The sequence below is a fragment of the Streptomyces sp. NPDC004788 genome (assembly GCF_053601115.1).
Window position 1 is genome coordinate 56,065 of sequence record NZ_JBSGBF010000002.1, and the last position, 57,447, is coordinate 113,511.

The following is a 57,447-nucleotide window of genomic DNA, read 5'->3' on the forward strand; positions in this document are numbered from 1 at the left end:
GACTACGAGGTCATCAACTGGCACATCGCCACCAACCCGCGCTCCCCCTTCGCCCGCGCCGTCTACGCCCAGCGCGCCCTCGCCGACGGCACCCACCTCTCCCTCACCGGCCGCCGCCTCACCGAGACGGCCCCCGACGGCGCCCGGGAGACGCGCGAGCTCGCCGACACCGACGAGGTGCTGCGGGTCCTCCGCGACGCCTTCGGCATCAGCCTGCCGCAAGACACGAGCCTGCCGGAGTGACGCCGGCGCCGCCGCCGTCAGCGCGTGGGCCGGTACGGCTCCCAGGGCACGGCGACGACCTGCACCTCGTCCTCGTAGACGACCCGCCCGGGATCCGACGACTCGACGCGCACGCACGCCACCCCGTGCGCCGCCAGCAGGTCCAGATAGCCCGGCACCCGGTCGAGCAGGTGCCGGGCCGTCGCCTTGAACCAGGCGACGGCACCGGGGTGCAGCTCGGGGTCGTACACCGTCGGGTCCGTGGCCGACGGATCGGGGTAGGCGGCGTCGTACCAGTCGTTCGCCGCGCGCCAGAAGCGGTGCTCCTCGGCGCTGAGCAGGCCCTCCCGGGCCAGCCCGTTGGCCAGGGCGAACACCCCGGGGAAGTGGCCGCGCGGGCTGCGGGTCGTGCCCTGGAACCGTATGAAGAGGACGGGTGCTCCCTGCCCGGTGGCGCGCGGTGACATCGGCATCGCAGCAGTATGGCAAGCGGCCCACCGATCCGGGCCGCGTCTGCCCGGCTCCGACTCGGCGGCGGCCGAGGGCCGGGCGCTCGCCGGCTGGATCGACCGGGGCCCCGGCTTCGCGGTGGTTCTGCCGCCCGAGCGGCGGCCGCGAGGGTGAGCCGCGGGGCACCCGATACCCGGGTGAAGAGCAGGCGAAACCCCTGGTAGATTAGTTCTTGTCGCCGCGGGGACAAGAACCCCGCGAGTGGCGCACACCTAGTCCGGGTGGCGGAATGGCAGACGCGCTAGCTTGAGGTGCTAGTGCCCTTTATCGGGCGTGGGGGTTCAAGTCCCCCCTCGGACACGACAGGTTTGTCGACGAAGTGGTGGACGGGCATCGAACCCGTCCACCACTTCGCGTTTCGGGCCCCGGTCCGGTCAACCGGCCCGGCGGCTCCCGCGTCCTTCCCACCGCAACCCGACCGAGCACCACAGCACCCCGCGAGGAACAGGACCAGCCATGAGCGAGCAGGCCCGCGCCCTCTTCGACGCCCTCGACCTGGAGCGGGACGGCACCCTGACCCGTGTCGAGGTCATCCGTGCCCTCCGCGAGAAGGGCCCCACCCTCGTCGCCCGGGGCATGATCCCCGCGTGGGGAGTGGGCGACGCCGACGACTCCTCGGCGCTCTTCGACGAGGCCGACGCGAACGGGGACAAGGTGCTGACGTACGAGGAGTTCGCCGCGGTCGTCGACCGCCGCTTCGGCTGGTGACCGTGCCGGGCGCCGGCCCGGCCCGACTACCGGATGTGCCGGAGGGTGAACTCGGGCAGCGCGTACGGGCCCGCCTGCGGCGCGGCCGGGTCGGCCGGGAGGTCCGCGTCCGGGACGCCGGCCGCGTGGTGCTCGGCGTCGTCCAGGGGGACGTAGTCGAGGACGGCCGGATCGGGCAGCTCCCAGAAGCGGCGCGCGTTGGCGGACACGGCGTACGCCGTGGCGAACCGGGTGCTCGGCGGGGCGGTCAGCGCCGCCCGTACGAAACCGACGGCGTCGCGCGGGCTCAGCCAGGTCGCCAGATGGCGGGCCTCGCCCGGCGCGGGCTCGAAGCTGCCGATGCGCAGACAGATCACCGAGAGCCCGAACTTGTCGGCGTACAACTGCCCGAGGGCCTCCAGGGCCGCCTTGCTCACCCCGTAGAGCCCGTCCGGCCGCACCGGGTCCCGCGGCCCCGTCGTGTGCCCGGCCGGATAGAAGCCGGTGACCCGGTTGCTGCTCGCGAGCACCACCCGGCCGATGCCGTGCCGGCGGGCGGCCTCCAGGACGTGATGGGTGCCCAGGACGTTCGCCTCGAGGAGGTCCGGCAGCGGCGCCTCGTCCGGCACGCCGCCGAGGTGCACGACCGCGTCGACCCCGGCGAGCGCCGCCGCCACCGCTGCGCCGTCCCGCAGATCGACCGTCCGCGCCTCCTCGTTCGCGGCCTCCGCCCGTAGCGCCACCCGATCGAGCAGCACCAGGCGTTCGGCCTCCGCCCGCAGCGCCTCCCGCACCACGGTCCCGATCCGCCCAGCCGCGCCCGTGACCGCGATCGTCCCGAGTCCCACGGCGTCACCCCCAGTTCGTCGACGACCCCGGCATCCTCGTCGCAGACCTTCCCGTCATCAAGAAGTACCGGTCAAGGACCTGCGGCAGATAGTCCGCGCCCGGACCGAGCCGCTCGGCCGCGGCCGTCGACCGTACGAACGCGAGCGTGTCCAGCTCCACTTCAGTACCACCAGTACCCAGCGTACGGGCAAGGGCAGCGTGGCGGCGGCGGACGAGTGCGCCGGGGAGCGGTGGCGCGAGGAAATGGAATCCGAGGCTCCCGAAGCGCCGCCCACGGGTCAGGCCCCACAGCTCCAGCTGTGCGTCCGGCACCTCCACCCCGGTCTCCTCCACCAGCTCCCGCGCCGCATGGCCGCGCAGCGCCGTCATGTCCAAGGCCTCGCCGGCCACCGGTGGTTCGACCGCTCCGCCCGGCAAAGTCCACCGCCCCGGCGCCGCCGTCGCCGTGGAGCCGCGCCCGACCACGAGCCCGTCCTCCGCCGGCAGCAGCACGGTCACGAACACCGAGCCGGGCACCCGCTCGGCCGCCCGCAGCGACCGCAGCCCCCGCATCCGGTACGACACCGCCGCCCACCGCACCACCAACGGCTCGGCCCCGCGCCGTTCCACGCCGAGACTCGCCACCACCCGCCCGTCGAACGCGGCGGGGTTGCGCGCCGTCGTCTCCGCCCAGATCCGGTCCACCTCGCTCCGCTCCCGGGGCGTGAGCACGGGCGCGGCGTGCTCGACGAAGGTGATGCCGTCCGTGTCGAGGAACTCGACGGCAGGGCCGGTCAGCACGGCGTGCCCGGCGAGGGGAGTTCGGTGACGGGCTGCGGGGCGGCCCTCGGGATGCCGAGGCGTTCGCGGGCGTCGTGGACGGCGGCGAGCAGCCGGGCCCCCGCCGCCGGGGGGTGGTCGAACAGGGACAGGGCCTGCTCGGGGGTGGCGAGGATCCGCGCGGTGCCCTTCCCGACGGGCTCGGAGCCGGTGAAGCGCACCGCGTGCGGCGCGCGCTCGTACGGGTCCTCCGGCGGGCCTTCCGTCTCCACGGCGGTTTCGGGCAAGGTGGCCGCGCCCGTGGCCGGGTCGAGCCGGACGAGGACGCGGCCGTCCGGCGCGAAGGCCCATACAGGGGACCGGCCCACCGTCCCGCCTTCCGGGACCGGTCCCGCGGTGCGCGGGGTCGACAGTACGGCGAGGCGGTCGAGCACGGTGGGGGACAGGGGGCGGCCGTCCTCCAGGACGGCGGGGCCGCTCGCGTTGATCCGGGCCCGGAGCGCGGACAGCGCACGGCGCGCGTCCCCGGGGGCCATCAGCTCGGGGAGCCGGGCCGGCTCCACGAACTCGATGCTCTCGATCTCGCTCTCCGGCAGCCGTACGGCGCCGATCCGGGCCTCGTCCCAGGTGCCGCCGTCGTACACGTAAAGGATCTCGCCCGGGAACCGCAGCGCCGCCGGAGCGCCCAACGCCTCCCGCGACACCCAGTCCACGGCCAGGGCCCGGTCGACGACCGCCGTGACGCCGAGCTCCTCCCACAGCTCACGGGCCGCGGCACGCGAAGGCGCCTCGCCCGGATCCACGGCACCGCCGGGCAGCAGACAGGTCGGCCGGTAGTCGACGTGCTGCACCAGGACCCGCCCGCGCACGTCGGTGACGAGCACCGAAGTCCCGGTCCACAGTGCCGCGGCGGCGCGCGCGGCGCCGTACTCCTCGTCAGATGTCGCGCTGGTGGTGGTCACGGAACTCTCCGATCGTCGAGGACGGGCCGCGTTCCTCCCCATCGTGGCCCACGAGCACCTCGCGCGGTTCCCGTTCGGCGGACCGCGCCACCCGATCGATCGGCGCGGGCCGGGCCGGGCCGGACCGCCACCGCCCCCGCTCCGCCCGTCCACCGCGAGCGGTGTCCGCTATGGAATGACATCGCGCCGCTATGTGGCGACTTGTGGGGGCCGCATGTTGTTGCACCGGTGCAGCTACCTGAGGGGTGGGGCGCTCTTGATCGGCCACTTCGCGCCTGCATAAAGTCACGTCGAGCCGAGAAGCGGAACCGCGAACTACGGGGGTTGGTGTGGCTGTCGTCGGACCGGAAGAAGTCGGGAGTATTTCCTCCCTCCGCCGCAGGCTGGCCGGGGACGAGCCCTACGGTTCCGCCGGGCGCATTCGCAATCGCGCGCACGCCACCTACCAATTCCTGGCGCAGATCGGCGCGGAGCGGATTCCCGGACGCGTGGGCGAGTTCCTCGGGCCACTGTCCGTGGAGGGCGCCGCGGCCGGCCGGGTGCTGCACGACACCGTGCTGCGCCGCCGCATCGACCAGGCACGACTGACGATGGCGCGCAGCCGGACCGTCGACTGGGACGAACTCGGGCGCCGCATCGAACCGTTCGTCGACACCTTCGCGTACGACGCCGCGGGAGCCTTCCCGCGCCCCGGATTCGCGCCGCTCGCGGACACCGGACTCGAAATCCTGGTGGACACGGATTTCCGTGACCCGTGGCTGAACGAGTTCCATGAGATATTCCTTGCCGGGCTCACTCCGGACGGTACCCCCGAGCACTACGACATCGTGGGAATGACTCCGGCCGAGACGGAAACCGCCGCCGCCGGCTGGGGAATTCTCCAGGAATACGTGCCGGAACTCGTGGAAAGCATTCGACCGCATTTCTCGCTGCTCGCCGCGGTCGACGGGGAAAGGCCGTTCTTCAGCGCGTCGACCAAGGACGTGCCCTCGGCCGTGTTCGTCTCGCGCGGTTGCCTCACGGACCCGCTGCGGGCGGCCGAGGCGCTGCTGCACGAAGGAGTGCACAGCAAGCTCTACGACATGTACGTCGGCTTCTCGATCCTCGGCGCCGGCTACGACAAGGACACCATCGCCCACGTCGAGCCGGCCTGGCACGAGGGCCGGGAGAGCTGGCCGTTCGACCGGGCACTGGCGGCCTACCACGTCTACGTACACCTCGCGGTGTTCTACTCCACGCTCGCCGCACTGCCCGACGACAGCGCCCTGTGGCGGCACTACACCCGCGGGCAGGTCGAGGAGTCGGCCCGGTCCTGCGGGGAGCGGGCGCGGCTGCTCGGCGCCGATCTGCTGCCGCTCGGCGAGGCCCACGCCGGCGGATCCGGCGTCGCCTTCCTGCGGTGGCTGGACTCCGTACTGACCGACCACCTCAAGGCGCGGAGCGCGGCATGAACCAGGTCTACCAGCACAACCGCGTGATCACCCGGCCCGTCCCCGGCGAGCACAGCCTGCTCGTCTACACCGAGGACCAGCCCAACGTCTTCCTCCTCAACACCAAGACCTGGCTGATTTTCGCCCTGTGTGACGGAGCGACGCACCAGGAGGTCGCTGACCAGTTCGTCAGCGCCGTCGCCGCCACACAGACCAAAGACCAGGCCCTCGGCGATCTCGAAGAGGGTCTGAACCAGCTCGAGCAGAAGGGGCTCGTGCGCAGGATCAGCACCACCAACAGCACCACCAACAGCACCACCGGCACCACCTGAGGCCGGGTCACGCACCCGGTACACCACAGGAAAGGAGGTGATCGTCATGAGCCGTACCCTCATCGAGGAGCTCAAGGCCGCCCTCGCCGGCGCCACCGACGCCGACCTGCTGGTCGACGCGATCGAGCCCGACGGTACCCCGCAGGTCGCGCAGTACGCCGCGATGCCTGCCCCGCAGACCCCCGAGGTCTGATGACACACGCGCACCCCGTGTGCGCGGCTTCCTCGCACATCCCCTTCTGCTCGGGCACCAGGGGGTTTCCGGACCCCCTCGGCCCGCACGCGTCCACCGCTCACCCAGCGACCCCGATGAATGAAAGCGTGCACCGGTCATGCAGTTGAAGACGAAACGCGCCCTGCTGGTCAACCCGCCGCTGTGGAACGCGTACGCCCCCCACCTCGCCGTCCCCCTGCTCACCGCCTGCATGCGCGAACGCGGGCACCGGGTCAGCGCCTACGACCTCGGCATCGAGTCCGTGAACTGGCTCCTCGGCGCCGACGGACTGCGCGCCATGGCCCCGCGCATCCAGCGCGACTGGGCGGGCGACGAGGAGCAGCGCCGTACGCAGGAACGCGCCCGGCTGGTCCTGGAACCGACGATCGAGCTCATCGAAGAGGCCAAGCGGGTCCTCCGGGACGAGCACGCCCTGCACGACGAGGCCCGGCACGCCCAGGCCCGGCTCGTGGTCCGCAACGCCATGTGGTGCGTCTCCGCCGCCTTTCCGGGCCACGAGTTCGACCTGGTCGCCAACGACCTGTACTACTCGGCGCGTTCGTCGCGGCAGGTCCTCGACGCCGTCGTGGACCGCGAACGCAACGTGTACCGCTGGGCGTTCGAGCACTGCATGCCGGCGGACCTGCTCGACGACCCGGACCTGGACCTCGTCGGCGTCAGCGTCTCCGCCGACACCCAGCTGATCGCCGCCCTCACCTTCGTCAAGATCCTGCGCGAACGCCGCCCCGACATCCGCGTGGTCCTCGGCGGCAACTACACCACCCGCATGATCGACCGCTGGACGGAACGCCACCCGTTCTTCGACATGGTCGACTACTTCGTGCACAGCGAGGGCGAGGACGCCCTGCCGATGCTCTTCGAGGCCGACGGCCCCGAGGCGCTCGCCAAGGTCCCCGGCCTGGTCTGGATGGACGGCGACCGGCTGCGCAAGAACCCGCCGCGCAAGGTGCGCATCGAGCAGCTGCCGGCGCCCGACTACGACGACTACCCGCTCGACAAGTACTTCGCCCCCGGCCCCATCCTGCCGGTCTTCGCCTCCCGCAGCTGCGCCTGGGAGTGCGCCTTCTGCGCGATCCCGTTCGCGTCCGGCAAGTACCGCGGCCGCAGCGCCGGCACCACCGTCGACCAGATCGAGTGGCTGGCCAAGCGGCACAACACCCGCTACTTCATGTTCGTCGACGAGATCCTCACCCTGCGGTCCCTGGGCACCGTCGCCGACGAACTGATCAAGCGCGGGACCGACATCAACTGGTACGGCGAGACCCGCTTCGCCCGCGGCCTCGACGAGGACCTCGCCGAGCGGCTCTACGCGTCCGGCTGCCGCCGGATGAACTTCGGCCTGGAGTCGCACGTCCAGCGGGTCCTCGACCTGATGAAGAAGGACACCGAGGTCGGCGCGATCGACACGACCGTCGAGGCGATGCTCAAGGCGGGCGTGCCCGTGCACCTCTTCGTCATCCACGGCTTCCCCGGGGAGACCGAGGAGGAGGCCCGGCACACCGTGGAGTTCGCGGAGAACACGATCCGCCGCGCCACCGACGAGTTCGGCGTCAAGCACTGCACCTGGGGTGGCTCCCCGTTCGTCCTCGACGCCTTCTCGCCGGTCGCCACCGACCCGGAGAAGTTCGGCGTCCGGGTCATCCTGCCGCCGGAGTCCGACGACCTCGCCCTGACCTACGACTACGAGGTCGAGCGCGGCATGGACGCCCGGGAGAGCGTGCTCTTCGGCCGGGACGTGCAGCGCCCGCTGGAGGTCTCCGCCCAGCAGTGGTTCCGCCCCGGCCGGGCCGCGGCCCTCACCGGCGTCGAGGAGTACACCTTCGTACGGGCCAGCAACGGCGCCGAGGCCGCCCAGCTGCTGCCCAACGGCGGCCGCGACGAGAACCCGCTCGCCCCCGGCGAACCGCTGGTCCTCGCCCCGCACACCGAGATCCGCCGGCTGCCGTGGACCGGCGCGACCGGCGCGACCGGCGAAGCGGGCGAGCTGGTCCGCTGGGGCCTGTACGCGGCCATCGGCGACCGGTTCGTCGAACTCCACGCCCCCGACACCGTCGACCTGGACCTGCTGCGCACCGCCACCCCGGCGGAGGCGCTCGCCGGACTCTTCGAGCGCAGCGGCGTCGTCGGTGTCACCGTCACCGGCGCCGAACTCGTCGCCCTCCTCGTCCGCTTCGGCTTCCTGGCCGGCGAGGCCGCCCACTCCGTCCACCCGGCGTCCTGGCCGGACGCCCTGACCTCGGCGGGCACGACGGTCTCCGAAAGCCCCGTCTTCGTCCGCGAACCCGGCGTGCACGAGGTGGAGGAGGAGACCACCATCGTGCTCAGCTCCACCGTGACCGGCCACGCCCTGCGCCTCGGCCGTCTCGGCCGGCTGCTCTGGCTGGCCTGCGAGGACGGCCTCGGCCTGGCCGGCGGCCACGACCCGCACGGCGTCTGGGAGCTGGGCCTGACCGCCGAGACCGAGCGGATCCTCGCCAAGCTGGAGATGTACGGTTTCGTTCACCGGCGCGCCCACGCTGCCGACCTGGAGCCCGCACGTTGACATCAGCGCACGACACGCACGACACGCACGACGCGGACGCCGCCCCGGCGCCGGACCGGCCGCTCAGCGCCGAGTTCCGCAAGCTCTGGGGCGCGTTCGCCGTCTCCGGCATCGGCGACGGCATCCGCATCACCGCACTGCCCCTGTTGGCCGCGGCCCTCACCGGCGACCCGCGACAGGTGGCGCTCGTCGCCACCTTCGAGCGCCTGCCCTGGCTGCTCTTCGCGCTCGTCGGCGGGGCGGTCGCCGACCGCGTGGACCGGCGCCGGCTGATGATCGGTGTCGACGCGCTGCGCTTCGCGCTCGTCGGCGGCTTCCTGGCCCTCGCCTTCAGCGACGCACTGACGGCCGTGACGCTGTACGCCGTCGCCTTCCTGCTCGGCGTCACCGACACGTTCTACGACACGGCGTCCCAGGCGATGATCCCGTCGACCGTCGCCAAGGACTCGCTGGAACGCGCCAACAGCAGGCTCTTCGCCACCAGCGTCGTCAACCTGAGCTTCGCCGGACCGGTGCTCGGCGCCTGGCTGTTCTCCTGGGACCGCCACTCGCCCTTCCTCGTCGACGCCCTCAGCTTCCTGCTCAGCGCGGCCCTGCTGCTGCGCATCAAGCCCGGCCCGGGCGGCTTCCGCGCCGAGCCGCGGCCGGATGCCGAGCCGACCGGCTGGCTCGGCCAGATCCGCGCCGGTCTCGCGTTCCTCCTCCACCACCCCGTGCTGCGCATCCTCACCCTGATGGTGGCGCTGCTCAGCCTGGCCGGCTCGATGGCCATCTCCGTCCTCGTCCTCTACGCGACCAGGACCCTCGGCCTGTCCGACACCGGCTACGGCTGGCTGATCGCCGGCTCGGCTGTCGGGAGCCTGGTCGGCAGCGGCGTCGCGAGCCGGCTCAGCGCGCGCTTCGGCTGGGGCGCCGCACTGACCGTGTCGGTCTTCGGCGCCGGCGCCTCCTTCCTCCTCGCCGGGACGGTGCGCGACCCGTTCGCCGTCGCCGCCCTCCTCGCCCTCAACGGCGCGACCGTCGTCATGTGGAACGTCCTCACCGCTGCGAAGCGCCAGGAACTCGTCCCCGACGAACTGCGCGGCAAGGCGGCCGGCGCCTACCGCCTCGCCGCCTGGGGCATCATGCCCGTCGGCTCGGCCACCGGCGGCTTCCTCGCCGCGCACACCGACCTCTCGGTCCCCATGGTGACCGGTGGCGCGATCCTGCTCCTGGCCGGTGTGCTCTCGCTCCGCCTGGGCGCGGCCGACCGCGCGGCGCGGGCCGTCTGAGTCCTCGACCGGGTCACAGTTCCACGAGGTTCCGTCCCCCTCTGCGGAGCGGCAGGTCACCGAAGGCGGCGTCGTTGGGGCTGAGCTCCGTCGTCCGGGCGCTCTTGTACTCGTTGATCAGGATGGAGCGGTGCCGCGTCGTGAGGTTGGTGCTGGCGCGGTGCGCGGTCAGACAGTGCAGGAAGAGGACGGAGCCCGGGCGGGCCGGCACCGCGACGGCCTCGTCGTCGTCGGGCGCCGGCCGGTCGTGGCGATGGCTGCCCGGCCAGACCAGGGTGGCACCGGACTCGGCGTCCATGTCGTCGAGGTAGATGAGCGCGGTGACCAGTTCCGGCAGGGTGTGCCGGTCGGTGTCGAGGTCGCGGTGCCAGCCTTCCTCGGCCCGCAGCCCGGAGGGACGCAGCCGGGCGAACCCCATGTGGAAGTTGATGTCGGGACCCAGGAGCTCGCCGACGACGTCGAGGACGCGCCGGTCGTGGACGAGGGCGTACCAGTCGTCCCCGGCGAGCGGGGTGTTGACGATCTTCCAGACGGCGTACGGGTTGTACGGGTCGAGTCGCGGCAAGGGACTCTCCGAAGCGGCGTGGACGTACAGCCGGGGATGCCGTCCGGACGACGGCGGGTCGATGAGCGCGGACAGCATCCGTTTCATCCGCGCGACCTCGTCCGCCGAGAAGAGGTCGAGGACCAGGTATCCGTCGCGCTCGAACGCGTCGAGATGGTTCACTGCGGGGCTCCTCAGGTGCCGGTACTGCAGTAGCGGGTGAGACCGCGTCGCCACAGCACGACCGCGGGGATCATGAGCAGGGGGCCGGCGAGGGGGAACGCCCACACGAGAGGCGAGTCCGTCTTGCCGAGGATGTAGAGGCACGGGTAGTAGCCGACGAAGGCGAAGGGGAGGACCGTGGAGAACACGGCGACGACCCACTTCGGATAGAAGCTCATCGGCAGTTGGGCGAAACTGTCGAACCGCCAGATCAGCGTGGAAAGCATGGCGTCCTGCCGCAGCCAGAACGACAGCGAGGTGACGGCCAGGTGCACGGCGGCGAAGACGAGCGCCGCGCCGAGGAGGGCGACGGGGATGAACAGCAGGACCTGTGCGGTGAGTTCGGCGCCGCTGACCTGGAGCGCCACACCCATCATGCCGAGGCCGATCACGATCTCGATCCAGACGTCCGTGTCGACCTTGGAGAAGAGGATGAGGAGCAGCGGGCTGGTGGGGCGGACGAGGTAGTGGTCGAGTTCGCCGCTGCGGACCATGTCGGGGATGTCCAGGGTGCCGAAGAAGACGGTGTTCCACAGGGCGCGGGCCACGGTCGTGAAGCCGGTGAGCACGGCCCACTGGGCGAGCGTCCAGCCGTGGATCGCCCCGGTGGTCGAGAGCGCCAGCATGAACACGGCGGCACCGGAGACCGCCTGGACGAGGGCCCCCAGATTGGCGAGCACCACCTCGCCCGGGTGCACCAGATGACTGCGGAAGTTCATCCGGGTCGCGAAGAAGGCGACGTCCAGGGACTTCTTCAACTCGGCGAGCCGCTCAGCCACCGGCGATCACCAGCTTTCGCAGGGCGCGCCAGGTGAACAGCGCGCTCGCGGCGGTCAGCAACACGGCCCAGACCAGCCCGATGGTGATGACGCGTGCGTCGACGAACGGGTCCTTCACCAGGGTGCCGAGGGGGGTGTAGAAGCCGTGCACGAACGGGGTCCACACGACGAGATCGCGCAGCGGGGCCGGATAGAGGGAGATCGGCATCATCGATCCGCCCAGCAGGAGCAGCAGCGCTTCGCGCACCTCGTTGAGGCCCTCGACACGGCGGATGAAGAACGCCGACAGCCCGATCATGTAGCTGAGGTTGAAGAGGACGACGAAGGCGATGGCGCTCGTCAGCGCGAGCCGGAGGGCGTAGCCGGCATCGAGGTCGAAGGGCAGCAGGAGCGCACCGCCGACCAGCGCCGCGGGCAGGCCCACCAGCGCGGTGATGCCCACGGACCGGCCGAGGGCGGCGGAGAACCACTGACTGAAGAAGCCCATCGGCATGAGCAGTTCCGTGACGATCCGGCCGTCCCTGATCTTCGCCTCGAGCTGGCGGGCAAGGCCGAGGTTGGGCAGGCACAGCACCCAGATGGTGCCCGCCGCGGCGTAGACCATGGTCTGGCGCAGGCTCAGCCAGTCGGCGGCGACGGCGTCGCCGGCACCCGAGTACACCGCCGTCCACAGTGCGGCCTGGAGGCCGATCAGCAGCAGCGCGCCCACCCCTTGGGAGAAGGCCCTGGTCCGGTAGTGGAAGGAGAGCCTGATCTGCATGCGGGCCACGGCCAGATGGGGACGGAGGGAGTGGCGCGTCCGCTCCATCAGCCGGCCCTCCCGTACAGGTTCTTGATGAGCTGTTCCAGGGTCGGTGCCTCGAGCTGGACGTCGTCGACGAGCGGATCGGAGAAGAGCGCGGAGAGGATCTCCGGGGGGAGCTCGCCCTGGGCGTACTCGAAGGCGGTGACGGTCCTCGCGGGAGCTCCCACCGGGACGAGACCGGGCGTGGAAGGCAGCGTGTGGCCTTCGGCATGGTGGACGACCAGGCGGCGGGTGCGACCACCTAGCCCGCGCAGCTCGGCGATCTTGCCGTCGTGGACGAGCCGACCCGCGTCGATCATGACGATGCGGTCGCAGACGGCCTCCACGTCCCGCAGGTCGTGGCTGGCCATCAGGATGGTGGGCGCGTCCGTCTCGCGCAGGTCCTTGAGGAGGCCGCAGATCGCCTCGCGCGCGAAGATGTCGAGCCCGATCGTGGGTTCGTCCAGGAGCAGCAGCTTCGGCGAGTGGAGCAGGGTCCCGACGAGCTCCGCACGGGTTCTGTTCCCGAGGGACAGCTCGCGTACGGGGGTGTTCAGGTGCTTGCCGATGTCGAGCCGTGCCACCAACTCCTCGCTGCGGCGGCGGAACAGGGCCGGTTCGATCCCGTAGACGCGCCGGATGAGTTCGTACGAGTCCTTGACGGGCAGGTCCCACCAGAGGCTGGCGCGCTGGGCTGCCAGATATCCGAGGTCGGCGGAGAGTGCGCGGCGCTCACCGTGCGGGTCCCGGCCGTCCACGGTGACCCGGCCCGCCGTCGGGGTCAGGATGCCCGCGACCAGCTTCATCGTCGTGGACTTGCCCGCGCCGTTGAGTCCGATGTAGCCGACGGACTCGCCCGGTTCGATCCGCAGGTCGATGCCGCGCAGCGCCTCGACCTCACTGCGTTCGCGGCGGACGAGCCGGGTCAGCTTCGAGCCCGTCTCCGGACGGCGCCGTACCTGGTAGGAGCGCCGTACGGCGTCCAGCTGAACTCTCATGATCGCTGTCCCGGGGTGGGGTTGATGCCCAGACGGTCGATGGCCGCCACTTCCGCGGGGTCGAGCGGGTGGCCGGCGTCCAGGTTCTCGGTCAGGTGGGTACGGGAGACGGACTTGACGACGACCGGAACGCCGTGGGCCCGGTGCCAGCGCAGCAGGACCTGTCGCACCGTGCACCCGTGGCTGTCGGCGACCGCCCGCAGCACCGGGTGGGACAGTTCGTTCTCGCTGTAGGGGCTGTGGGCCTGGATCGCGATGCCGTGCCCGGCATGGTGCGGGGCGACGTCCGCGTCGTAGTGGTGAGGGCCGAAGGCGATCTGGTTCACCGCGGGGACCACGCCGGACGCCTTGATCAGCTCGTCCACCTGCTCCGGGAGGAAGTTGCTCACGCCGATGGCGCCGACCAGCCCCTCCTCCCGTGCCTCGATGAACCGCTCCCAGATCCGCAGCGATCCCGCCGCGTCCAACGGGGCATGGATCAGCCACAGGTCGATCCGGTCCACGCCGAGGAGGTCGAGGCTGGTGCGGAGCACCTCTCGTTCGCGGCCCGCGTCCTCCTCCGGGAACTTGGTGACGATCACCAGCTCGCCGGGGTCGACCCCGCTGCTGCGGATGCCCGCGCCGACGGCCGCCTCGTTGCGGTAGGCGGCGGCCGTGTCGATCAGCCGGTAGCCGAGCTCGATGGCGTCGCGGACGCCGCGCTCGGCGGCCTCGCCCCACATCTGCCAGGTGCCGAGTCCCACGGCGGGCAGTTCGAACGGCAGGCTGGGCCCGCTCAACGGCCACCGCCTTCGCTGTCCTGCGCGAAGGCCGCGCCGACCGCGGCGAGCACGTCGTGCGCGTCGGTGTCGCCGGCCAGGTCGAAGTACCGCAGGGCGAAGTCCAGGTTGGAACGGTTGATGAAGTTGCTGGTGACGGCGATCGAGCCGGTGACGTTGTGCACCTCGTGAGCCCATCCGCTGGGCGTGACGACGAGGTCGCCGGGCTGCTGCACGAACTCACGGGGAGTGCGGTCATGGCTGTCCCTCGCACATCCGGGCGGGAGCAGCCGCCATTCCTCGGCCCGCTCCGGCGGGTGGAAGGTCCACCGCTTGGTGCCGGCACAGAGCAGGTTCCAGGCGGCGCTCGCCATCACGTCGACGTGCAGGGGTGAGCTGGTCCCCGCGGCGCCGATCATCAGCCAGCTCCAGTCCGGGCGCGCGTCGGCCTCCAGGGCCAGCAGCCAGTTGAGGCGCCGTACCTCCTTCGGTACGAGGCCCGGCAGCGCCGGGTCGAACCGCGACAGCGACTGGTGGCGCAGGTACAGGCCCCGCGGGTGGGCGTCCCGCATGTCGTCGAGGACCTCCCCGAGGGACACCTTCACCGGACGGCGGTCCCGGTCCTCGGCCTCGACCCGTCGGTCGGCGTGGGCCCGCAGGTTCTCTTCGCTCAGCGCGGCGAAGACCGGCCAGTGGCGGCCGGCTCCCCGCAACAGGGCCGGTTCGGCGGCGCACAGCAGCTCGGGGAGGTCGGTGTCGCCGGCCTCGGCGGATGCCTCAGGCGTAGAAGGGATCGACACGCGCGACCTCCATCCGCTGGCGGCTCCAGTCGTCCCGGTGTCCGTCCAGGGCCTCGCTCCCGTACTCCTGCTCGATGTCGACGCGGGCGCGCAGCGCCTGCTGGAGGTTCTCCCGTTCCGACATGCACCTCGCCCGCTTGGCCGTCACCTTCTCGCGCACCGCGTCCGCGGAGTCCGACCGCCGGAAGGGGGCCTCCGGCACCGTCACGGTACACAGCGGCGCCGCCCAGCAGGTGGTGCAGGATCCGGCCTGGACGGAGTCGCGGAACATGGCGAGCTGCTCGACCCCGGCCACCGGATCGACCCCCCGGTCGGTGTGGCCGACCACGAAGTCCGGGGACTGGTACTCGTAGGAGGAGTAGAGCGTACCGTCGGATCCGAGGACCAAGTACTCGTTCCCGGGGACGAGTTGCATGCCGAGCAGATGCCCGAGGCGGGCACCGCCGTCGCGTTCCGGCTGGTTCAGCACCCGGTGGAACGCGCGGTGCAGGAAGCCGTGGCTGAAGGCGAAGTGGTATCGCCCCGACTGCTCGCGCTCCCGGTACGACTGGTGGTGGGAGCGGACGAAGAGGTCCCATACCCGGCGCTGTTCGGCGAACATGCGCTCGAAGTCCGCGTAGGACTGCTCGCCGCCCGGCAGGATCAGGTCGAAGTCCCACGCCAGGGCGCGGTGCGCGGTGGGCCACTCGGCGAAGTACCGGTAGAGGGCGGCCGCGTCGAGCGGCGCCGACAGGACGCAGATGAGCGCGACCCGCGAGGAGAAGTACTCGGGCCAGTTCTCGGCGAGCCAGTCGGTGCGCTCGCGCACCCGGTCGTGCGTGCCCTTGCCCCGCCGGTCGACGCGGTAGCGGTCGTGGTTGGGGCCGTCGATCGAGATGTTGAGATAGATGTCGTGCTCGACGAGGAAGTCGACGATCTTCGGGGTCAGCAGCATGCCGTTGGAATTCACCTGGAGAACGAGGTTCTCCAGACGTGCTCCCACCTCGCGCTTGCGATCCTCCAGAGCCAGTACGGCCTTCTTCAGCTCGTCGAACGCGAGGAGTGGTTCCCCGCCGAAGAAGTACACGGCCCGCGGGGCGGAGTCCAGCTTCTCCTCGCCGGTCACGAACAGGTCGATGGCGGCCCGCACCATGTCCGCCTGCGGCGACGCGGTCTGGTGGGGGCGGGTGTCGGCGTACGCGCCGCCGTAGTAGCAGTACGTGCAGCGGATGTTGCACTGCTCGGTGGGGTTGAGCATCAGGACGCGGACGCGCGGTGTGTCCACCCGTGCGTCGGCGGGGAGTTCCGGGAATTGCCAGCCGGACTCCTCGAACGGCATGACCAGGGACGTCAGACGGCTGATCGTCGCGGCCGGCACCGCCGACCAGTCCTGCGCCTGGAGTGCCTCCGCCTCGTCCCGGCCGATGGCGTGGACGCGGCCGGTGACGGGGGTGTAGAGGTGGTGGGTCTCCTCGCCGCGGTCGCCGCGCCACGCCTTGTAGATCCAGGTGCGGCCCTCGTGGACGCGGATGGTGACATCGCCCTCCCCCGCATTGACGCCGGTGACGGTCGTGCCGAGGGTCCGCAGGTCGGGCCGGTCGTGCTCCGCTATCAGCCGCCGCTGCCAGCCGTGCAGGGAGCGGATGCCCGTACCGTCGGACGCCTCCCCGCCAGGTGCGGTCGTGTCCGCCGTCGTGCCCGTGCTCATTCGGTCGTCTCCCGTTCCCGAGGGTGTTCGAGCAGTGCCCGCAGGCATGTCATGACCAGAGTCGAGATCGTCGCGCTGGTGGCCCGGTTCTCCCGGTCGTCCTGGAGTGCCTCGACGATGTCCACCGCCACCACCCGCCGTGTCCGGCAGACGTGCTCGACCGCGGCGAGGAGTTCCCGCAGCCGGTAGCCGCCGGCCTCCGGATGCCCGGTGGCCGGAAAGTCCGCCGGCTCGATGACATCCAGGTCGATCGACAGGTACGTCGGCCGGTCGTCCCGGTCCGCCGCGCTCTCTCCCGGGTCGTACGGGTAGGCGCAGCGCAGGGCCTCCGGCAGCGGACCGCAGTCGGCGGGCAGGTACGTCCGTACGCCGTACAGCTCCGCGTCCGAGATCGTGCCGGTCTGGAACAGGTGGCCGAGGAAGTCCGCGTGGGTGATGTCGGTGGCGTCCGGCATCGGCCGGGCGCTGAAGTCGCAGTGCGCGTCGAAGCAGAGGAACCGCAGAGGGCCGTGCACGGCCGCCGCCCCGGTGGCTGCCGGCGCGGAGAGGCTGTGGTCACCGCCGATGAAGACGGGGACGGTGCCCGTGCCGGCGAGCTGCTCCGAGAGGCGGGTGAGGGTCTTGTAGTAGGTGCCGCGGCCGACCCGTGGATCGATCGGCACCGAGCCCAGATCGCCCACGTCGAACACTCTTCGGCCGGACAGCACCGGACCGCGGGTCACCGGGTCGATCACCCCGCCCAGCGCACCGTCCTCGGCGACGGACCAGCCGTGGTCGGGGCTGAGCTTGCGGAAGATCTCCGGGCCGTGGCGCTGGCCGGGAACCCCCGGTACACCGGCGTCGAAGGGCAGTCCCACGACGACGGCGTCGGCGGTCAGTTCCCCGTCGAGCACGACGCTCAGGTCGGCGGAGGGCAGGCCGAGTGCGCCCAGGCCCGGACGGATCGGGGCCGTCACCGGTCACGCTCGCTGTCCCGGCGGGCGGCGTCGGCGCCGGAGACGGTGACCAGTCGGCACCGCAGCAGAGCCGCGACCAGCGCGGACACGGACGCCACGGGCGCCCCGGCCTGCGCGGCCAGTTCGGCGACGGTGAGCCGGCGGGCCCGGACGAGCGCCTCGATCGCCGGGTGGTGTCCCACGGGCAGGGCGAAGTCCTGGTCGGCGGCCGTGACGACGACATGGTCCCCCTCCACGCGGACCGGAGGAGACAGGACGGGCACCAGCTCCACCACGTCCTCCCCGGCCGGGCGGGCCCCGCTCACGTCCCAGGGCAGGCTCGCGACGTCGCGCCCGCCGGAGGCACGGCGCTCCGCGCTGAAGAAGTCCTCCAGGGGCATGTTCTTCGCCTCGGCCAGGAACGCCTCGATGATCCGTTCCTGCTGGGCCCGGTGCGCCTCGGGCGACGCCGCGCGGTCGAGGCTCTCGCGGATCTCCGGCCGGGACAGCGCCTGACGGGCGGCCCAACGCAGCCAGTCGTAGCCGGTACGGCGGGTGAACGCGAAGGTGAGGTGCAGGCTGGTGTCACCACCCCCGCGGACGGTGTGCCACCAGCCCCGCGGCACGTGGATCACGTCCCCGGGCGTCAGGGTCTTCTCGAACAGGACGGTGTCGGGGCAGTTCACCGGATCGCTGTCGCCGTATTCGGGCAGCGGGAACTCCTCGGACGGGCCGTGGACCTTCCAGTGCTTGGTGCCGAGGAGCTGGACGACGAACGTGTCGACCTCGTCGAAGTGGCTGTCGAAGGCCTGCGCGTCGTCGAAGGTCACGAACAGGTTGCACGCCGCGGTCTCACCGGTGATGCGCATGATGTCGTCGGTCGCGGCCCGGACACCGGGATGGATGCGGTCCAGGGAGTCGATGATCAGTGTGGTGCCGGCCCGCATGAGCGCGAACACCCGCGGCAGATCGAAGATCCGGTGTCCGTCCAGGGAGACCGTGTACTGGTGCTCGGGCAGTCGCTTTCCCTCCGCGCACAGAAAGAAGTCGGCCGGCACGGCGGAGCCCCGCGAAAGGATCTCGTTCAGTCCTGCCCAGGAGAAGCAGTCCTCCAGGAGCGCGGGGTCCAGGTGTCGAAATACCACTTCATTACTGACCTGATGCGTGGAGAAATCCGGGCCGAGTTCCCCCGACAGGGCGCGGCCGAACCGCGAGGAAAGTGTCGTCATATTCCCTGAATCACCCTCATGCCGCTACAAAATCCCGGTGGAGCGATTCCGTGCGCACCGAACCGCGAGGCCCGGTGCGCACGGAATCCAGTAACTCGGTGCTAACCTACTTCGCCGTCCCGGCTACTTCGCCGAATCGGCGAACAGCTTCGCGAAGTCCGGAACGCTCGGACGCGAGTGGGTCTTGGCGAAGGTGGCGCGGGCCCGGTCGGCCACCGGGGAAACCCGGACCTCGACCTCGGGGAATTCCGTGTCCGCAGCGCGGTCATTGGAAGAACTTGCCATGGTTTACCTCCGTAGGTAGATGCCGTTGGCACTTCCCTTCGAGGCTATGGCACGAAAAGGCCGTGATCAAGGGATCGGATTCCGACGGGTGGAACTTGGACTTCCATTTCCCGGATTCCGCGAGAATGCGTGCGATAAATGGGTCGACTTTGGCTGGTTACCTCTCAGGTTTGGCTGATCGACGACTAGGCGCAGTGAGGTCTTTCGGTCATCGCGGGGTCGCTTGCGTTCGCATTCTTCACAACTGAAAGACCGTCCACCGGGGTGCGGAGGAACGGGATCCGCGGTGGCGAGCGCCCCGGCGCCGCTAGCCGAGGGCGTCGCGCAGCACCTCCTCCGCCTCGTCGAGGCGGTCGCGCAGCACGGCCGCGGCCCGGACGCGGTCGCGGGCGTACGACTCGAGGGACGGGGTGACCGGGCCCAGTCCCTCGACGACCGTGTTGAGCGGGTAGACGGTGCAGCCCAGGTAGGCGGCCGTCAGCCGGACCACGCTCACCAACTCCGCGACCGGCACGCCCGGATGGAGGTCGTGGTAGACGGCGACGAGCCGGCCGAGGCCGGCCGGCCAGTCGGAGTGGGCGAGCACGGTGCGCGGGTCGAGGGCGAGCCGGCCCAGTTCCCACATCGGGCCGCGCAGGCCCGGCGGGGCGAAGTCGATGACGGCGGCGACGCGTTCGCCGCGCAGCAGCACGTTCGGACCGGACAGGTCGCCGTGCACCAGCTGCGCGAGCATCCGGTCCGGCACCCGCTCCAGGAGCCGCTCCGTCGCCGGCAGCCCGGCCAGCCGCTCGCGGGCCGTCTCCAGCGCCCACCGCTCGAACCCGGTGCGGGGCGGCTCCGCCTCGTAGCGCCGTACGAGCTCCGAGAGGCGGGCCCGGCTGCGTACCGGGTCGACGGCCCGGTCCCGGGCGGCCGGTCGGGGCGGGCCGAAGGGATGGCGGGCGAGTCCGCGGTGGAGCCGCCCGACCGCCTCGCCGACGGCCTCCCAGGCGCGTCCCGTGAGCCGCCCGTCGGCGGTCACCGCGTCGGCGACGTACTCCGTCACCGAGACCGTCGCCCCGCCCCAGGAGGCGACGAGACGGTCGCCGTCGAGCGTGGCACGCGCGCGGGCCACCGGCACCCGGCACAGCCGGGCGTACTCGCTCAGCCGGGCGGCGCTCTCGGCCCGCTCGGGATCCGCGCCGGCGGGATAGGTCTTGACGAACCAGCGCCGGGCGTCGGGCGTGGTCGCGAGGTAGTTGCGGGTCGCGGTGCCGGACGGACCCTCCTCGACCGACTCGGGCACCAGGCCGAACTCGGCGGCGAGCAGCAGCGCCACCCGCTCGATGGCGGAGGAGGAGGGGGAAGGGGACGGGGGAGGGAAAGGCGCGGAGGAAGGGGGCACGGACGTCATCACAGCACCTGCCCCGCGCCCGGGGCCAGACCGTCCCCGGACCGCGACGGCACCGCGGCGCGGCCTGCTGCCATCAGGCTGGGACAGCGGTGTGCGACAGGCGGGCGAAGCCCTCAGGCCGGCCGCTGCCGGTGCTCAGCACGGGGCGGTCAGACGTCGGGGTCGACTTCCGGGTGGGTGAACCGCAGGGGCTTGCCCAGGGACCGGGCACGCTCCTCCGCCGGGTCCTGAGAGACGCCGTCGGCGGACTGGTCGTCGGTGTGGTCCGCCCCTGGCGGGTCGATCGTGGCCGCCCAGCGTTCCGCCCAGCGGGCGAGGGGGTTCAGGGCCTGGCGCGCCTCCTGCCCCAGCGGGGTGAGCTCGTAGCGGCTGTCCGGTAGTTGGTGGATCACCCGGGCGTCCAGCAGTTCGGTCAGGCGCTGCCGCATCACGCTGGAGGACATGTCGTCGCACCGCTTCTGCAGGGGGCGGAATCCGAGCGGACCCGCGCGAAGCTCCCACAGGATGCGCAGACTCCATCGCCGCCCGAACAGATCGAGTGCGGCCATGAGGGGGCGGCCGGTGGTCGAGCCGCGAACAGGCTTGCCGGGTTTGGGTGTTGCCATGTCGGGATGTCCAGCCCTCCAGTGTTGATGCTTCGAATACCGACACGCTAGCATCGGCGATCGCTTCGGAAATCGAAACGGAGGAGGCTGGTGTGGACCGGCCCGGTGCCATGTCCGAGGTCGTGGTCGTCGACGCGTGTCAGCGAGACGGCGCGGGTGGCAGCCCGACCGCCGTCCTGGATGACGCGCCGTTCACCGACGAGGAGCGACGCCGCATCCCCGCGCAGTGGGGAACGTCGCACGCCGTCTTCCTCCGCGCGGCCGGAATCGAGCGTCGTCAGCCCGCGTACACCCTGCGGTTCTTCACCGCCCAGGGCGAACTGCCCGCCTGCGGACACGGCACCGTCGCCGCCCTCGCCGTGCTCGCCGAACGGGAAGGCGGCGACCACGACTACCGCGCCGTCCTGCGTACGGCCCACCGCCGCTTCGACGGTCGGACAAGCCGGAACGGTGCCGGCCTGACGGCGTCGTTCGACCCGGGCCCGGTCAGCCTGCGCAGCGCCGGTGGACCCGAACTGAGGGCAGTCGCAGGCGGCCTCGGACTGACGGAGGACGCGGTCGCCGGCGACGCCCGCGTGGCGTCGAACGGGCGGCCGAGACTTCTGCTGCCCGTCCGATCCCGCGCCGCACTGGCCGAACTCACGCCGGACTCGGCCCTGTTACGCGCTGCCTGCGACCGCTACGGTCTGCTGGGCTGCTACGCCTACTCGCCCCCGGACCGGCACGGCCGAGCGGCAGCCCGCATGTTCGCCCCGTCGATCGGCGTCCCCGAGGACATCGCCAACGCCAACAGCACGGCCTGCCTGGCAGCGTACGCCGCCGGGTTCGGCACACACCGCCTCGCCGTCGACATGGGTGACCACCTCGGCAGCCCGTCCACCATCACGGCGACCGTCCACCGCGACCGCGCGGGACACCGGATCCGAGTCGGCGGCCAGGCGGCGATCGTGCGCAGGGCCACGCGATGAGGCATGGATCCGAGCAAGCATCTGAGCACCGATTCCGCACACAGGAGGTAACCGTGGCCAAGGGCTACTGGGTCAGCGTCTACCGCACCATCGCAGACCCTGAGCGGCTTGCCGCCTACAACAAGCTGGCCGGTCCAGCCGTCAGGGCCGCCGGCGGGCGGACGCTCGCCCGCGGCGGCCTGGTCGTCGCGCACGACGCCGGAATCGCCGAGCGCACCGTCCTGGTCGAGTTCGACAGCTTCGAACAGGCGGTCGCCGCCCGCGCGAGTGCGGCCTATCAGGAGGCACTGGCCGCACTTGCCGACGGCGTCGAGCGCGACTTCCGCATCGTCGAGGGCCTCGACTGACGACCGATGCCGCGTCAGAGCGGCAGCCCTCCGCGTACGCCCGCATCTCCGCCTCGTAGCCGGCGAAGGCCACGGTGTGGTCGCCGTCCGCCGCGGCCAGTTCTCCGGCCGGCGTGGCCCTCGCCGAACTCGCGCTCCCGGGCGGCGCGGCGGCCCTCTTCGCCTCCGCCGTCTCCCGCCCGCGCCTCCGCCTCGGGCGCGATGGTGAAGCTAGTGCCACCATGAAGTCGGATACCGGCGTGGAGGTTTCCGGACTCCCGGCCGACGATGCTCGATCACGTACCGGGGAGCGCGCCGAAACCGCTCGCTCCCCCCGTCGAGCGCGTGAGGGAGCGGGCCGCCATGGGCCGAGTCGTACGGATAGCGGAGCGGCGCATCGGCCAGGTCCTGATCGGGTTCGGGCTCGCGCTGATCCCCTGGGTGGTCTACCTGCACGTCGGCATGCCCGGCACCGCGCAGGCGGCGCGCTGGGCCTGGACCTGGACCGGGCTCGACGCCCTGGAGGCGCTGGCCCTGATCGGCACGGGCCGGCTGTTGCTGCGCCGGGACGCCCGCGCCTCGCTCACGGCGACGGCCGGGGCCGCGCTGCTCGTCGTCGACGCCTGGTTCGACATCATGACCGCGGGCTCCGGCGAGGACCTGGTGTGGGCGATCGTCATGGCCGTGGTGGCGGAGCTGCCGCTGGCGGCGGTGTGCGCCCGGCTCGCCTGGCGCGGGTTTCCCCCGGTGAGGACCGCCGGAGCGGGCGGCCGCCCGCCGGAGCGGGCGCACGTGCGGCGCTGCGTGTCCGTCCGGATATCGTGACGGGCATGGCCCTGACATCCGGAATACGGGCCCGGCTGGCCCGGGTCGGCGGGCGCACCACGTTCCTGACGGTCGGCGCGCTCCTCCACCTCACCGCGTTCTGGATCGCGTGGTGCGTGCTCCCGGCCGGCCCGCTGACCTCCCTGCAGCGGCACCGGTTCCGCACCATGCTCGGGGTGACGATCCCGCCCGCGACGAGTCCCGAGGACGCACCGCGAGGGGGGCTCCGCGCCCGGCTCGCCTCGCCGGTGACACAGCGTCAGCTCAGCTACCACCTGGTCGCCGGACCGCTCGTGGCGATCGGCACCGCCACGCTCCTCGCACTGTGGGCGGTCGGCTTCGCCGCCCTTCTCGCCCCCGCCTGGATCTTCGCCCTGCCCCCCGAGTCGAAGATCGGCCGGGTCGCCGCCCTGGGCGTGGACGGCTACATCTCCGGCGTCGGCCTCCTGATGCTGCTCGCCGTGATGTGGCTGACCGGAGTCCTGGTGCGCCTCGACATCCTCGCGGCCACCGAGCTGCTCGGCCCGGGCCGCGCCGAGGAGCTGCGGCGCCGGGTCGAGGACCTCTCCGAGAGCCGGGCCGGCGTCCTCGACGCGGCCGACCTCGAACGGCGGCGCATCGAACGGGATCTGCACGACGGGGCACAGCAGCGCCTGGTGTCGCTCGCGGTCAACCTCGGCATCGCCAAGGCCACCGTGACCGATCTGCCCAGCGCCCTCCAGGTCATCGCCGAGGCCCACCGCGAGGCCAAGGAGGCCATCACCGAGCTCCAGGACCTGGTCCGCGGCCTGCACCCGGCCGTCCTGGAGGACCGCGGCCTGGACGCCGCCCTCACCGGGCTCGCCGCCCGCCTCCCCGTACCGGTGCGGCTGTCCGTGGCGGTCGAGCCGCGTCCCTCGGCGGCCGTGGAGGCCGTCGCGTACTACGTCGTGTCCGAGTCGCTGACCAACGTGGTCAAGCACGCCCGCGCCTCCCAGGTGGAGGTGTGGGTCGAGAGAAGAGGAGACCTGATGTCCTTGACGATCACCGACGACGGGGCCGGCGGCGCCGACCCGTCCGGTGGGACGGGGCTGGCCGGCCTCGCCAAGCGGGTCACCTCCGTGGACGGCACCTTCGCGATCGACAGTCCGGTCGGCGGTCCGACCCGGGTGGAGGTGGAGCTGCCGTGCGCGCGGTGATCGCCGAGGACTCCGTGCTGCTGCGCGTCGGTCTCGTCAAGGTCCTGGAGATGGCGGGCTACGAGGTCGTCGCCGAGGCCGGCGACGAGCCCGGGCTGCTCGCCGCCGTCGAGGAGCACCGGCCCGACCTCGCCGTCACCGACGTGCGCATGCCGCCCGGGCACAGCTCGGAAGGGGTACGGGCCGCCCTGACGATCCGGGAACGGTGGCCCGGCACGGCGGTGTTGCTGCTCTCCCAGTACGTCGAGGAGCAGTACGCCGCCGACCTGCTCGCCAAGGACACGGCCGGTCTCGGCTATCTGCTCAAGCAACGCGTCGCCGACGTCGAGGAGTTCATCGAGGCCCTGCACCGCGTGACCGCGGGCGGCACGGCCCTCGACCCGCAGGTCGTCTCCCAGCTGCTGCTGCGGCGCCGCAGGGACCCGCTGGAGCGGCTGACGGGACGCGAGCGCGAGGTCCTGGAACTGATGGCGTCCGGCCGTTCCAACCTGGGCATCGCCCAGCAGATGGTGGTGAGCGAGAGCACCGTCGCCAAGCACATCAACAACATCCTGGCCAAGCTCGACCTGCCCAACGTCGAGGCGGACCACCGCCGGGTGCTCGCGGTGCTGCGCTTCCTCGGCGTCTGACCCCGGTCCGCCGTGGCCGGGGCCAGACCCCGGTCCGCCGTGGCCGGGGCTGTGGATACCCGTGTGCGATTGTCGGTCGCCCGTGATAGTCACTACTCCACCGGGAGGGGTGCTCACTGACCCCACCCGAACGAACGAGCAAGGGGTGGGGACATGGCGTTGCTCCGCGACTGGGGGCGCACGCTGATCAGACGGACCGGCCGGCCCGTCGCGCAGGTGCAGAAGGACTCGGGAGATCCCGACGTGTGGCGGGCCCGGGTGGCCGCCGAGGCCGCCGACTGGGAGACGGTGCGGGCGGTGCTCGACGCACGGCCCGACGGCGCGGACCGGACGGACATGCTGTGGGCCGTCGGCGAGACCGCCGGGGTGGAGCGGTGGATCGCCGGGGTGCTCGAAGCGGAGCCGGACGCCCCGCTGCCGCGGCTCGTCGCCGGGTTCCGGTACGTCAGCTGGGGCTGGGAGGCCCGCACCGGCGCGCGGGCCCAGCACGTCTCGCGCGAGCAGTTCCAGGTGTTCCACGAGCGGCTGCGCCAGGCCGAGGCGTGGCTGTACGAGGTCGCCGAGCGCGAGCCCGGCTGGATCTCGCCCTGGTACGCCCTCCAGGTCAGCGGCCGCGGCCTGCAGGTCGGCCAGGACGTCGCGCGCCGCCGCTTCGAGGCCACCGTGCGGCGCGCCCCGCACCACCTGCGCGCCCACCAGCAGCAGCTCCAGCAGATCTGCGAGAAGTGGGGCGGGTCGCACGAGCAGATGCACGCCTTCGCCCACGAGTCCGCCTTCGGCGCGCCCGGCGGGACACCGCTCGGCCAGCTCGTCGCGATCGGCCACATCGAGCAGTGGCTCGACCTCGACGAGGGCGCGGACACCGCGTACATACGCCGGCCCGAGGTCCTCGCGTCCCTGAACCGGGCCGCCGACCACTCGTACCGGCACCCGGACTTCGTCCGCCGCGGCCCTTGGCTCCAGGTCCTCAACACCTTCGCCATGGCCTTCGCGCTCGCGGGCGACGGCGCCGCCGCGCGCGAGTGCTTCGAGGCCACCGAGGGCAAGGTCACCGAGTTCCCCTGGTACTACCTCAACGGCTCCGACCCGGCCGCGGCCTACGAGAAGCTGCGCGCGTCGGCCGGACGCTGAGCCGAGGCGCCGGGGCGCCGAGGCGCCGAGGGCGAGGGCCGAGGGCGAGGGCTGAGGGCCGTGGGCGAGAGCCGGCTTCGATGTGCGGAGCCCGGCGCTCCGGAGCTCGCCTCCGGACTCGTGCCCGGTCCCGTGTCCGGGGGCGGTTACCCGGCTCGCGCCGGTCCGGGCCTGTCTCCGGTGCGCGTGTCCGTGCCGGGGATCGTCTCCCGGGCTCGCCTCCGGGCAGGGCGCGTCTCCAGGGCCCGGGTCCGCGCCCGGCGCTCGCCTCCGGGGCCGGAGTCCGCGCCCGGGGGTGGCTCCCGGGGCTCGGGTCCGCCCCCCCGGGGTCGGCTCCGGGACTCGCGTCCGTGCCCGGGGCCGCCGCGACGGTCCGTGACCCACCGCCCATCGCGCCCGACCCCGTACCGCCGCACCCCGCCCACCCACCACCCGTTCCGTCCCGCCCGCCGCGCGCACCGCGTCGGACGGGCTCACCGAAAGACTTCGCCAGGTGTCCCACTCAGAGACGTCAGAGACCGCCCACACCGCCCACACCTTCCAGGTCGACCTGCGCGGCCTCGTCGACCTGCTCTCCCACCACCTCTACTCCAGCCCGCGCGTCTACCTCCGCGAGCTGCTGCAGAACGCCGTCGACGCCATCACCGCCCGCCAGGCGCTCGCCCCCGGCGCGCCCGGCACCATCACCGTGCGCACCGGGGACACCCTCACGGTCACGGACACCGGCGTCGGTCTCACCGAGGCCGACGTGCACCGCTTCCTCGCGACCATCGGCCGCAGCTCCAAGCGGACCGCCGACGGCGCCTTCGACGGCGCCGGACTCGACGCGGCACGCGGCGAGTTCATCGGCCAGTTCGGCATCGGCCTGCTCGCCTGCTTCGTCGTCGCCGACGAGATCACCGTGCTCAGCCGCTCCGCCGCCGACCCGGCGGCACCCGCCGTCGAATGGCGCGGCCACTCCGACGGCCGCTACACCCTTCGCACCCTGCCGGCCTCCGCCGTGCCCGAGCCCGGCACCACCGTGCGGCTCACCCCGCGCGCCGACAACGCCGAGTGGACCACTCCCGACCAGGTCGTCGCGCTCGCCCGGCACTACGGCGGACTGCTCCGCCACGAGGTCACCGTCGTCGGCCCGCGCGGCGAGACCCACCGGATCAACGAGACGCCCCCGTGGGAGCGGACCCAGCGCTCGCCGCTGGCCCGCAAGGAGGCCCTCACCGACTACTGCCGCACCCACTTCGACTTCACCCCGCTCGACACCATCGAGCTCGACCTCCCGGCCGCCGGGCTGCGCGGTGTCGCCTACGTGCTGCCGACCGCCGTCAGCCCCGCCCAGCGGGCCGGCCACCGGGTCCACCTCAAGGGCATGCTGCTCACCGACCAGGCGCCCGAACTCCTCCCGGACTGGGCGTTCTTCGTCCGCTGCGTCGTCGACACCACCAGCCTGCGGCCCACCGCCTCCCGCGAGTCCCTGTACGAGGACGGCGCCCTGTCCGCCGTACGCGACGCGCTCGGCGACCGCATCCGCGACTGGCTCACCGGTCTCGCCGCCAGCGACCCGGCCCTCCTGCACCGCTTCATCGACACCCATCACCTCGCCGTCAAGGCGCTCGCCCGCTACGACGACGAGCTGCTGCGGATCGTGCTGCCGTGGTTGCCGTTCGAGACCACCGACGGCAACGTCACCCTGGAGGAGTTCGCCCGCACCCACCCGACGCTGCTCGTCACCCGCAGCGTCGAGGAGTTCCGGCAGGTCGCCCCGATCGCCTCGGCCGCCGGACTCGGCGTCGTCAACGGCGGCTACACCTACGACCGCGACCTCGTGCACCGGCTGCCCGAGATCCGCCCCGGCACGGCCGTCACCGACCTCGACCCGGCCACCGTCACCGCCCACCTCGACGCCGTCGACCCGACGGCCGAACTGCGCGCCGCGGCCTTCCTCGCCGTCGCCCGCGAGACCGTCGGCGTCCACGACTGCGACGTCGTGCTGCGCGACTTCCAGCCCGTCACCGCGCCCGCGCTGCTCCTCGACAACCGCGACGCGCGCCACGAACGCACCCGGTCGAACCTCGCCGCCGACAGCGACGGCCTGTGGGCCGACATCCTCGGCTCCCTGCGCCACGAGACCCCGCGCGCCCAGCTCGTCCTCAACCACCTGAACCCGCTGGTCCGGCAGGCGATCACGATCACCGAGCGGGGCCTGGCCGTCACCACCGCCGAGGCGCTCTACGGGCAGGCCCTGCTGCTCAGCCGCCGCCCGCTCCGGGCGAGCGAGAGCGCCCTGCTGAACCGGGCCTTCATCGGCCTGCTCACCCACGCCATGCACAACCCCGGCCAGGCCGAGCCCGGGCCTGAGTCCCCGAAGGAACTGTAGATGCTGGACACCCCCGAGGCCGTCTTCGAGGCGCTGCGCGAGAACCACGACCGCCCGCACGGCCTGAACCGCACCGTCACCGCGGAGGAGCTCGTCGAGGCCGCCGAGCCGCTCGACGAGCCCGGCAAGCCCGAACTGCTCGTCACCGCGCTCATGGAGCTGATGACGGCGTACGAGTTCACCGGCGAACACCGCAAGTCGCCCGTCGTCTTCGCCCGGCTGCTCAAGCTCTGGGACACCGCGCCCGAGTCCTTCAACCAGTACGAGGCCCACCAGGTCTTCTGGCGCTTCAAGTGGGTGACCACCTCACTGCTCCAGGTGCCCGAGGTGCCGCTGGCCACGCTCCACGGCTGGATCGACCGGATGCGCGAGCGGTACGCGGACGCCGGGCACGGCATGCAGCCGGTGGCGGCGATGCGCTTCCACGTCGCCGCCCACACCGGCACCGGACTCGCCGACGCGTACGACCTGTGGGCCACCCGGCCGCGCACCGACCTCAGCGACTGCGAGGCGTGCGAGACGCGGCACCTCGCCTGGCACCAGATGACCTCCGGCGACGACGCCGCCGCCCTCGACAGCTGGCGACCGGTCCTCGACGGCGCCCAGAGCTGCAGCGAGGAACCGCAACTGAGCCAGGCACGCGCCCTGCTGCCGCTGCTGCGCACCGGCCGCGCCGACGAGGCCCGCTCGCACCACCTCACCGGCTACCGGCGGGTGCGCGGCAACACCGGCATGCAGGAGGAGGTCGGCCTGCACCTGGAGTTCTGCGCCCTCTCCCGCAACGAGGGGCGCGGCCTGGAGATCCTGGCCGAGAACCGCCCGCTGTTCGAGGCGACCGGCGCCCCGCTGGACCGCCTGGGGTTCCTCACCGGCGTCGAGGTGCTGCTCGCCCGGCTCACCGAGGACGGCCACGCCGACACCGTCGTCGCCGGGCCGCCCGGCCGCAACTGGACGGCCGGCGAACTGCTCGCCCACGTCCGCGCCGAGGCGGACGGCCTCGCCGCCGCCTTCGACGCGCGCAACGGGACGCCGGCCGTCGGCGACGCGCGCCGCGCCCGGCTCGCCCGGCGCCCGCTCCTCGACGAGCCGCTGCCGCTCGGCCTGCGCACCTCCGTCCCGTCCGTGACCAGCGCCCCCGCGGCCCCCGCTGCGGCCCCGGCCGCCGTCGCCGAGCCGCCCGCGGACTTTGCCGACCTCGTCCGCGAGGCCCGCCGCCTGGCCGCCGAGGGCCGCCCCTCGGACGAGCGGCTGTGGACCCTGATCGACGAGCGCCTCGCCGACGGCTCCGCGGCCCACGACGACCGCCTCGGCCCCGAGGAACTGCTCCTGGCCGAGCTCGCCGAGCACCGCGCGACCCAGCACGGCGCGGCGGAGAACAGGGCCGCTTTCGTCGCCGAACTGGAGAAGGCGGCCGGGCTGTTCACGGACCTCGGCATGCCCTGGCACGCACTCTCCGCCCGGGCCCGAGCCCTCGCCTGGGGCACCGGACCCCAGGACGAGCAGGACGAGCAGGACGAGCAGGACGGCGGCGTCGAGGCCGGGGACGGCGGGGCTCAGGCCCCGGGCCTGGTCGGCGTCCGGGACGGCCACGGAGACGACCAGGCTGCGGCCCTGGCCGGCGCCGCCGAGGAACTGCGGCAGGAGGCCGAGCGCCTCAGGGCCGAGGTCCCGTTCACGGGCGAGGCGCCGGTGGCCGGGGAGACCGCCGGTGGGACCGCGTCCGGTGACGAGGTGGGCCGGGAGCGCGCGCTGCGCTACCTGATGGTGCTGAACTCGCTCGCCTATCTCGCGTACCAGGAGGTCCAGCGGCAGGGCCGTGAGCCGGAGCCGGCGGCCCAGGCGCGGTTCGAGGAGTCCGTCGCCGTCCTGCGGGCCGAGGCCGAGCGGCTTGCCGCGCCGCACCAGGTGGCCAACGCCCGGCAGTACGTGGCCGACCTGGCCGGACGTCGTGGCGACTTCGAGCTCGCCGAGACGGAGCTGCGCGCCGCCCTGAAGGACGTCGACGCCGCCGGGCGGCCCTGGCGCGGCTCGCGCCCGCGCTGTCTGCTCGCCCAGCTCCTCCTCGGCCGGGGCGAGCCGGGCGAGGCGGCGGAGCTGCTGCACCAGGCGATCGCCGACGCCGTCCGGCACGACGACACGGACTTCCCGTTCGCGCCGACGTACGTCCTGCTCGGCCACGCCACCTCGCACCTCGGCGACAGCGCCGGCGCGGTGCGCCACCTCTCGGAGGCCGCCGCCCGCTTCGACCAGTCGGGCGAGCCCGACGAGGCCGTCGAGACCCGGCTCCAGCTCGCCGACGTGCTCGCCCGCTCCGGCCGGCAGGCCGACGCCGTCGCCGTCCTGGAGTCTGTCCTCTCCGACGAGGCGGACTCCTCCCGGGACGAGCGCCTCATCGCCCAGGCCCGGCTCACGCTGGCGCGCGGGCTGCGGGAGCTGGAGGAGTTCCTCCCGGCGGCCGAGGAGTTCCTGCGCCTCGCCGACACCGTCGCGGGCTGGGAGGGGGACCGCGAGGTCCACACCCTGGTCGCCGCCGAGGCCGCCGTCGCCCTCGCGATGGCCGAACGCCACGACGCGGCCGCCGCGGCGTACGAGCGCGCCCTCGCCTCGCACGCCGAGGCCCCCGACCCGTCGCCGATCCTCAACATGTTGCGCGAGTTCGCCCGCCTCACCCTGCTGTTCCAGGGCGCCGACGCCCTCGACAAAGCGCTGGAGCACCTCACCCGCGCCGATGCCGTCCTCGCCGCCGCCGAGGACCCCGACGCGCTCCCGCACTGGTACGAGAAGGGCCTCAACCACTACCGCCGCGCCCGCGTCCTCGCCGACGCCCAGCGCCTCCCCGAGGCCCTCGCCGAGGCGGAGGCGGCCATAGCCGCCCACGAACAGGGCGGCGAACGGGGCGAGGCCCCGCGCGCCGAGTCCGTCCGCATCGCCGCCCTCATCGAGGCCAACGGCCTCGACCGCCCGGCCGACGCCGTCGTCCGCCTCACGGCGGCGATCGCCCGCTGCCGGGCGGCGCACCTGGAGGAGGCGGCGGAGATTCTGGACGCGCTGCGGCAGGAATACCTGGCGCGCTAGGAGGTGTCTCGATCAGGCCGGACCAGGGAGCGGCGGCCGGTGCCGTGCACCGCGGCATCTGCGCTGCCGCCTCCTCGTCGCCGGGCCCTCGCACACCGCCCGCTTCGTCCTCGACCAGGCCCGGGCCGCTGCCGTCGACGCCGAACCGGCCGAGGCGGCCCGGACCGTGGCGCGCGCGGTGGTGGGCGCGTGGTAGGCGCCTCGTCCGAACCGGTCGCGCCACGCCCGGGCTCCGGCCATTCGGCCGAGCCCGGATCGCCCGGTGACGGAACCCCGCCCAGGCTGCTGCCCAGCGGCCCGGCCGGGGACCGCCCGTCGAGAAGGGAAAAGCGATGCGTCTCAGGCCGAGGAGCCGGGTGCGGAGGTGGCTCGTGGTCGCGCTCGGGCTCGTTCTGACCGGGTTCGGTGCCGGCGCGCCCGCAGGCGCGGCTCAGGCGGCCGCGCTGTGCGACAGTGCGCCGACGGGGGTCGCCGAGGTGGACCACTGGCTGAGGTTCCGGGTGCCGGTGGGGCTGATGCCGGACGGGCGGTTCGACGGGCGCTTCGCGCGGCTGCAGGTCCATCGGGTGCGGCCGGTGTACGAGAACGGGAAGTGTCCCGGCCTGCCGAACAGGGCCGCGGTGCTCGTGCACGGGCGGCGGGTCACAGGACCGGCCCAGTTCGATCTGCGGTACCCCGCGCCCGGTGGCGGCGAACTGAGCCTGCAGCGGGCGCTCGCGCGGGCGGGCATCGACACGTTCGCGCCGAGCCTGCTCGGGTACGGGCGCTCGACCCGCTTCGAGGACGGGCTCGACGATCCGGGCAACGCGAGCCTGCGGCCTTACGCGGCGGACGGCGGCTGCGGTTACCCGGAGGGCTGCGACCGCACCCACAACCCGATCTTCCCGCTCGACCAGCAGGGCTCGCTGCTGCTGACCAACCCGCTGCACGGCGTCCGGCGCCCGCACTCCAGCGCCACCCGCTTCGCCCGCACCGACGTGTGGGTGCGGGACATCCGGCAGGTCGTCGACCACGCCGTCGCCCGCGCCAGGCCCACGGACGGCAAGGTCACCCTGATCGGCTACTCGCTCGGCGGGGTGCAGGTTGGACGGGCGCTGTACGCGGACAACCCCGTCCTGCCCGGCGCCGCCGCCACCATCGCGAAGGTGAACCGCGTCGTGTTCGCGTCCTCGCTGTTCGGCTTCCCGACGGAGGAGGCGACCCCGCCCACCGGCTTCGCCACCTTCCCCCTGACGCTCGGCGGGCGCGGGACGCCCACCGTGCTGCCTCCGGACCGCGAGGCCGCCTGCACCGGCCGGGTCGTCCCGGGCGCCTTCGACCGGATCTGGGACCAGGTCATGGACCAGGACCCGCTGGGCCGCAGCTGGGGCGGCACCGACCCGGCACACCCGACCGGCCTCAGCCGGCTGCCCACCTTCTCCACCTACGGCTGGAACACGGCCGTCGCCGGACGGCTCACCCCGCCCACGCTCGTGATCCACGGCCTCGACGACAAGGAGCCGGCCGCCCCGCCGGCCAATGCCACCGCCATCTACAACGCGCTCCCGGCCTCGATGACGAACAAGGTGCTCGTCCAGGTGCAGTGCGCCACCCACGAGATGATGCTGGAGGGCTGCTCGGGTGCGCGCTGCACCCCCGCGTCCGGTGTCCCGTACGGCGGCCGTCCCGGCGAACCCTGGGCCGGCCCGCACGCCACCGTGAAGGCCGCGCTGATCGAGTGGATCAAGAACGGGACCTTCGACGGCGCCGGCAGCGGCCGGTTCGTCGTCGACGAGAGCGGTGTCGCGCAACCGGCCCCGTAGACCGAGGCGGCCCGAGGCCGCGTACCCGACCGGACGGAAGTCCTCGCGTGTTACCTGCCGGTACGGAATGATGGCGCCGACCAACCGAACCATCCACACGGCCGGGGGCGATGCTGCGGTGACCACCATCCACGACGAGAACATGGTGCACGCCTTCCGGGACGACGCCCTCGGCGAGCACGACGCCGTCGGCCTCGCCGCCGCGATCCGGCGCGGCGAGGTCGGCGCCGAGGAGGCCGCCAAGGCCGCGGCCGAGCGGGTCCGGGACGTCGAGGCGCGGCTGCACGCCGTCCAGACGTACGTCGACGTGCCGCGGCCCGCCACCGGCGGGACCGGGCTGCTCGCCGGGGTGCCGACCTTCGTCAAGGACAACACCGACCACCTGGGCCTGCCCACCGGTCACGGCAGCGCCGCCTTCACCCCGCGCCCCGCGACCCGGCACGCGCCGTTCGTCCGGCAGTTCCTCAGCAGCGGCGTGACCGTCCTCGGCAAGACCCGGCTGCCCGAGTTCGGATTCAGCCCCAGCACCGAGTACGAGCACGGCGAACCCGTCCGCAACCCCTGGCACACCGGCCACTCCGCGGGCGGCTCCTCCGGCGGCAGCGCGGCCCTGGTCGCCGCCGGCGCCGTGCCGCTCGCGCACGCCAACGACGGCGGCGGCTCCATCCGCATCCCCGCCGCGGCGTGCGGACTCGTCGGACTCAAGCCCACCCGCGGCCGGCTCGTCGCCAACGCCGAGAGTCGCCGGCTCCCGCTCGACATCGTCTCCGACGGCGTCGTCAGCCGCTCCGTCCGGGACACCGCGGCCTTCCTCGCCGCCGCCGAACGCTACCGGCGCAGCCTCGAACTGCCGCCCGTCGGCCTCGTCGAAGGCCCCGCCGAGCGGCGGCTGCGCATCGGCCTCCTCCTCGACTCACCGAACGGCGTCCACTCCGACGCCACCACCCGCGCCGCCGTCACCGAGACCGCCACCACTCTCGAACGCCTCGGCCACACCGTCGAGTCCGTCGAGATCGCCCTCGATCCCCGCTTCACCGAGGACTTCCTCGTCTACTGGGGCCTGCTGTCCTTCCTCATCGGCGTCACCGGCCGCGGCTACGGCCCCGACTTCGACCGCCACCGCATGGACGGCCTCAGCCGCGGCCTGCGCGCCGCGTACCTGGAGAACTGGCGCCGCACCCCGGGCGTGCTGCGCCGCCTCAAGCGCACCCAGGAGGCGTACGCGGCCGCCTTCCGCGGCCTCGACCTGATCCTGTCCCCGGTCCTCGCCCACACCACGCCGCCGATCGGCCACCTCGCCCCGACCGTGCCGTACCCGACGCTGATCGAACGGATCCTCGCGTACGTCGCCTTCACCCCCGTCAACAACGTCGTCGGCACGCCCTCGCTCTCCCTCCCGGCGGCGCGCGCGACCGACGACGGACTGCCCGTCGGCGTCCTCTTCTCCGGCCGTCCCGGCAGCGAACGGATGCTGCTGGAGCTCGCGTTCGAGCTGGAGGCGGACCGGCCCTTCCGGCGCATCCAGGACAGGTGACCCCGGGAAAGTCTTGTCTGGGCGGCTCACCCTGTGCTCAAATCCGTCTCGAACACCTACGGACCGGGATGCTCGTCAGTCCCGGGGCGGCCCCGGGGCGCGAGGGCCGGACGGCGGGGGGTGCCGCGGGGACGCGGCGCCGGACGCCGGGCGTACGGGATCGACGTATCCACGTACCCGCAGGAGCCGCATCATGAGCAAGCACGTCCTGGCCCAGAACCAGTACGGCAAGGCCGAGAACCGTATCGTCAAGATCACCCGGCAGGGCAACGACGGCAACTGGCACGAGATCCGCGACCTCAACGTCTCCGTCGCGCTGCGCGGCGAGTTCCGCGAGGTCCACCACACCGGTGACAACGGCAACTGCCTGCCGACCGACACCACCAAGAACACCGTCTACGCCTTCGCCAAGGAGCACGGCGTCGACTCGCCCGAGGCCTTCGCGATCCTGCTCGCCAAGCACTTCGTGCAGTCGCAGCCGGTGATCCACGAGGCGCAGATCCGCGTCGAGGAGTTCGCCTGGGACCGCATCCCGGTCCCCACCCGCGCCGAGCAGCACTCCTTCGTGCGCCGGGGCCAGGAGATCCGCACCGCGCAGGTCACCTACAACGGTCACACCGGCCAGCTCCAGGTGATCTCCGGCCTCAAGGACCTGACCGTCATGAACTCGACGAACTCCGAGTTCCACGGCTACATCAAGGACAAGTACACGACCCTGAAGGAGGCGTACGACCGCATCCTCGCCACCAAGGTCACGTCCCGCTGGGCGCACTCCGCGCAGGCCACCGCCGCCGAGGACTTCGACTGGGACCGCTCGTACAAGCAGGTCAAGCGGCACCTGCTGGAGGCGTTCGCGGAGACGTACAGCTACTCGCTGCAGCAGACCCTCAACGCCATGGCCGAGCGCGTCCTCGACCACTGCGCCAACGTCAACGAGGTCCGGCTCAACCTGCCCAACAAGCACCACTTCCTCGTCGACCTTGAGCCCTTCGGGCTGAAGAACGACAACGAGGTGTACTACGCGGCCGACCGGATGTACGGCCTGATCGAGGGCACCATCCACCGCGACGGCGTCCAGCCGGTCATCGCCACCAGCGACTGGATCACCGCCTGAGGCATCTGAGGCATCTGAGGCAACTGAGGCATCCGCCTACCGCGTGAGGCGCGTCACCGGTTCCGGGGCCGGTACCGGGCCGGGAACCGGGCCCGGCTGGGGGTGCGGCTCCGGGCGCGGCGCGGGTGGCGGCTGCGGGTCGGGTCCGGGGCGCGGTGGCACCGGCGGTACCGGATCGGGACCGCCGGGCCCCGGCACGGGCCCGGGCAGCGGCCCCGGCCGCGGTGCCGGGCCGGGTCCGGGCGCCGGAGTGGGGCTCGGCGGCACGGGGTCGTTCGGGGGGTGACCCATGACCGCGACCTCAGGTGTTGGCCGCCGTGGAGGAGATGTCCGCGAGCGCCGAACGCGGATCCCGCTCCATGGCGAGGTCGCCCAGCGTCACCATGCCGATCAGCTGTCCGTCGTCGGTGACCGGAAGCCGGCGCAGCGCGTGCTCGCGCATCAGGGACGAGGCGTGCTCCAGGGTGTCGTCCGGCGGGACGGTGACCATCTCGGAGCTGCAGATCGCGTGCACGGTCGTGTCGGCCGGGTCCATGCCCTCGGCCAGCGCCCGCACCACGATGTCACGGTCGGTGACGATGCCGCACAGCTTGCCGCCGTCGTCGACGACCAGGACATCGCCGATGTCCGCGTCCCGCATCATCCGCGCCGCCTCGGCGAGCGAGGTGTGCGACCCCACCGTCACCGGTCGCGTGCTCATGATGTCGTTGATGTGGATGTCCTCCATGCCCTGCAGCTTCTGCTTGTCCTGCTTCATCACGGCCTACTTCCCCAGCGCGCGCTTGAGCTCCGCCTTGTTCATCGATGAGCGTCCGTGGACGTCCTTCTTCTGCGCCTCCGCGTACAGCTGGTCGTACGTCGGCCCCTCGGAGCCGCTGTGCGAGCGCTGCCCGCCGCGCCGTGACGACGACATGTCCTGCAGCGAGGTCCGGCTCGCGGTCTTGGACTCGCCGGCCCGCGCGCGTTCCTTGTTCACCGTGCGTGCCGCGATCTCCTTGGCGCGCTTCTCGCTCTCGCCCCGGTCGAGCGCGCTGTCCTTGATGTGCTCGTACTGCCGCTCACGCTTCTGGCTCGAACCCCTGGGCATGGCGTTCCTCCTCTCGCACGGCTCACTCGGCCTACGATCGGCCGCTGCCCCCTCCGCGCGCCTTCATGCATGCCCACCGAGCCACGAGGTCCTAGTCGTCGAAGGAGCCGTGGCGGCCCGCGCCCGAGGCGAAGCGGCCGGCGCCCTTCAGGGTCTCGCCCGCCGTGAGCGGGACCATGCCGTGCCGGAGCTCGGCGGCCAGGGCCTCGGCCTCGGGGAGGCCGTGCTGACCGAGGACGGAGAGGCGGTCGTGGCGGAGGCAGAGCTGGGGGAAGGCGGCGATCTCGTGGGCGAGCCGTTCGGCGGCGGCGCGGGACCCGCCCGGCGGGACGAGACGGTTGGCGAGCCCGATCGCGTACGCCTCCGAGGCCGGGACCGGGCGGCCGGTGAGGACGAGGTCCATGGCGCGGCTCTCGCCGATGAGGCGGGGCAGGCGGACGGTGCCGCCGTCGATCAGCGGGACGCCCCAGCGGCGGCAGAAGACGCCGAGGACCGCGTCCTCCTCGACCACGCGCAGGTCGCACCAGAGCGCCAGCTCAAGACCGCCCGCCACGGCGTGGCCGGCCACGGCCGCGACGACCGGCTTGGTCAGCCGCATCCAGGTCGGGCCCATGGGGCCGTCGCCGTCGGGCGCCACCCGGTTGCCGCGTTCGGTGCCGACGGCCTTGAGATCGGCGCCCGCGCAGAAGGTGCCGCCCTCGCCCCACAGCACCGCGACCGAGGCGTCCTCGTCCGCTTCGAAGGCCCGGAAGGCGTCGGCCAGCAGGCCGGCCGTCGGCCCGTCCACGGCGTTGCGGGCGGCGGGCCGCGAGAGGATCACGGTCGTCACCGGCCCGTCGCGCTCGACACGGACGGCGGGGGCGGCGGAGGCATCGGCGGTCATGGGCGGCATTCCTAGCAGAATCCGGCCGTCTCCGTCCGGACAACCGCCGAGACCGCCCCGCCGGGCCCGGCCCGGTGGGACGATGCCCGTGTCCGGCGGGGGAGCCACGAGCGACCGGTCGGGGACCCGGCCGGGCCCGGTCAGGGACCAGTCACCAGGAGGGGACATGAGCAGTGACGTCCGCGAGCGGCTAGCCGGACTCGGGCTGCGGCTGCCGGAGGTGAGCGCCCCCAAGGGGGCCTACGTCCCCGCCGTGCGCAGTGGCCGGCATGTCTTCGTCGCCGGTCAGATCCCGCTCACCGGCGGCGAGTTGACCGCGACCGGGCAGGTCGGCGGCGAGGTCTCGGTGGAGCGTGCCAGAGAGCTGAGCCGCCAGTGCGCGCTGGCCGCCCTGGCGGCCGCCGACTCGGTGGCGCCGCTGGAGGAGGTGGTGCGGGTGGTGAAGGTGGTCGGGTACGTGTCCTCCGCGCCCGGGTTCACCCGACAGGCCACCGTGGTGGACGGGGCGAGCGAGCTGCTCGTCGAGGTGTTCGGCGCGGCCGGCCGGCATGCGCGCAGCGCGGTCGGCATGAGCATCCTGCCGCTGGATGCGCCCGTGGAGATCGAGGTCGTGCTGGAGGTCGCCCCGGACGGTGCGCCGTAGGACCCGGGGCTCGGCTCTTCCCCGCCTGCGTGTCTGTCCGCGTGCGGGGAAGAGCCGGCCCGGACTCGCGGCATCGTGCGGGCCGGCCGTGCCGGGCCGGACGTGCCGGACGTGCCGTGCGTGGTGGCCGTGCCGGTCGGGCCGGCTCGACGCGCGTGCCGGCCGTGTCGGGCGTCGTTGAGCGGCGGGCCGTAGCTGCGGTGCTCGGTCGCCCCGGGGGACGGGGACGGTCAGCCGATCCGTACCGCCGTCCCCGTCACCTCGATCCCGCTCGCCGGGTCGGCCGGGATGCCGACGGTCAGCAGGCTCGGCCGGCCCATGTCGACGCCCTGATGGATCGTCAACTCCGCCGGGAGGTCGACGAGTCCGAGTTCGCGGAGATACCCGCCGAAGGCCGCCGCCGCCGCGCCCGTCGCCGGGTCCTCGACCACGCCGCCCGGCGGGAAGGGGTTGCGGGCGTGGAAGACGGTGTCGGACTCGCGGTGGACGAGGGCGATCGTGACCCAGTCGCGGCGCGCCATCAGCGCGCCGAGCGCGGCCATGTCGTAGTCGAGGTCCGCGAGGCGCTCGCGCCCCGCGGCGGCGATCACCGGATGCCAGGCGCCGGCGTAGGCGGCCCGGGGCGGCAGGGCCGGGTCGAGGTCGGCGGCGGACCAGCGCAGCGCGGCGAGCAGCTCGGCCAGGTCGGCCTCGTCGATCTCCGTGGTGCGCGGTGCGACGCTGGCCAGGGTGGCGACGACGGTGCCGTCCGGCCGGGTCGAGGTGGTCACGTTGACCGGTCCCGCCTGGGTGTGCAGCAGCAGATCGCCGACGCCGTGCCGCTGGGCGTGCGCGACGGCGGTGGCGATGGTGGCATGGCCGCAGAAGGGCACCTCGGTCTGAGGGCTGAAGTAGCGGATGTCGTGCGCCCCGTCGGGGCGCGGTACGGCGAACGCCGTCTCCGAGTAGCCGACCTCCGCCGCGGTGGCGGCCATGGTCGCCTCGTCGATGCCCGCGGCGTCCAGCACCACACCCGCCGGGTTCCCGCCGAGCGGATCGGTGCTGAAGGCCACGTAACGCAGGATGTCCATGAACCGAACGTATCCGCCCTGTCAGGAGGGCGTCAAAGTTCTTTCGAAAAACGTGAGTTGCCGGCCCGTACGAGACGAAGCGGCTGGTCGTCGCGGGTGCTCAGGCCCAGGTGAGGAGCTGTCCGGACGCGGCGAGGCCCACCGCGAATCCCAGTGCGATTCTGCGGGCGCCGCGGCTGCTCGGCCGAACCGCGTGGAAGTAGCGCGGATCGATCAGCAGCGCCTCGCCGACCCGAGGCGCGATCTCCAGGGACTCGGCGCCCTGGACGACGGCCTCGTCGTAGCCGTACGAGGCGGGCAGCCGGTACGACTCGTCCTCGGGTTGCCAGCGGTGCCGCCACAGCACCGTCTCGCCGCCCTCGGGCGGCACGCTGAGGTAGAGGTTGAAGGCGAACTGGCCGATCAGCGGCACGTCGAGGAGATCGTCGGCGTACTCGCGCAGCGAGTCGTCGAAATGCACCCGGAAACCCTGGTTGGGCTCCCTCGCCACCCCGGCGCCGAGCTCCCGCCCGCCCCGGCGGCCGACCGCCACTCCACCCGGCCAGTGCGCGCCGAGCCCTTCACGGCACAGCAGAAAGGGGTCGAAGGAGAGGCCGAGGCCCTGCCACGCCTCGTCGTGGCCGGTCAGCGCCTGCCAGTAGCTGTCGGCGAGCCCGCCGTCGGCCATGTGGTCGCTGACCCCGACGCCGAACCGCATCACCGGCGGCTGGACGCGGGCCTTCCCGTACGAGTCGAACGCCCGCTCCTCCAGTGCGCCGAGCACCTCGGCGCAGCGCTCCGGCGCCATGAAGCCGGGCACCCGGACGGCCGCGTACCGCCCGGCGGCGAGGCCGGCGAGCAGGTCGTGCGTGAAGGCGGGCGCGGTGGCGGTGCGGAAGAACGGGTCGTGCGACGGCGCCGTGGGCAGGTCCCGCGTGGAGAACCCCGGGTTTCCCGTGTTCACCACGTTCCCCGCGGTCACCGCGTTTCCCGCGCTCTCTGAATTCCCCGAGTTTCCCAAGTTTCCTGACGTCATCTCGTCGGCCCCCCGACTTGTCGAAAGACAGCGGAAAACAGTGGCGCCTATCCGGGATGCGATCCGCTCGTCGCGCGGAACGCGGTCTTCGCGTCGAGTTCGAGCGCCTGGCGTCCGGCCTCCAGCGCCTCCATCGCGACCTGTCGGCCGAACTCGGCCTGCATCTCCTCCAGCTCGCTCCCCGGGGCGCCCCACGTGAGGGACTCGTCGTCGTAGGTGTCGGTGGGGCGAGAAGTCATGGGCGGACCTCCGAGCGATTCGGTAGGGGACGCGTCACACAGGGTGAGGCACCGTCAGGCTACGCGCAAGCCCACCGCCCGCGGTTGACTTTGGCAACTGCCCTCGTAACGACCAGGTTTCAGGTCGGCATGCCCCGCATCGCGGTCAGCGTCCCCCTGGCCTGCACGGACAGCGGATGTTCCGAGGCCACCACCCGGTCGAGGTCGCGCACCAGCGCGCGCAGCGCGTTCACCGCTTCGGGTGTACGGCCGCGGATGCCGAGCAGGGTCAGGACGTAGGTGTAGCGCAGCCGCATCACCAGATGGGAGTCCGGTGGCTGCGAGGCGTCCCGCAGCGCCCCGGCGATCACCCGCTCCGCCTCCTCCGCCCGGTTCTGGCGCAGCAGCGCGTGCGTCAGCGTCTCGCGGACCCGCAGGATCTCGGGGGTGGCGGGCGGCCACTGGTTGCGGCGGCTGATGTCCAGGATCTCCCGGGCCTCCGTCTCGGCCTCGCGGTGCGCGCCGAGCGCGAGCACGGTCCGCGCCAGGGTGTGGCGCACGACGAGGGTGTCGTAGTGCTCGGGGCCGCGGACCTCGTTCTCCGCCTCGACGATCGAACGCAGCAGGGCCTCCGCCTCGCTCTCCCGCCCCGCCTGCTCGTTGATCGCGCGGGCCAGCTTGTGGCGGCTGGCCAGGGTGTCGGCGTGGTCCTCGCCCAGGATCCGGGTGCGCGCCGCCACGACCAGGCCGAGCACCCGCTCGGCCTGGTGCAGCTGCTCCCGGTCCAGGTAGATGCGGCCCTGCTCGTGCCGCAGGCCCAGGATCTCCCGGTCGTCCGGGTCGAAGCCGTACGAGGCGCACCGCTCGATCAGCGGGAAGACCAGGGCGTACGCGGGGCCGAGCAGCCCGGTGGCGATGAGGTAGCGGGCGGTCAGCCGGGCAAGCTCCAGGGCCTCGGTGCGCACGGTCCGATCGGACAGTTTCAGGTCACCGAGCAGACAGGTGCGGGAGACCTCCAGGGTGTGCGGGGCGAGCGCGGCCCACAGCGGCCAGTTGGCCGGGTGGTCGGGGTTGCGCAGGTGGGTGGCGGACATCAGCATCCGCAGTGCCAGGCCGTGGTAGTCGGCGGGCCGCCCGCGGACCTCCTCGTCCTCGCGCATCACCCCGTGCACGACCGGGTGCAGCGTGAGGACGCCGGCCAGGTCCCGGTCGGCGACGCCCTCGCGCTCGTACGCGTCCACGAGTCCGAGCCGCTCCAGGCCCTCCAGGGCGGGGCGGAGCGAACCGGCGCCGGGGAAGAGCGGGGACTGGGCGAGTGCGGGGCCGGCGAGCAGACAGCGGTAGGGGACCGGGGCGATGCTCAGGCAGGCGAAGACCTTCAGCAGGGTGGGCGCATGGGGCAGCCGGTGCTCGGTGAGCAGGTCCAGGGCGATGCCGCAGACGTTCTCCACGATCTCCCGGCCGAGCAGTTCGGTGAGCTGCGGCCCGTCCCGGTCGGGGGCGTCGTCGCCTCCGGACGCGTGCGCGACCGCCCGCCGGAAGGACTCGAAGTCCCGGATGTCGCGGTCCAGCGAGATCGGGCTCCCGTGCACCGCCTTGATCACGTCGGCGGCCCCGCGCAGGGCCAGCGGCAGCCCGCCCAGCTGCTGTGCCAGCCTGCGGGCGTCCTCGTTGGTGCCGCCGATGCCTCCGGTCCGTTCGAGCAGCATGGACGCGCCGTCGTTCTCGTCGAGGGGCAGCACCTGGTGGACGCGGACGGCCTCGCCCCACGCCTGCTTGCTGCGCACTCGGCTGGTGACGATGACGGTGCCCTGAGGATTCCTCGGGGTGCGCAGCCAGCCGGTGCCGTTCGCGACCGGGCCGTCGGGCGGAGCGAGCCGCTCGGGATCGTCGGCGTTGTCGACGATCAGCAGCCACGGATCGGGGCACTCGTCGAGCAGTGTCCACACCAGGTCCATGGCCGTGCCCACCAGCCAGGACCGCTCCACCGTGATCGAGGGCGCGCCGAGATCGCGGGCGATCATCCGCATGTGCTGGCTGAGTTGGGGCGTCGACACCCACCACACCCGGTATCCGGCGCGCCCCGCACGGTCCGCGGCCTCCAGGGCCACCCGGCTCTTCCCCGACCCGCCGAGCCCCGCGATCACGTGCACCTGCCGGCGGGCCTCGTCGGACAGCAGGTACGCGACGAGGCTCAACCGGTCCTTGCCCTTGAGCTGCCCGTCCGCCAACTTCCCGTACGGCGGGGGCGGGAAGGGGGCCAGATCCGGGTCCTCGGCGGCGGGCGGAGGCTGGGAAGCCGGGTCGGCCGCGGAATCCGTGACGGCCGTGGAATCTGTGGCGGCCGTGGAATCTGTGGCGTCCGTGACGGCTGTGGCGTCCGGGGCCGGTGGCGGCTGGGTCAGCGGCAGAGGTACGGGTACGGGCGCGGGCTCCGCCGGGTGCGCGGACTCGCCGGCCGCCTCCAGGAGCGCCTGGCGCACCGCACGGTACGAGGGGGCGGTGCGGTCCGCCGGCTGGACGATGCTGAAATGGTCGGCGGTGACCACCCCGCCCCTGGGGAAGACGCCGCGCGCCACGACGGGCGGCACGATGTCGTCGGCGGAGCCGCCGTAGGCCCGTACCGGGATGGGGCACTCCTGGGCACCGTACTCCCGCGCGTGCACCACCGCGCTCAGCACCGTCCGCTGAGCCTCCGTCACCGATCGGTCGAACGGTCGCAGTTGCTGTTCCTGCGGGTTGTTCCAGAGCTTGAGCGCCTTGCGCACCGTGAGGAAGAAGCCCGAGCCGGTGTTGGGGCAGGCGAACATGGTGAAGTGCCTGATCCGCGCCAGCTCCCGGCCCTCGCCGTTCCACAGCTTCCGGGCCAGGAACCGCTGCACGACGAGCCCGCCCTGGCTGTGGGTGACCAGGACGATCCGCTCGGCCTCGGCGAGTTCGGTCTCCAGGAACGTGCCGAGCTGGTCGGCGACGTCGTCGGTCTCGGCGACCCGGCGGTCGGGCCGGAGCCGGACGAGGGGGGAGTCGTACTCGAAGGGATGGACGCTGACCCAGCCGGCCAGGTCGGGATCGTCCTCGACGAGCGCCGTGAACGCCTGCCACACCTTCGCGGAGGAGAACAGCCCGTGCACCAGCACGAGATGGACGCGCGTCGACGCCATCGCGAACCTCCGCAATCAGAAAAGGTGTTGAATGAGAGTGATTTCGATCGCAGATGAAGCAGCAGACGTGTCAATGATGCACGAGGTGCGACCCGAGGGGCCATAAACAGACAGCCCCGGTGCTCGACGGATCGAGCCACGGGGCTGCGTCGGGTGCTCACCGGACGGTGGCACGGACCCGGGTCACAGGAAGGCGTGGCCCTCCCCACGGTACGTCGGCACGACGTCCACGATCCGGTCGCCCTCGACCAGATGCAACTCGTCGACGCGCTCGCACAGTTCGCCCGCCTTGGCGTGCCGGAACCAGACCCGGTCGCCGAGTCGCAGGTCGTCCGCGGCGGGGCCGGCCAGCGGGGTCTGGACCTCGCCGGCGCCCTCGGTGCCGAGCAGGCGCAGTCCGGCGGGGTGGACGGGGACGGGCAGCCGGGACGGGCCGGGCGCGCCGGAGGCGGTCCAGCCGCCGCCGAGCACGGTGACATGGCGGGGCGCCGGGCGGCGGACGACGGAGAGAGCGAAGTAGGCGGCGGGCAGCGGGCGGAAGCTGCGGTATTGGTCGAAGAGGACGGGAGCGTAGATACCGGAACCGGCGCCGAGCTCGGTGACGGCGGCCTCGGCGGAGGTCGACTCCAGACTGCCCGTGCCGCCGCCGTTGACGAACTCCAGCGGCGCCACGGCCCGCACCGCGCGGATCGCGGCCGCGCGCCGGGCCCGCAGCTCCTTGGCCGAGACGCGCTGCATCAGCCGTACCGCCGCCCTGGCCGGGGCCGCGCCGGGCTGGTTGTCGCCCATGCCGGCGATCTGCCCCTCGTACGCCATGACGCCGACCAGCTTCAGCCGCGGCCGCGCCAGCACGGCCCGGGCCAGCTCGGCGGCCTGCTCGGGCGCGTGCAGCGGCGAGCGGCGCATGCCGAGGTGGAGCCGGCCGCCGAGGAGGCGGAGGGAGGCGTCGAGGTCCAGGCACACGCGCACCCGGGGGCCGGACGGGCCGACGGCCTCGGTGATCAGGTCGAGATGGGCGACGGAGTCCACCATCAGGACGATCCGGGCGGCGGCGCGCTCGTCCGACGCGAGGCGGCGCAGGGCCGGCACGTCGGCCGTCGGATAGCCGACCAGGATGTCGCCGGCCGGCTCGCCCTCGGTGCCGTCGGCGCCCTTCTCCTCCGCCGCCAGCCACAGTGCCTCCGGCAGCGTGAACGCCAGGATCCCCGAGAAGCCCGGCATCCGCAGCACGTCCCGGATCAGCGCGCGGCAGCGCAGCGACTTGCTCGCCAGCCGGATCGGCTTGCCGCCGGCCCGCCGGACCATGTGGGCGGCGTTGGCCCGCAGGGCCGCCAGGTCGACCACCGCGAACGGCGGCTGGAGACCGGCCGTCGCCCGCTCGAGCTCGGCGAAGCCGGCGGGCGCGAGGGGACGGGTGACGGGGCGGTGCTCGGCGGTCCGGGTGTCGTCGTCCGGCGGGGCGCTTCCCATGGCGTAGGGCCTTTCCGTGGGCCGGTTGCTGGCGGCCACGGTCTCTAGGTCAAGCGTTCAAGTCAAGGGTTTCCGACCCTTGACTTGAACGCTTGACCAAGTTCAGTCTTCCCGCAGGCCGCCGCCGGGACGGCGCCGGCCCGCGGACGACCGAGAGGACCCCTGGCATGGACAGCGTGTGGCGCAACTGGGCGGGCAACGAGGAGGCCCGGCCGAGCCGGGTGCTCCGCCCCGCGAGCACCGAGGACGTCGCCACCGCCGTGAAGGACGCCGTACGGGACGGGCTGCGGGTCAAGGCGGTCGGCTCCGGGCACTCCTTCACCGGTGCCGCCGTCGCGCCGGACGTCCAGCTGCGGCTCGACCGCTTCGACGGGGTGACCTCGCTCGACGCGGAGACGGGCCTGGTCACCGTCGAGGCCGGCATGCCATTGTGGAAGCTCAACCCGCTGCTCGCCGCGCACGGCCTGGCCCTGGAGAACATGGGCGACATCGACCGGCAGACCGTCACCGGCGCCGTCTCCACCGGCACCCACGGCACCGGCGCCCGGCTCGGCGGCATCGCGACCCAGATCCGCGCCCTGGAACTGGTGCTCGCCGACGGCTCGGTGGTCACCTGTTCGCCCACCGAGCGGCCGGAGCTCTTCGCGGCGGCCCGGGTCGGCCTCGGCGCCCTCGGCGTCATCACCCGGGTCACCCTCCAGACCGTGCCGCTGTTCGCGATCCACGCCCGCGACGCCGCCATGCCCGTCGCCGAGACCCTGGAGCGGGTGCAGGAACTCGCCGACACCAACGACCACTTCGAGTTCTTCTGGTTCCCGCACAGCACCACCGCGCTCACCCGGCGCTTCCGGCGGCTGCCCGGCGACACCCCGCTCCGGCCCGTCGGGGAGTTCGCCCGCCGCCTCGACGAGACCCTCACCAACGTGGGCTTCGAGGCACTCAACCGCGTCGGCACCCGCTTCCCCGGCCTCGTCCGGCCGAGCGCCCGGCTCGCGGCACGCCTGATGTCCTCACGGGAGTGGACCGACCACTCGTACAAGGTGTTCCCGAGCCCGCGGGAAGTGCGCTTCCACGAGGGCGAGTTCGCCATCCCGCGCGAGCACGCCGTCGACGCGCTGCGGGCGATCAAGCGCTGGATCGACGAGCACGACGAGCGCGTGTCGTTCCCACTGGAGGTGCGCTTCAGCGCCGGCGACGACATCTGGCTGTCCACCGCGAACGGCCGCGACAGCTGCTACATCGCCTTCCACCAGTACCACCGCATGCCCTACCAGCGGTACTTCACCGCCTGCCAGGACATCCTCGCCGGCTTCGGCGGGCGCCCGCACTGGGGCAAGATGCACGACCTCGACGCCGGCCTGCTGCGTCCCCGCTACGACCGCTTCGACGACTTCGTCGCGCTGCGCGACCGGCTCGACCCGGCCGGCGTGTTCGGCAACCCGTACCTCGACCGGGTCCTCGGCCCGGCGCCCGGCGCGGCGTCGCGGAGGTCCGGCGGTCAGCGGGGCTCGCGGTAGCCGAGGACGCCGGTCAGGACGACGCGGAGGATCGCGCGGAGTTCCACGTGCAGCGGCGGCTTGCCCTCGTCCTGCGGCGACCAGCGGTAGAGCGCGCCGAGGTAGCAGTCCCGCAGGATGTGGCCGACCTGCTCGGAGTCGATGTCCGGCGCGACCCGGCCCTGGCGCTTGCCCAGCTCGATGATGGTGGTGAAGATCGAGGCCGTGTACGGGTCCTCGTCGAGCGGGCGGCCCGCCTTCACCCAGGCCGTCAGCATGACCGGGGTGATGTCCCGCTCCTCCTCGTTGAGCTGCGCCAGGGTGGCCATACATCGTTCCAGGTGGACGGTGACGTCGTCGGTCGCGTGGAGCGACTCCTCCATGATCGCGTTCAGCCGGTCACCTCGTCTCTCGGCCCAGGCGGTGACGAGGTCTTCCTTGCGCTGGAAGTAGTTGAAGAACGTGCCGCGCGCCACGTCCGCCCGTTCCGCGATCTGGTCGATCGTCGTCCCGTCGTACCCCTGCTCGGCGAAGAGCGCGAGGGCGGACCCGTAGATCGCCTGCTTCACGCGCTGCTTGCTGCGCTCGCGGCGCCCGAGGGGGCGCTCCGCTTCCGTGGGAGGGGTGTGGATGGGCACGGCGCGGGCCTCGCTCTCGCTTCACTTGCTGTCCGTATCTCGACCCCATCTTTATACTAGAGTACATCTATGGTTCGGCATCTCGGTTCGATGCCTTGGGGTAATGCTTACCGTGTGCTTACCGAGCCTGTGCCAGCCGAGCCCGTGCTGAGAGCGGTGACCAGGTCGCCGATGCTCTCCTTGCCGAGCAGCCGCTGCACCGCGACCTCCTTCCCGTGGCTGTCCCGCAGCCTGCCGCGCAACTGCATGGCCATCAAGGAGTCGAGCCCCAGTTCGCGCAGGCTCAGCCGGAGGTCGATCCGGTGCGCCGGGGTGCCGAGCACATGGGCGGCGTGGTCCAGGACCGCGGTGGCCGGCACGGTGACGGCCGGCGCCGCGGCGGCCGGCGCGCGGCCGGCGTCGGGGGCGGGGTCGGGGGCGGGCTCCCGGGTGAATTCGGGTGCGGGCCGGGCGGTGACCTCGGGGGCCGGTGCGTGGGCGGGCCCGGCAGTGGCCGGCTCCGTGCCCGCGAGTCTGCGCATGCGCACGCCGGTGAACTCGGCGGCGACCCGCCCGTCCTCGGCGACGAGCAGAATGTCCGCCCGGCCGCCGGAGGGGGCGTCAGCCGTGTCCGGCGCCGTGGTGAACCGCACCACCGACCAGTAGGCGTCCCCCTTCAGAGGACCCGTCAGCCGCACCCGCTCCACCGACTCGGTGAGGTAGACGCAGGTCGGCGCGTCCGGCGCGCCCGAGTGCGGCCAGGCCGCGACGACCGGCAGCAGCCCCGCCTCCAGGGCCGCCGGGCCGCCGGCGGCGGGCACGGCGAGCCGTGCCACGGCCTCGCCGTCGCGGCGCCAGACCCGGTCCGCCGTGCGCAGCCGCTCGTCGAGGAGATAGCCGCGTGCCTCGGCCCGCCGGTAGAACTCGACGCCCGGCACGTACTCCGTGCAGCGGGTCAGCGCCAGATCGAGCGCGCGCTGCCCGTCGGTCGCGGCGCCCTGACCCGCCGGGGCGGCCCGGAGCAGCCCCGTCACCCAGGGCCGCGCGCCGGGCCCGGCCGCCGGCCCGACGGTGAAGCGGTGCAGGCCGGGCGTCTCCTCGGCGGTCAGCCGGACCCGGGCCACGGTGTCCAGGGCCTCGGGCCACTGCGGGAGTTCGGGACCGAACCGTATCTCCTCCAGTGTGAACTCGCCGTCGGGCAGCACGTCCCGGGCGAGCGCGGTGACCGCGCCGAAGTACGCCGGCGGCGGTACGGGTCGCAGCCCGCGCACCGCGAGACCCTCGCCGAGGTCGGCGAGGCCGAGTCGGCGCAGGGCGATGTCCCGGCCGTACGAGCCGGGCGACGCGGCCGGACCGCCGGACGCGGGGGACACGGGCGGCGCGCTCGGCACGGCCGGCTCGGGGGCGTACCGCTCCTCGTCCCAGACGTAGAGCGGCAGCGGCACCCGGCGTGCCGTGACACCGGTGTGCGAGCCGCCGTTGCCCGTGCCGCCGTTGCCCCTGCCGCCGTTGCCCCTGACACCGTTGTCTGCGGCGCCGTTGTCCGAGACGTCGCCGTCCGAGACGTCGCCGTCCGAGACGTCGCCGTACGCGGCGCCGGTGCCGGCGGCGGCGTGGAAGCGGTGCCAGTCGACGGGGACGCCCAGGGCGAAGACGCGCCCCAGCGCCCGTACCGCCGCCGACGTGCCGTCCTGCTCCTTGAGCAGCGTCGGCACTCCCGTGCCGGGCAGGCCGCCGGCCGCCTCGATGTCCCGCACGGCGTGGACGAGCACCGGGTGCGGGCTGACCTCGATGAAGACGCGGTCCCCGGCCTTCGCCGCGGTCTCCACCGCCTCCCGGAAGCGGACCGGCCGGCGCAGGTTCTCCTGCCAGTACGCGGCGTCGAGGTCACCGCCCTCCACCCGCGTGCAGCGGGTCGTGGAGAACATCGGGGTGTGCGGGGCCAGGGGCCGCAGCTCGCGCAGGGCGGCGCGCAGGTCGTCGGCTATCTCGTCCATGAGCGGCGAGTGCGAGGCGACGTTGACGCGCACGATCCGGCAGAACGTGCCCTGTTCGTCGAGGCGTCGCGCGATCCGCTCCAGGGTGTCCGTGTCGCCCGCGAGGACGGTGGCCGACGGCCCGTTCTCGGCCGCGACGCACACGCCGTCGCCGTACGCGGCCGCGAGCTCGCCCGCCTCGGCCGCGGGCAGTTCCACGGAGAGCATCGCCCCGCGCCCGGCGAGCCGCTGCATCAGGGCGCTGCGGCGGCAGATCACGGCGGCGGAGTCGCGCAGGGACAGCGCGCCCGACACGTATGCGGCGGCGGCCTCGCCCATGCTGTGCCCGAGGCAGAGCGCGGGTTCCACGCCCATGGCCCGCCAGTGCGCCGCCAGGGAGACCTGCACGGCCCACAGCGCGGGCTGCACCCGGTCGACCGTGCCGGGGAAGACGCCGTCGTCCCGGGTCAGCAACTCCCGTACGGACCAGCCGGACTCCTTCCGTACGGCGGCGTCGCAGGCGTCCATCGCCGACCGGAAAGCGGTCGAGGTGCGCAGCAGGTCGCGGGCCATGCCGGCCCACTGCGAACCCTGGCCCGGGAAGACGAAGACCGGTTCGCGGTCGGCGCCGAAGGCCGCCTCGGCGGTGCCGCCGTGGGGCGACTCGCCGCCGTCGGCCAGGGTGCGCAGGACCGTGGCGAGTTCTTCGTGGTTCGTGCCGACGGCCCACAGACGGTAGGGATGCGGGTCCCGGTGGAGTGCGGCGGTGCGGCAGATGTCCCGCAGCGGGGTGGTGTGGCCCGCTCCGCCCGGCTCCAGATGGGCGGCGTAGCGGGCGGCGAGCCCGCGCAGGGAGCGCTCCGAGCGGGCGGACAGGACGAGGAGGTGCGGCGCGGGCGTGCCGGCCGTCGGGTCGTCGGTGGCGGGGGTGGCCGGGGTGGCCGGGGTGGTCGCGGAGGCGGGGTCGGGGACGTACTCGCCGATCACCACATGGGCGTTGGTGCCGGAGATGCCGAAGGAGCTGACGCCGACCACGGCCGGGCGGCCGCCCGTCTCCAGCGGGGTGTTCTCGGTGACGACCCGGACCGGCAGGTCCCCGTCCCGCAGCAGCTCGTTGGGGTTGCCGGTGTGCAGCGAGGCCGGCACCCGGCGGTGGCGGACCGTCAGAACGGCCTTGACGAGGCCCGCGAGGCCGGCGGCCGCCTCCGTGTGGCCGATGTTGCTCTTCACCGAGCCGACCAGAAGGGGGCGGTCGACGGGACCGGCGGAGCCGTAGAACTCGGCCAGCGCGCGCAGTTCGACGGCGTCACCGACGACGGTGCCGGTGCCGTGCGCCTCCACGTAGTCCAGTCGGGAGGGCTCGATGCCGGCAGCGCGGCAGGCCTCCCGCAACATCGCGACCTGCCCGGTGACGGCCGGCTGGAGCAGCAGACCGCTGCCCTGGCCGTCGTTGGTCACGGCGCTGCCGCGGAGCACCGCGAGCACCGGGTCGCCGTCCCGCAGCGCGTCGGGCAGCCGCTTGAGGATCACGGCGGCGACGCCCTCGCTGCGCACGAAGCCGTCGGCGTCCGCGCTGCCGAACTTGCAGCGGCCGTCCGGGGCGAGCATGTGGCCCTGGGAGTAGGCGATGGAATCGGTGGGGGAGAGCAGCACGTTGACGCCGGCCGCGACGGCGAGGTCGCTCTCGCCGGTGAGCAGGCTCTGCCGCGCCGAGTGCACCGCGACCAGGGAAGAGGAGCAGGCCGTGTCCAGGACGACGCTCGGTCCGCGCAGATCCAGGGCGTAGCTCAGCCGGCCGGCCGTGACCGCCCGGAGCCGGCCGCCCGCCATCGCGCGGACGTCGGCGACGGCCGCTCCGCCCGTCGCCTCCGCGTACTCGGCCGTGGCCTGGCCGACGAAGACGCCGCCTCGGCTGCCCGCGAGCGACGAGGGCCGGATCCCCGCCTGTTCCAGGGCCTCCCACACCACGTGGAGCAGCAGCCGCTGCTGCGGATCCATCGTGCGGGCCTCGCGGGGCGACAGGCGGAAGAACGGCGCGTCGAAGGCGTACACGTCGTCGATGAAGCCGCCGTGCCGGGACACGGTGCGGCCCGGCGTGCCGGGCTCACCGTCGTAGTGCGGCGACACGTCGAACCGGTCCTCCGGGATCGCGGTGATCGCATCGCGGTTCTCCTCAAGCAGTGCCCAGTACGCGTCCACCCCCCGAGCGCCAGGGAACCTGCACCCCATGCCCACGACGGCGACGGAGGGCACCCCGCTGGTCTCGTTCTGGCTCACCACCACGGACCCCTTTCGGAAATCGGGTTCACACACGAGTTCAAACATGCATGCCGAGCCAAACTTATTCTTCGGTTTTACACAAGGCCGATCGGTGCCGATTTGCCGGTTTCCAGGGGGCGGTATTCGGCCGTTATGCCCCGGAGGGTGGCTGGACTTTTGTCGAAGCGTCAGGGCCCCGTAAAAGTGGACTTGCGTACAGTGATGACCTTCGGTCTATGGTTGCATCGCAGCTCATGAACGCCGGAGCGTGACCCGCACCGGCGCACCCCGGCGGGGCGGCGCCCCCACACCTCGGGGTGTCCCGCCCTTGATGAGGAGATGCCGTCATGCCCAGACCAGTGGTGGTGGTGAGCGACCCGCTGCCGGACGACACGCTGGACCTCCTGCGCGCCGCGTGCGACGTCCGCCGGGCCGACGGGCGCGACCGCGAGGAACTCCTCGCCGCCGTCCCCGACGCGACCGTGCTGATCGTGCGCAGCGGTACGCGGGTGGACCGCGAGGTCCTCGACCGCGCGCCGCGGCTCAAAGGCGTCGTCCGCGCCGGAGTCGGACTCGACAACGTCGACACCGAGGCCGCGCGCGACGCCGGAGTGGCCGTCGCCAACACGCCCGACGCCAACGCCGTCAGCGTCGCCGAACTGACCGTGGGCCTCGCGATCGCCCTCGCCCGCCGCATCCCCGACGCCGCGCAGCACGTCCGCCAGGGCGAGTGGGACCGCGCCGCCTTCCAGGGCACGGAACTCGCCGGCCGCACGGTGGGCGTCCTCGGCCTCGGCCGCATCGGACGCCAGGTCGCGCGCCGCCTCGGCGCCTTCGACATGACCGTGCTCGCCCACGACCCGTACGTCTCCGACGACGACTGCCGGAGCGCGGGCGCCGAGCCGGTCGACCTGAGCCGACTTCTCGCTCGCGCCGACCTCCTGACGGTGCATCTGCCCCGCACCCCCGCGACCGAGGGCCTGCTCGGCGAGCGTGAACTCGCCCTGGTCAGGCCCGGCCTCCACCTCGTCAACACCTCCCGCGGCGGCATCCTCGACGAGGACGCCCTCGCCCGCGCCCTCAAGGACGGCCGCGTGGCCGCCGCCGCGCTCGACGTCTTCGCCGTCGAACCGCCCCGCGAATCCCCGCTCGTCGGCCTGCCGAACGTCCTGCCGACCCCGCACCTGGGCGCGGGCACGGCGCAGGCGCAGCGGCGGGCGGGTGAGGAGGCGGTGCGGATCGCCCTGGAGATGGTGCGGGCGGAAACGCCGGTGTGCGAGGGCGAGTTACCCGCCCCGGCCCCCACCGCGCGTGCTGCCTCTACCCCTGCCCCTACCGCGCCTGCCCCTGCCGCCACCCGTCTCGACCCCGCCCGCTGCGCCGACGCCGTGCACGCCCTCATGCCGCGGGTCCGCGAAGAGCTCGCCGAGCTCGTGGCGCTACGTTCCGTCGCCGGCGACGGGCCCGAGCCGTCCGCCGACTGCGAGCGGGCCGCGCGCTGGGTCGCCGACGCGTTCGGGGCCGAGGGCTTCGACGTCGAGCTGCTGCGGACGGACGACGGCGCGGCCACCGTCCTCGGGCGGCTGCCCGGGCCGCCCGGCGCACGGGAAGTGGTGCTGTACGGGCACTACGACGTCGTTTCCGAGGGCGACCACGACCGCTGGACCACGCCGCCGTTCACGCTGACCGAGCGGGACGGACGCTGGTACGGGCGGGGTGCCGCGGACTGCAAGGGCAACGTCCTGATGCACCTGGCGGCGGTGCGCGCGCTGCGACGGGCGCTGCCCGAGGGCGATCCGCTCCCGGTGTCGCTCACCGTCCTCGTGGAGGGCGCGGAGGAGCGGGGCCGGGGGAGCCTGGAGCGGCTGCTCGCCGAGCGGCCGGAGCTGCTCGCGCCCGATGCCGTGCTCGTCGCGGACTCGGGGAACTTCGAGGCGGGCGTGCCGACGCTGACGACCTCGCTGCGCGGGATGGCGGTCGCCGAGGTGACCGTGTCGACGCTGCGCGGGGATCTGCACTCGGGGCAGTTCGGCGGCCCGGTGCCGGACGCGATGACGGCGCTGCTGCGCGTGCTCGCGTCGCTGCACGACGAGCAAGGCGACTGCGCCGTCGCAGGCCTGGAGCCGCCCACGGCGCCGCCGGGCCCCGCCGGCCACCCGGAGAACCGCCTTCGTACCGACGCCCAGCTCGCCGACTACGCCGAGGACCGGCTCCGTTCCGACGCCGGAGTCCTCGACAGCGTACGCCTGATGGGCACCGGCAGCGCGGCCCAGCGGCTGTGGGCGCGGCCCGCGGCGACGGTTCTGGCCGTCGACGGGCCCGGGCCCGAGGAGGCCGTTCCCGCGCTGCGGGCCACCGCGACCGCGCTGGTCAGCCTGCGGCTGCCGCCCGGCACCGACCCGGCGCGAGCCCACGAGGCGCTCGCCGACCACCTGCGGCGGGCCGTGCCCTTCGGTGCCCGGCTCGACATCAGGCGGATCACCACCGGGGCCTCCTTCCGCGGCCGCACCGACGGCCCCGCGCACCGGGCCATGAGCGCGGCGATGGCGGCGGCGTACGGGCGCGAACCGCTGGTCATCGGGGCGGGCGGGTCCATCGCACTGTGCAGCACGCTGCAGGCGCTCCACCCGGACGCGGAGATCCTGCTGTTCGGCGTGGAGGATCCCGAGGCCCGCATCCACGCGCCCGACGAGAGCGTGAACCCCGGCGAGATCGCCGCCACAGCCCTCGCGGAAGCGCTGTTCCTTGACCGCTTCGCGCACAACTGACGAGGCGCCGGCCCGCCGGCGCCGCCCTTCGGTGGAACGGGGAACCCGTGATCTTCCAGCACGCGCATGAAATCATCACCGACGACATATTCGTCAGGCTCGACGAACTCGTCCCCGGCAGCGAGTCCTTCCTCAAGATCGAAGGATGGAACCCGGCGGGCTCCATCAAACTGAAGTCCGCCGTGGGCATGATCGAGGACGCCGAACGGCGCGGCCTGCTCTGGGCCGGCGGCCGGATCATCGAATCCTCGTCCGGCAGCCTCGGCATCGCCCTGGCCATCGTCGCCGCCGGCAAGGGCTACCGCTTCACCTGCGTCACCGACCCCAACATCTCCCCGCAGAGCCTCGCGCTGATCCGGGCCCTCGGCGCCGACGTCATCCAGGTCGACCGGCGCGACGCCAACGGCGGCTTCCTCGGCACCCGGATCGCCCGCATCCAGCAGGAACTGGCCGCGGACCCGAAGCTGATCTGGCTCAACCAGTACGCCAACCCGTCCAACCCGGACGCACACGCCCGCTCCACGGCGACCTCGATCCTGCGCCACATCGGCCGGGTCGACCAGCTGTTCGTCGGCGCCGGCACCACTGGCACCCTGATGGGCTGCATCCGGCACTTCCGGGCCTTCTCGCCCAGCACCAAGATCGTCGCCGTCGACACGGCCGGATCCGTCACCTTCGGGCACCCGCCGGGTCCCCGCCACATCCCCGGCCTCGGCACCAGCCGCCGCCCCGAGCTGTGCCGGCCGGAGGCCGTCGACGAGGTCGTGCTCGTCCCCGAGGCGGACGCCGTCCGGATGTGCCGCCGCCTCGCGGCCGAACGGGGCCTGCCCGTCGGCGGCTCCACCGGATCGGTGGTCGCCGCGGTGGAACGCTCCGCCGCGCTGATCCCGCCCGGCTCCCGTGTCGTGGCCCTCTCGCCCGACACCGCCGACCGCTACATCCACACCGTCTACGACGACGAGTGGGTGGCCCGGACCTACGGCCCCGAGACGCTCTCCCGTATCCACGGCGGCGACACCTGCCCCGTCATCCACGGTGGCGACACCTGCCCCGTACCCGCCTGACGCCCTTCCCTCGACTGCCGGAGGATCACATGACGTCCCCCACCCGCCCCTTCGACTTCCAGGTCGTCGGCGGCACCGCCATCCGTTCCCTCATCGCCGACTCCCGCGCCGACATCGTCCGGACCGTCCGCGCCGCCTACCTCACCCACCACGACGGCGACTCCGTCAACCCGAACAGCTACTTCCTGCGCTTCCCCGACAAGCCGGACGCCCGGATCATCGCCCTGCCCGCCTACCTGGGCGGCGAGCACGACGTCGCCGGGCTCAAGTGGATCGCCAGCTTCCCGCAGAACATCCGGCACAACGTGCCCCGCGCCTCCGCCGCGCTGCTCCTCAACGACTACGAGACCGGCTACCCCTTCGCCTGCCTCGAAGCCTCCCAGATCAGCGCCGCCCGCACCGCCGCCTCCGCCGTGCTCGGCGCCGAGGAACTGCACGGCGGCCGCGACGCCCGACAGATCACCGTCGTCGGCGCCGGCGTCATCGCCCGCAACATCGTCGAGTTCTTCGACGCGCAGGGCTGGACCGCCGACCGGTACGTCATCCACGACCGCGTCGCCGGCTACGCCGACGCGCTCCAGCGGCACGTGACGCGCCTCGGCCACCGGGCCGAGCGCGAGGACGACTTCGAGCGGGCCGTCGACGGCGCCGACGTCGTCGTCTTCGCCACCACGGCCGGCGAGCCCTGGGTCACCCGGCCCGGCACCTTCACCGCCGGACAGACCGTCCTGCACGTCTCGCTGCGCGACCTCGCCCCGGAGATCGTCGCCGAGTCCCAGAACATCCTCGACGACATCGACCACTGCATGACCGCCGGCACCTCCCCGCACCTCGCGGAACAGGCGTACGGCCACCGGGACTTCGTCGACGGCACCCTCGCCCAGGTGCTGCGCGGCGAGGTCAAGCCCGCGACCGGCCGGCCCCGCGTCTTCTCCCCGTTCGGCCTCGGCGTCCTCGACCTGGCGGTCGGCCTGAGCGTCTACCGCGCCGCCGTCGCACGCGGACTGGCCGTCGCCGTACCGGACTTCTTCGGCGAGACCGAGCGCTGGGGCTAGCCACGCCGCCGAGCCGCGCCCCCGCGCCCACCACCCCCGACCAGGAGAACCCGTCGTGACCACCCTTCCCGCCGCTCCCTCCGCACCCGACTCCGTCGCACCCGACTCCGCAGCCTCCGACTCCGCAGCCTCCGCCTCCGCAGCCTCCGACTCCGCAGCCTCCGGCTCCGCCGCGCCCGGCTCCGCCGCGCCCGACACCGCAGCCTCCGGCTCCGCCGCCCGGGCCTGGGGCGCCGCCCGCTCCGCCGACATAGCCGCCCTCGCCGCGCGCCACGCCGAGCGCTTCCCCTGGTACGGCCGGCTGCTCGACGCCCGGGGCGTCCGCGGTTCCGGACGCCTGGCCGACCTGCCGATCCTCGGCCCCGAGCTGCTCAGCGAGCACTACTACACCGCCGACCACGCCCATCTCCCCGACGCCTCCGCCTACTTCACCTCCGGCACCGCCACCGGAATGCGCAAGCGGATCCTCTACAGCCCCGCCGACGACGACGCCTACGCCGCCCAGCGCAAGGCGCTCTTCCAGCAGTTCGCCGGCGACCTCCCGGCCGGCTCGCCCGCCGTCGCCGACCTCGGCACCGGGCACGCCGCCGCCTCCGCCCGCCGCATCTTCGAGGAGATGGGCTTCCGCGCCCACGACATCGACTTCCAGCTGCCCATCGAGCAGCACGTCGAGAAGCTCAACGCATGGCAGCCCGAGCTGCTCTTCACCATGCCGATGATCCTCGACCGGCTCATGCGCTCGCCCGAACTCGCCATCGCGCCCCGCCGGATCATCGTGGTCGGCGACCTCGCCCCCGAGAACTGGCGCCGGCAGGTCGCCCGCCACTTCGGCATCGGCTTCGGCGAGGTGCTCGACATCTTCGGCAGCATCGAGATCGGCGCCATCGCCCA

Annotated in this window: 50 protein-coding genes, 1 tRNA gene and 1 pseudogene (2 of these 52 cut by a window edge); 26 read left to right on the plus strand and 26 right to left on the minus strand. The window is 73.0% G+C overall.

The window, feature by feature from the left end; genetic code table 11:
* A protein-coding gene (locus ACWEJX_RS01370; RefSeq protein WP_451605503.1) for an arylamine N-acetyltransferase family protein crosses the window boundary here: on the plus strand, positions 1-243 show its end. Its footprint begins 579 nt before the window's first position; 243 of the gene's 822 nt are visible here — the last part of the coding sequence; the start codon falls outside the window, past its left edge; it ends in the stop codon at positions 241-243.
* Positions 244-260: 17 nt separating this feature from the next.
* Here ACWEJX_RS01370 and ACWEJX_RS01375 read toward each other — a convergent pair whose 3' ends face one another.
* Entirely contained in the window at positions 261-695 is a 435-nt protein-coding gene (locus ACWEJX_RS01375) for a hypothetical protein (protein WP_451605504.1), read from the minus strand.
* A 252-nt stretch (positions 696-947) separates the two neighbouring features.
* On the opposite strand from ACWEJX_RS01375, the gene ACWEJX_RS01380 reads away from it, so the two are divergent.
* Positions 948-1,032: transfer RNA gene (locus tag ACWEJX_RS01380), tRNA-Leu, on the plus strand.
* Positions 1,033-1,188: 156 nt separating this feature from the next.
* Complete coding sequence (locus tag ACWEJX_RS01385) at positions 1,189-1,440, plus strand: EF-hand domain-containing protein (RefSeq protein WP_403788824.1); 252 nt, start codon at positions 1,189-1,191, stop codon at positions 1,438-1,440.
* A 26-nt stretch (positions 1,441-1,466) separates the two neighbouring features.
* Here ACWEJX_RS01385 and ACWEJX_RS01390 read toward each other — a convergent pair whose 3' ends face one another.
* The 3 genes from ACWEJX_RS01390 to ACWEJX_RS01400 are packed head-to-tail and all read right to left on the minus strand — an operon-like array spanning position 1,467 to position 3,989.
* Positions 1,467-2,267 (minus strand): NAD-dependent epimerase/dehydratase family protein, encoded by an 801-nt coding sequence (locus tag ACWEJX_RS01390; RefSeq protein WP_451605505.1) that lies wholly within the window; start codon positions 2,265-2,267, stop codon positions 1,467-1,469.
* A 4-nt stretch (positions 2,268-2,271) separates the two neighbouring features.
* Positions 2,272-3,048 (minus strand): NUDIX domain-containing protein, encoded by a 777-nt coding sequence (locus ACWEJX_RS01395; RefSeq protein ID WP_451605506.1) that lies wholly within the window; start codon positions 3,046-3,048, stop codon positions 2,272-2,274.
* Positions 3,042-3,989 carry an NUDIX domain-containing protein gene (locus tag ACWEJX_RS01400; RefSeq protein WP_451605507.1) on the minus strand — a complete coding sequence of 316 codons (948 nt, stop codon included), beginning with the start codon at positions 3,987-3,989 and terminating at the stop codon, positions 3,042-3,044. The genes ACWEJX_RS01395 and ACWEJX_RS01400 overlap by 7 nt, the downstream gene beginning before the upstream one ends.
* Positions 3,990-4,477: 488 nt before the next feature.
* Here ACWEJX_RS01400 and ACWEJX_RS01405 point away from each other — a divergent pair, with 488 nt between their 5' ends.
* From ACWEJX_RS01405 to ACWEJX_RS01425, 5 genes are all read left to right on the plus strand, one after another.
* Entirely contained in the window at positions 4,478-5,440 is a 963-nt protein-coding gene (locus ACWEJX_RS01405) for an aKG-HExxH-type peptide beta-hydroxylase (RefSeq protein ID WP_451605508.1), read from the plus strand.
* Entirely contained in the window at positions 5,437-5,751 is a 315-nt protein-coding gene (locus tag ACWEJX_RS01410) for a hypothetical protein (protein ID WP_451605509.1), read from the plus strand. The genes ACWEJX_RS01405 and ACWEJX_RS01410 overlap by 4 nt, the downstream gene beginning before the upstream one ends.
* A gap of 46 nt (positions 5,752-5,797) precedes the next feature.
* Positions 5,798-5,944 carry a hypothetical protein gene (locus ACWEJX_RS01415; protein ID WP_389213290.1) on the plus strand — a complete coding sequence of 49 codons (147 nt, stop codon included), beginning with the start codon at positions 5,798-5,800 and terminating at the stop codon, positions 5,942-5,944.
* Between the two features lie 139 nt (positions 5,945-6,083).
* The gene (locus ACWEJX_RS01420) at positions 6,084-8,528 is read left to right on the plus strand and encodes a B12-binding domain-containing radical SAM protein (RefSeq protein WP_451605510.1); all 2,445 of its coding nucleotides are present in this window, start codon (positions 6,084-6,086) and stop codon (positions 8,526-8,528) included.
* A complete protein-coding gene (locus ACWEJX_RS01425) occupies positions 8,525-9,799 on the plus strand; it encodes an MFS transporter (RefSeq protein ID WP_451605511.1) in 1,275 nt (424 codons plus the stop codon). Before ACWEJX_RS01420 ends, ACWEJX_RS01425 begins: the two co-directional genes overlap by 4 nt.
* A gap of 13 nt (positions 9,800-9,812) precedes the next feature.
* Here ACWEJX_RS01425 and ACWEJX_RS01430 read toward each other — a convergent pair whose 3' ends face one another.
* The 12 genes from ACWEJX_RS01430 to ACWEJX_RS01485 all read right to left on the minus strand — a co-directional run bounded on the left by ACWEJX_RS01430 (position 9,813) and on the right by ACWEJX_RS01485 (position 20,818).
* Positions 9,813-10,526 (minus strand): phytanoyl-CoA dioxygenase family protein, encoded by a 714-nt coding sequence (locus ACWEJX_RS01430; protein WP_451605512.1) that lies wholly within the window; start codon positions 10,524-10,526, stop codon positions 9,813-9,815.
* A gap of 11 nt (positions 10,527-10,537) precedes the next feature.
* A complete protein-coding gene (locus ACWEJX_RS01435; RefSeq protein ID WP_451605513.1) occupies positions 10,538-11,344 on the minus strand; it encodes an ABC transporter permease in 807 nt (268 codons plus the stop codon).
* Positions 11,337-12,152, minus strand: coding sequence for an ABC transporter permease (locus ACWEJX_RS01440; protein ID WP_451605514.1), 816 nt, complete (start codon positions 12,150-12,152; stop codon positions 11,337-11,339). The genes ACWEJX_RS01435 and ACWEJX_RS01440 overlap by 8 nt, the downstream gene beginning before the upstream one ends.
* Complete coding sequence (locus ACWEJX_RS01445; RefSeq protein ID WP_451605515.1) at positions 12,152-13,126, minus strand: ATP-binding cassette domain-containing protein; 975 nt, start codon at positions 13,124-13,126, stop codon at positions 12,152-12,154. The genes ACWEJX_RS01440 and ACWEJX_RS01445 overlap by 1 nt, the downstream gene beginning before the upstream one ends.
* On the minus strand, positions 13,123-13,905 hold the full coding sequence (locus ACWEJX_RS01450) for an aldo/keto reductase (protein WP_451605516.1): 783 nt from the start codon (positions 13,903-13,905) through the stop codon (positions 13,123-13,125). Before ACWEJX_RS01450 ends, ACWEJX_RS01445 begins: the two co-directional genes overlap by 4 nt.
* Positions 13,902-14,684 carry a cupin-like domain-containing protein gene (locus tag ACWEJX_RS01455; protein WP_451605517.1) on the minus strand — a complete coding sequence of 261 codons (783 nt, stop codon included), beginning with the start codon at positions 14,682-14,684 and terminating at the stop codon, positions 13,902-13,904. The genes ACWEJX_RS01450 and ACWEJX_RS01455 overlap by 4 nt, the downstream gene beginning before the upstream one ends.
* Entirely contained in the window at positions 14,662-16,371 is a 1,710-nt protein-coding gene (locus ACWEJX_RS01460) for a radical SAM protein (protein WP_451605518.1), read from the minus strand. The genes ACWEJX_RS01455 and ACWEJX_RS01460 overlap by 23 nt, the downstream gene beginning before the upstream one ends.
* Positions 16,368-17,327, minus strand: a complete 960-nt coding sequence (locus ACWEJX_RS01465) for an arginase family protein (RefSeq protein WP_451605519.1) — start codon at positions 17,325-17,327, stop codon at positions 16,368-16,370. Before ACWEJX_RS01465 ends, ACWEJX_RS01460 begins: the two co-directional genes overlap by 4 nt.
* On the minus strand, positions 17,324-18,451 hold the full coding sequence (locus ACWEJX_RS01470; protein WP_451605520.1) for a JmjC domain-containing protein: 1,128 nt from the start codon (positions 18,449-18,451) through the stop codon (positions 17,324-17,326). Before ACWEJX_RS01470 ends, ACWEJX_RS01465 begins: the two co-directional genes overlap by 4 nt.
* Before the next feature lie 207 nt (positions 18,452-18,658).
* A complete protein-coding gene (locus ACWEJX_RS01475; protein WP_451605521.1) occupies positions 18,659-18,820 on the minus strand; it encodes a hypothetical protein in 162 nt (53 codons plus the stop codon).
* 307 nt (positions 18,821-19,127) lie between these two features.
* Entirely contained in the window at positions 19,128-20,213 is a 1,086-nt protein-coding gene (locus ACWEJX_RS01480; RefSeq protein WP_451605522.1) for a phosphotransferase enzyme family protein, read from the minus strand.
* Between the two features lie 149 nt (positions 20,214-20,362).
* Positions 20,363-20,818, minus strand: coding sequence for a winged helix-turn-helix transcriptional regulator (locus tag ACWEJX_RS01485; protein WP_451605523.1), 456 nt, complete (start codon positions 20,816-20,818; stop codon positions 20,363-20,365).
* Between the two features lie 92 nt (positions 20,819-20,910).
* Between ACWEJX_RS01485 and ACWEJX_RS01490 the strand changes: the two genes are divergently transcribed.
* From ACWEJX_RS01490 to pucL, 11 genes are all read left to right on the plus strand, one after another.
* Complete coding sequence (locus ACWEJX_RS01490) at positions 20,911-21,786, plus strand: PhzF family phenazine biosynthesis protein (protein ID WP_451605524.1); 876 nt, start codon at positions 20,911-20,913, stop codon at positions 21,784-21,786.
* Positions 21,787-21,839: 53 nt separating this feature from the next.
* A complete protein-coding gene (locus tag ACWEJX_RS01495; protein WP_451605525.1) occupies positions 21,840-22,133 on the plus strand; it encodes a DUF1330 domain-containing protein in 294 nt (97 codons plus the stop codon).
* Between the two features lie 342 nt (positions 22,134-22,475).
* Positions 22,476-22,937 carry a hypothetical protein gene (locus ACWEJX_RS01500; RefSeq protein WP_451605526.1) on the plus strand — a complete coding sequence of 154 codons (462 nt, stop codon included), beginning with the start codon at positions 22,476-22,478 and terminating at the stop codon, positions 22,935-22,937.
* Positions 22,938-22,942: 5 nt separating this feature from the next.
* Complete coding sequence (locus tag ACWEJX_RS01505; protein ID WP_451605527.1) at positions 22,943-24,115, plus strand: histidine kinase; 1,173 nt, start codon at positions 22,943-22,945, stop codon at positions 24,113-24,115.
* Positions 24,103-24,744, plus strand: a complete 642-nt coding sequence (locus tag ACWEJX_RS01510) for a response regulator (protein WP_451605528.1) — start codon at positions 24,103-24,105, stop codon at positions 24,742-24,744. The genes ACWEJX_RS01505 and ACWEJX_RS01510 overlap by 13 nt, the downstream gene beginning before the upstream one ends.
* Before the next feature lie 153 nt (positions 24,745-24,897).
* A complete protein-coding gene (locus tag ACWEJX_RS01515; RefSeq protein ID WP_451605529.1) occupies positions 24,898-25,875 on the plus strand; it encodes a hypothetical protein in 978 nt (325 codons plus the stop codon).
* Between the two features lie 493 nt (positions 25,876-26,368).
* On the plus strand, positions 26,369-28,249 hold the full coding sequence (locus ACWEJX_RS01520; RefSeq protein WP_451605530.1) for an HSP90 family protein: 1,881 nt from the start codon (positions 26,369-26,371) through the stop codon (positions 28,247-28,249).
* Positions 28,250-31,324, plus strand: coding sequence for a hypothetical protein (locus ACWEJX_RS01525; RefSeq protein ID WP_451605531.1), 3,075 nt, complete (start codon positions 28,250-28,252; stop codon positions 31,322-31,324).
* A gap of 356 nt (positions 31,325-31,680) precedes the next feature.
* Entirely contained in the window at positions 31,681-33,126 is a 1,446-nt protein-coding gene (locus ACWEJX_RS01530; protein WP_451605532.1) for a hypothetical protein, read from the plus strand.
* Positions 33,127-33,268: 142 nt separating this feature from the next.
* Entirely contained in the window at positions 33,269-34,660 is a 1,392-nt protein-coding gene (locus ACWEJX_RS01535; protein WP_451605643.1) for an amidase, read from the plus strand.
* Positions 34,661-34,853: 193 nt separating this feature from the next.
* Complete coding sequence (gene pucL, locus ACWEJX_RS01540) at positions 34,854-35,774, plus strand: factor-independent urate hydroxylase (RefSeq protein ID WP_451605533.1); 921 nt, start codon at positions 34,854-34,856, stop codon at positions 35,772-35,774.
* Between the two features lie 301 nt (positions 35,775-36,075).
* Here pucL and ACWEJX_RS01545 read toward each other — a convergent pair whose 3' ends face one another.
* The 3 genes from ACWEJX_RS01545 to ACWEJX_RS01555 form a co-directional block, all read right to left on the minus strand.
* On the minus strand, positions 36,076-36,531 hold the full coding sequence (locus tag ACWEJX_RS01545; RefSeq protein ID WP_451605534.1) for a CBS domain-containing protein: 456 nt from the start codon (positions 36,529-36,531) through the stop codon (positions 36,076-36,078).
* 6 nt (positions 36,532-36,537) lie between these two features.
* Positions 36,538-36,861 (minus strand): plasmid stabilization protein, encoded by a 324-nt coding sequence (locus tag ACWEJX_RS01550; protein ID WP_451605535.1) that lies wholly within the window; start codon positions 36,859-36,861, stop codon positions 36,538-36,540.
* A 91-nt stretch (positions 36,862-36,952) separates the two neighbouring features.
* Positions 36,953-37,744, minus strand: a complete 792-nt coding sequence (locus ACWEJX_RS01555; RefSeq protein WP_451605536.1) for a crotonase/enoyl-CoA hydratase family protein — start codon at positions 37,742-37,744, stop codon at positions 36,953-36,955.
* A 166-nt stretch (positions 37,745-37,910) separates the two neighbouring features.
* Between ACWEJX_RS01555 and ACWEJX_RS01560 the strand changes: the two genes are divergently transcribed.
* On the plus strand, positions 37,911-38,387 hold the full coding sequence (locus ACWEJX_RS01560; RefSeq protein WP_451605537.1) for a RidA family protein: 477 nt from the start codon (positions 37,911-37,913) through the stop codon (positions 38,385-38,387).
* A 230-nt stretch (positions 38,388-38,617) separates the two neighbouring features.
* Here the strand turns inward: ACWEJX_RS01560 and ACWEJX_RS01565 are convergent, their stop codons facing one another.
* The 5 genes from ACWEJX_RS01565 to ACWEJX_RS01585 all read right to left on the minus strand — a co-directional run bounded on the left by ACWEJX_RS01565 (position 38,618) and on the right by ACWEJX_RS01585 (position 45,321).
* A complete protein-coding gene (locus ACWEJX_RS01565; protein WP_451605538.1) occupies positions 38,618-39,457 on the minus strand; it encodes a PhzF family phenazine biosynthesis protein in 840 nt (279 codons plus the stop codon).
* 100 nt (positions 39,458-39,557) lie between these two features.
* Entirely contained in the window at positions 39,558-40,418 is an 861-nt protein-coding gene (locus ACWEJX_RS01570; protein ID WP_451605539.1) for a 2OG-Fe(II)-dependent halogenase WelO5 family protein, read from the minus strand.
* A gap of 101 nt (positions 40,419-40,519) precedes the next feature.
* Positions 40,520-40,711 (minus strand): hypothetical protein, encoded by a 192-nt coding sequence (locus ACWEJX_RS01575; RefSeq protein ID WP_451605540.1) that lies wholly within the window; start codon positions 40,709-40,711, stop codon positions 40,520-40,522.
* Positions 40,712-40,830: 119 nt separating this feature from the next.
* The gene (locus ACWEJX_RS01580; RefSeq protein ID WP_451605541.1) at positions 40,831-43,851 is read right to left on the minus strand and encodes an alpha/beta fold hydrolase; all 3,021 of its coding nucleotides are present in this window, start codon (positions 43,849-43,851) and stop codon (positions 40,831-40,833) included.
* A gap of 183 nt (positions 43,852-44,034) precedes the next feature.
* Complete coding sequence (locus ACWEJX_RS01585; RefSeq protein WP_451605542.1) at positions 44,035-45,321, minus strand: amino acid deaminase/aldolase; 1,287 nt, start codon at positions 45,319-45,321, stop codon at positions 44,035-44,037.
* 167 nt (positions 45,322-45,488) lie between these two features.
* Here ACWEJX_RS01585 and ACWEJX_RS01590 point away from each other — a divergent pair, with 167 nt between their 5' ends.
* The gene (locus ACWEJX_RS01590; protein ID WP_451605543.1) at positions 45,489-46,838 is read left to right on the plus strand and encodes a D-arabinono-1,4-lactone oxidase; all 1,350 of its coding nucleotides are present in this window, start codon (positions 45,489-45,491) and stop codon (positions 46,836-46,838) included.
* Here ACWEJX_RS01590 and ACWEJX_RS01595 read toward each other — a convergent pair.
* Both ACWEJX_RS01595 and ACWEJX_RS01600 read right to left on the minus strand, forming a co-directional pair.
* The gene (locus ACWEJX_RS01595; RefSeq protein WP_403788748.1) at positions 46,820-47,455 is read right to left on the minus strand and encodes a TetR/AcrR family transcriptional regulator; all 636 of its coding nucleotides are present in this window, start codon (positions 47,453-47,455) and stop codon (positions 46,820-46,822) included. The genes ACWEJX_RS01590 and ACWEJX_RS01595 overlap by 19 nt on opposite strands.
* A 107-nt stretch (positions 47,456-47,562) precedes the next feature.
* Positions 47,563-51,687: a type I polyketide synthase gene (locus ACWEJX_RS01600; protein ID WP_451605544.1), complete on the minus strand. Its 4,125-nt coding sequence runs from the start codon at positions 51,685-51,687 to the stop codon at positions 47,563-47,565.
* Between the two features lie 329 nt (positions 51,688-52,016).
* On the opposite strand from ACWEJX_RS01600, the pseudogene ACWEJX_RS01605 reads away from it, so the two are divergent.
* The 5 genes and pseudogenes from ACWEJX_RS01605 to ACWEJX_RS01625 all read left to right on the plus strand — a co-directional run.
* A pseudogene (locus ACWEJX_RS01605) lies at positions 52,017-52,922 on the plus strand (hydroxyacid dehydrogenase); the annotation flags it as partial.
* Positions 52,920-54,437, plus strand: a complete 1,518-nt coding sequence (locus tag ACWEJX_RS01610) for a M20/M25/M40 family metallo-hydrolase (protein ID WP_451605644.1) — start codon at positions 52,920-52,922, stop codon at positions 54,435-54,437. The pseudogene ACWEJX_RS01605 and the gene ACWEJX_RS01610, both read left to right, overlap by 3 nt.
* 47 nt (positions 54,438-54,484) lie before the next feature.
* On the plus strand, positions 54,485-55,501 hold the full coding sequence (sbnA, locus tag ACWEJX_RS01615) for a 2,3-diaminopropionate biosynthesis protein SbnA (RefSeq protein WP_451605545.1): 1,017 nt from the start codon (positions 54,485-54,487) through the stop codon (positions 55,499-55,501).
* Positions 55,502-55,530: 29 nt separating this feature from the next.
* Positions 55,531-56,556, plus strand: a complete 1,026-nt coding sequence (gene sbnB, locus ACWEJX_RS01620; protein ID WP_451605546.1) for a 2,3-diaminopropionate biosynthesis protein SbnB — start codon at positions 55,531-55,533, stop codon at positions 56,554-56,556.
* A 55-nt stretch (positions 56,557-56,611) separates the two neighbouring features.
* Positions 56,612-57,447 carry the 5' portion of a hypothetical protein gene (locus ACWEJX_RS01625; protein ID WP_451605547.1) on the plus strand. It continues 562 nt past the right edge of the window, so the window shows 836 of its 1,398 coding nt (coding positions 1-836); the start codon lies at positions 56,612-56,614; its stop codon lies beyond the right edge, outside the window.

What these genes read in the sequence shown, in the direction of transcription:
- ACWEJX_RS01590 (WP_451605543.1), top strand. Translation starts at nt 45,489, where the DNA reads ATGGACAGCGTGTGGCGCAACTGGGCGGGCAACGAGGAGGCCCGGCCG.
- ACWEJX_RS01385 (WP_403788824.1), top strand. Translation starts at nt 1,189, where the DNA reads ATGAGCGAGCAGGCCCGCGCCCTCTTCGACGCCCTCGACCTGGAGCGG.
- ACWEJX_RS01475 (WP_451605521.1), bottom strand. Translation starts at nt 18,820, where the DNA reads ATGGCAAGTTCTTCCAATGACCGCGCTGCGGACACGGAATTCCCCGAG.
- ACWEJX_RS01575 (WP_451605540.1), bottom strand. Translation starts at nt 40,711, where the DNA reads ATGACTTCTCGCCCCACCGACACCTACGACGACGAGTCCCTCACGTGG.
- ACWEJX_RS01585 (WP_451605542.1), bottom strand. Translation starts at nt 45,321, where the DNA reads ATGGGAAGCGCCCCGCCGGACGACGACACCCGGACCGCCGAGCACCGC.
- ACWEJX_RS01480 (WP_451605522.1), bottom strand. Translation starts at nt 20,213, where the DNA reads ATGACGTCCGTGCCCCCTTCCTCCGCGCCTTTCCCTCCCCCGTCCCCT.
- ACWEJX_RS01610 (WP_451605644.1), top strand. Translation starts at nt 52,920, where the DNA reads ATGGTGCGGGCGGAAACGCCGGTGTGCGAGGGCGAGTTACCCGCCCCG.
- ACWEJX_RS01535 (WP_451605643.1), top strand. Translation starts at nt 33,269, where the DNA reads ATGGTGCACGCCTTCCGGGACGACGCCCTCGGCGAGCACGACGCCGTC.
- pucL (WP_451605533.1), top strand. Translation starts at nt 34,854, where the DNA reads ATGAGCAAGCACGTCCTGGCCCAGAACCAGTACGGCAAGGCCGAGAAC.
- ACWEJX_RS01555 (WP_451605536.1), bottom strand. Translation starts at nt 37,744, where the DNA reads ATGACCGCCGATGCCTCCGCCGCCCCCGCCGTCCGTGTCGAGCGCGAC.
- ACWEJX_RS01375 (WP_451605504.1), bottom strand. Translation starts at nt 695, where the DNA reads ATGCCGATGTCACCGCGCGCCACCGGGCAGGGAGCACCCGTCCTCTTC.
- ACWEJX_RS01420 (WP_451605510.1), top strand. Translation starts at nt 6,084, where the DNA reads ATGCAGTTGAAGACGAAACGCGCCCTGCTGGTCAACCCGCCGCTGTGG.
- ACWEJX_RS01550 (WP_451605535.1), bottom strand. Translation starts at nt 36,861, where the DNA reads ATGCCCAGGGGTTCGAGCCAGAAGCGTGAGCGGCAGTACGAGCACATC.
- ACWEJX_RS01460 (WP_451605518.1), bottom strand. Translation starts at nt 16,371, where the DNA reads ATGAGCACGGGCACGACGGCGGACACGACCGCACCTGGCGGGGAGGCG.
- ACWEJX_RS01445 (WP_451605515.1), bottom strand. Translation starts at nt 13,126, where the DNA reads ATGAGAGTTCAGCTGGACGCCGTACGGCGCTCCTACCAGGTACGGCGC.
- ACWEJX_RS01415 (WP_389213290.1), top strand. Translation starts at nt 5,798, where the DNA reads ATGAGCCGTACCCTCATCGAGGAGCTCAAGGCCGCCCTCGCCGGCGCC.
- ACWEJX_RS01580 (WP_451605541.1), bottom strand. Translation starts at nt 43,851, where the DNA reads ATGGCGTCGACGCGCGTCCATCTCGTGCTGGTGCACGGGCTGTTCTCC.
- ACWEJX_RS01515 (WP_451605529.1), top strand. Translation starts at nt 24,898, where the DNA reads ATGGCGTTGCTCCGCGACTGGGGGCGCACGCTGATCAGACGGACCGGC.
- ACWEJX_RS01545 (WP_451605534.1), bottom strand. Translation starts at nt 36,531, where the DNA reads ATGAAGCAGGACAAGCAGAAGCTGCAGGGCATGGAGGACATCCACATC.
- ACWEJX_RS01485 (WP_451605523.1), bottom strand. Translation starts at nt 20,818, where the DNA reads ATGGCAACACCCAAACCCGGCAAGCCTGTTCGCGGCTCGACCACCGGC.
- ACWEJX_RS01505 (WP_451605527.1), top strand. Translation starts at nt 22,943, where the DNA reads ATGGCCCTGACATCCGGAATACGGGCCCGGCTGGCCCGGGTCGGCGGG.
- ACWEJX_RS01565 (WP_451605538.1), bottom strand. Translation starts at nt 39,457, where the DNA reads ATGGACATCCTGCGTTACGTGGCCTTCAGCACCGATCCGCTCGGCGGG.
- ACWEJX_RS01440 (WP_451605514.1), bottom strand. Translation starts at nt 12,152, where the DNA reads ATGGAGCGGACGCGCCACTCCCTCCGTCCCCATCTGGCCGTGGCCCGC.
- ACWEJX_RS01560 (WP_451605537.1), top strand. Translation starts at nt 37,911, where the DNA reads ATGAGCAGTGACGTCCGCGAGCGGCTAGCCGGACTCGGGCTGCGGCTG.
- ACWEJX_RS01500 (WP_451605526.1), top strand. Translation starts at nt 22,476, where the DNA reads ATGGGCCGAGTCGTACGGATAGCGGAGCGGCGCATCGGCCAGGTCCTG.
- ACWEJX_RS01410 (WP_451605509.1), top strand. Translation starts at nt 5,437, where the DNA reads ATGAACCAGGTCTACCAGCACAACCGCGTGATCACCCGGCCCGTCCCC.
- sbnB (WP_451605546.1), top strand. Translation starts at nt 55,531, where the DNA reads ATGACGTCCCCCACCCGCCCCTTCGACTTCCAGGTCGTCGGCGGCACC.
- ACWEJX_RS01525 (WP_451605531.1), top strand. Translation starts at nt 28,250, where the DNA reads ATGCTGGACACCCCCGAGGCCGTCTTCGAGGCGCTGCGCGAGAACCAC.